This window comes from Streptomyces sp. NPDC005263, assembly GCF_042872365.1.
GTDB lineage: Bacteria > Actinomycetota > Actinomycetes > Streptomycetales > Streptomycetaceae > Streptomyces.
Genome location: NZ_JBIAKJ010000011.1, coordinates 226,581 through 278,731, shown reverse-complemented (window position 1 = coordinate 278,731; position 52,151 = coordinate 226,581). Strand labels below are relative to the sequence as shown.

The window sequence follows — 52,151 nt, the reverse complement described above, 5'->3', positions numbered from 1 at the left end:
AAGAAGCGGCGCCGCAAGGAGGCCCGTAGGGCCAAGGACATCAACCACAAGATCGCGAAACATGTGGTGGCCGAGGCAGAACGCACCGGTCGCGGAATCGCCCTGGAGGACCTGACGGGCATCCGCGAACGGGTACGGCTTCGCAAGCCCCAACGGGCCACCCACTCCAGCTGGGCCTTCGCCCAGCTGGGGCAGTTCATCGCGTACAAGGCCCGCAAGGCGGGGGTGCCGGTGGTGTACGTCGATCCGGCGTACACCTCCCGCACCTGCGCCGAATGCGGGCACATCGACAAGACGAACCGGGTCTCCCAGGCCTGGTTCGCGTGCCGGAACTGCGGATTCGTTGATCACGCAGACCGGAACAGCTCCCGCAACATCCGTGCCAGAGCATGGGAGTTGTGGCGACGCGGGGCGCAGTCAACCGCCCCAGGCCCACGTCCCGAACCGGAGCGTGCGACAGGACGCAAACGCAGCACCACAGCCAGTGGCGCCCTTTGTGCAAGCCCGGGACTTTAATCCCGGGTCGTTGACATGATCGAACCCAGCAAGCGACGCAACGCCCCCGAACAGCGGGACGCGATCGACGTCAGCGACTTCGTCTACGCGGCGACCGGAGCGCGGGTGCGCCGGCTGACGATGCCGGACGGGACCCACTGGTTTCCTGCGGTGGATGTCTGCAAGGAGTTGGGGCACACCAACTCGAGGAAGGCGCTCGCCGACCATGTGCCTGACGCGCACCGAGAGATGCTCGAGACCGTAACTGGAGGTTACGGTCTCAGCCTTCCCGCAGGTAGGAAGGCCACGCTCGCCGTACAGCAGGCCATGGTCCGGGCGATGGAACGCATCGCGGACCGTCTCGACGCCCTCGTCCTCGAACGCCGGGCGCCCGGCGGCCGCCTCACGGTGCCGCCCACCACGGAGTCCCTGCTGGCCGACTGGCGGCACCGGCTGTCCGTGACGGAGGACGTGTGGACGGTGGCCGTGGTGATCGCCCCGGTCCTCGTCGAAGAGGGTGAACTCCGCGAGCCGCTCGAAACGATCGCGGCCCGTACGGGACTTCCGGTGCGCCGCGTCAACGAGTGCCTCCGCCTGCTGCAGAAGCACGCCTGCATCCGCTCGCAGGGCGGTACGGGGGACGGGGCGCCGGTCTACGTCCTGAACCAGGCCTGACAGGTCTGAGAGAGAAGGACGGCGGGAGAAGGACAGAGGGAGAAGGTCGGAGGGGGCGGTCGCAAACCAAAGTTGCGGCCGACCCCTCCGAGCCCCCGAGACTACCCTGTGACGCGCATCACGCCCAACTGATCAACCTCTTGGGCTGTTCCAGAATCGCCGCCACGTCCGCCAGCACCTTCGACCCCAGCTCCCCGTCCACCAGACGGTGGTCGAAGGAGAGGGCCAGGGTGGTGACCTGGCGGGGCTTCACCTTGCCCTTGTGGACCCACGGCTGGAGCCTGATCGCGCCGACCGCGAGGATCGCGGACTCGCCGGGGTTGAGAATCGGCGTGCCCGTGTCTACGCCGAAGACGCCGACGTTGGTGATCGTCACCGTGCCGCCCTGCATCGCGGCGGGCGATGTCCTGCCCTCACGTGCCGTCGAGACCAGCTCGCCGAGGGCTTCCGCCAGTTGCGGGAGCGTCTTGGCCTGCGCGTCCTTGATGTTCGGCACGATCAGGCCACGCGGGGTGGCCGCCGCGATACCGAGGTTCACGTAGTGCTTGACCACGATCTCCTGGGCCGCCTCGTCCCAGGACGCGTTGACATCCGGGTTGCGTTTGATCGCGACCAGCAGGGCCCTGGCGACCAGCAGCAACGGGTTGACCCGCAGGCCCTGGAGCTCCTTGTCCTGCTTGAGCTCCTCGACCAGCCTCATCGTCCGGGTCACGTCGACCGTCACGAACTCCGTGACATGCGGCGCCGTGAAGGCCGAGCCGACCATCGCCGCGGCCGTCGCCTTGCGGACGCCCTTGACCGGAATGCGCGTCTCACGGGCGGTGTCGTACGTCGGCGCCGGAGCCGGTGTCCGCACACTGGTGGGCGTCTCGACAACCGGCTCGGGAGTGGGCGCGGGCGCCACCGCCGCGTGCACGTCCTCCCGGGTGATCACGCCGTCCGGGCCGGACGGGACGATCGTCGCCAGGTCGACGCCCAGGTCCTTGGCGAGCTTGCGCACCGGCGGCTTGGCCAGCGGACGCGGCCTCACGGCGGCGGCGGTGCCGTGGCCGTTCAGCTCCGCGTGGTGCGCCGTCGGCGCCTCCTGGACCTGGATCTCCGGGCCCTTGCGGGGGCGGCGCTTGGTGGAGGACGTCGCCACGCCGTAGCCGACGAGCACCGGCTGACGGCCGGAGCCCGCCGGGCTCTTCTCCTCGGACTTCCCGGCTTGGGACTTCTGCTCTGCGGGCTCCTGCTCGGCGGGCTCCTGCTCCGCGGAGGCCGGAGCCTTCACCGAGGTGGAAGCCGCAGCCGGGGCCGACGCCGCCGCGCCCGACGCCGCGGCCGGAGCAGCGCCGCCCGCGACGTCGACCGCGATGATCGCCGTGCCCACGTCCACCGTGCTGCCCTCGGCGAAGCGGAGTTCCCGCACGACCCCGTCGTAGGGGATCGGCAGTTCCACGGCCGCCTTCGCGGTCTCGACCTCGCAGACCACCTGACCGTCCGTCACCGTGTCGCCGGGCTGGACGTACCACTTGAGGATCTCTGCCTCGGTGAGCCCTTCGCCCACGTCCGGCATCTTGAACTCGCGTACGGACGCTTCCGTCATCGTCGTCACGACCCTCTCCTCAGTACGCCAGGGCACGATCGACGGCGTCGAGCACCCGGTCCAGGCCCGGCAGGTACTCCTCCTCCAGGCGCGCCGGCGGATACGGGGCGTGATAGCCGCCGACCCTCAGCACCGGGGCCTCCAGGTGGTAGAAGCAGCGCTCCGTGATCCGGGCGGCGATCTCCGCGCCGGAGCCGAAGAACACCGGGGCCTCATGGACCACCACCAGACGGCGGGTCTTCTCCACCGACGTCTGGATCGAGTCGAAGTCCAGCGGCGACACCGAGCGCAGGTCCAGGACTTCCAGGGACTTGCCCTCCTCGGCGGCGGCGTCGGCCACCTCCTGGCAGAGCTTCACCATCGGGCCGTAGGCGACGAGGGTCAGGTCCGTGCCCTGGCGGACGACGCTCGCCTTGTGCAGGGGGCCGGGGATCGCCTCGGCGTTGACCTCGCCCTTGTCCCAGTAGCGCCGCTTGGGCTCGAAGAAGATCACCGGGTCGTCGCTCTGGATGGCCTGCTGCATCATCCAGTACGCGTCGGACGCGTTCGACGGGGAGACCACCTTCAGGCCCGACACATGCGCGAAGAGCGCCTCGGGGGACTCCGAGTGGTGCTCCACCGCGCCGATGCCGCCGCCGTACGGGATGCGGACGACGACCGGGAGCTTGACCTTGCCGAGGGAGCGGGCGTGCATCTTCGCGAGCTGCGTGACGATCTGGTCGTACGCCGGGAAGACGAAGCCGTCGAACTGGATCTCCACGACCGGGCGGTAGCCGCGCAGGGCGAGACCGATCGCCGTGCCGACGATGCCGGACTCGGCGAGGGGGGTGTCGATGACGCGGCTCTCGCCGAAGTCCTTCTGCAGGCCGTCCGTCACCCGGAAGACGCCGCCTAGCTTGCCGACGTCCTCGCCCATGACGAGGACCTTGGGGTCGGACTCCAGGGCCGCGCGCAGCGACTCGTTGATCGCCTTCGCGATCGCCATGCTCTTCGCGGTCGCCGCTGTGGACGTCACGGTTGTGGCCATCTCAGTTTCCCCCCTCGGTGTCCGCGAACGACGCCTGGTAGGCGGCGAACTGCGCTCGCTCCTCGTCCACGAGCGCGTGCCCGTCCGCGTACACGTTCTCGAAGATGGCGAAGTGGTCCGGGTCCGGCATGGCGCGGACCGCTTCGCGCACTCGCCTGCCCAACGCCTCGCTCTCCGCCTCCAGTTCCGCGAAGAATCCCTCGTCCGTGTGGTTTGAGGCCTCCAGGTAGCGGCGAAGGCGCAGGATCGGGTCCTTCGCCTCCCAGGCCTCACGCTCCTCGTCGGCCCGGTACTTGGTCGGGTCGTCGGAGGTGGTGTGGGCGCCCATGCGGTAGGTGAAGGCCTCCACCAGGGTCGGGCCCTCGCCGCTGCGGGCGCGCTCCAGCGCCCACTTGGTGACCGCGAGACAGGCCAGTACGTCGTTGCCGTCGACGCGGACGCCCGGGAAGCCGTAGCCCTGCGCGCGCTGGTAGAGCGGTACGCGGGTCTGCCTCTCGGTGGGCTCCGAGATCGCCCACTGGTTGTTCTGGCAGAAGAACACCACAGGGGCGTTGTAGACCGAGGAGAAGGTGAAGGACTCGGCGACATCGCCCTGGCTGGAGGCGCCGTCGCCGAAGTAGGCGATGACCGCGGAGTCCGCGCCGTCCTTGGCGACGCCCATCGCGTAGCCCGTGGCGTGCAGCGTCTGGGAGCCGATGACGATGGTGTAGAGGTGGAAGTTGTTGCTGTTGGGGTCCCAGCCGCCGTTGTTCACGCCGCGGAACATGCCGAGGAGGTTGGTCGGGTCGACGCCCCGGCACCAGGCGACGCCGTGCTCGCGGTAGGTCGGGAAGACGTAGTCGTCCTCCCGGGTGGCGCGGCCGGAGCCGATCTGGGCGGCCTCCTGGCCGAGCAGGGAGGCCCACAGGCCGAGCTCGCCCTGGCGCTGCAGGGAGGTTGCCTCGGCGTCGAAGCGACGGGTGAGCACCATGTCGCGGTACAGGCCGCGGAGGTCTTCGGGGGTGATGCCGGCGACGTACTTGTCGTAGTCGGCGTTCTTGACGCGCTTGCCCTCGGGCGTCAGCAGCTGGACGAGCCCGGGCTCGCCACTTGGCGAATTCTTTGCGGTCGCCGAGGGCTTCTTGGCGGTCGTTCGTTTGCCGGCCGTGCTTTTAGTACCGGTCGTACCCGCGCTGCGTCGCGGTGTGCGCGCGGCAGTGCTCTCCACGGTCACGTGTGCTCCTCCGTCGGTCCGGCTACCCGGGTTCGCCGGGCGCCAGTGCGGCTCGCCCGTTGCCTCACGAGCGCACGGGGTGGGTGCGGCTCGTTCGGAACGGGCGTGACAGGTTGCCCCGGCGAGCGCCCTGCACCAAGGCACGTTACCCAGTGCTCCACAATTCTGTGAAACCCCTCCTGACCTGCGTTTTTGCTTGGATTTCCAAGTAAAAATCGCAAAATCGGGAACAGTTCCTGGTCACAGCCTTGCAGGGGGCCGGAACAACGGCACGTTATCCCGGTGACCCAGCTCACGGGAAGAGCCATCGAGGGCGGGTCCACAAGCCCTGCGCGAAAGCCACCGCCTGCGCGAATCCGGAAGAACCACGCGTTTCCCCTGGTCGGCCTACAGCCATACGGTGGCCCGCCGAGTCGCGCTCGAACGCCTGCCCGAGAAGAGGGACATGAGGTCGTCGAACAGACAGTCGGCGAGGTCGACGCGGCGGCCGACGCGACGGCACAGATCCGGCCATCCGGAGGAACGGCCCGCAGCGGCCCTCCGCGGCGGCCCTCCGCGGCGGCCCTCCGCGGCGGCCCTCCGCGGCGGCACCGCCGACAGGCCAGGCCGGGCGCGGGGGTCGACTCCGGGACCCGAGCCCCTTGCTTCAAGGGAAGGGCACTTCGAGCTCACCCTGTGACCGAAAGCGACTGTCTGTGACAACGCCCAGCTCAGGGGCCCCGTGAGTGCCCTAGCATCGGGCAGCGTGCCGCGCTCTTGTGTACCACCCCCCACGCCCTGCGAGCCCCCGTTGGGCGCCCTCCTCCGCCAGTACGCCGCCGGGTCCGCCCTCACCTGCGAGCCCGTCGTCCAGGGGCTGCTCAACGGCGGCTACCGCCTGTGCACGACCCGCGGCCGCTACTTCCTCAAGCACCACTTCGACCCCGAGACCGCCGCCCCGGACGCGATCGCCCGCCAGCACCGGGCCACCCAGCGCCTCGCCGACCTGGGCGTCCCGGTGGCGCCCCCGCTCACCGGCCGCGACGGGCGCACGTTCGCGATCGTCGGCGGCCACGCCTACGCCCTCCACCCGTGGATCGACGGTTGCCACCGACACGGCGGTCAGCTCACCACCGCGCAGTGCGCGCGGCTCGGGTCCCTGCTCGGGACGGTGCACGCGAGCCTGGAACACGTGATGCCGACACAGGCACGGGCCCGCACGAGGGGGTGGACGCCGGTCGAGAGCCCAGGTACGGGTGCGTACGGCACCCTTGGGGCACGCATCCCGGCCCCCCGCCCGTCCACCGCACCGCAGGCCCACGGCACCGACCGGCGCGCCTCCCGTGCGACGGCGTACCGCAGCGACCCGCGTCCGTCGGCGCCGCCCCCGCGGGCCCCGGGCGCCCCCGTACCGCCCGCACCGATCCCCCCGGCCGCCGCGTCACCCGCGTCGTCCCCGTACGTCTGCGAGCCGTCCGCCCCCGGCCCTCGCCCGCTGAGCGCCGACCCCGCCGACACCTTCACCCTCATCGACGAGCTGCTCGGCCGCGTGCACCGGCACCGGCCCGCCGACTCCTTCGACGAACTGGCCCGGTACCGGCTCCTGGAGCGGCGGGCGCTGCTGGAGCGGCACGCCGACCGGCGACCTCCGCGCGGCGCCTCGGTGGGCTGGGTGCACGGGGACTTCCACCCCTTCAACCTGCTCTACAAGGGGGACGCCCCGGCGGCGATCGTCGACTGGGACCGCCTCGGCGTGAAACCCCGCGCGGAGGAGGCCGTACGGGCCGCCGCGATCTTCTTCGTGCTGCCCGTCGGCGCTCTCGACCTGCCGAAGGTACGGGCCTACGCACGCGCGTACCGGCGTACGGCCGGCGCCACGCCCTCACAGCTCGCGGCCGCCGTGCACCGCGTGTGGTGGGAGCGACTGAACGACTTCTGGATGCTGCGCTGGCACTACGAGCGCGGCGACACCCGCGCGGACCCCCAGTTCCCGGCGGCCTCGGCGCTCGCGGTGTGGTGGACCGGTCGGTACGACGCGGTGTGCGACGCGTTCACGGACTGAGGACGGCTGCGGACAGACGACTGAGGACAGACGGCTGAGGACAACAGCACGCGCGCGTCGAGCCCGTTTCCGGGTCGTACGCGCGCGTGCCGTGTCGTGTCGGGTGCCGCGCCGAGCGGGGCAGGCGGTCAGGTCCCGCCGTCGCCACCCTCGGTACCGCCCAGGGCGCCGGAAACGGTGCCGCCGCTCGGGTCCGGCGGATCGGCCGTCGGCTCGTCCGTCGGCGCCTCGGTGGTCGGGTTCCCCGTCGGGCCCGAGGTCGTCGGATTGTCCGTCGGATCGTCGGTCGGGCCCTGTGTCTGCGGCTGTGTCGGGGTGTAGGACGGCTTGTACGACGGCGTGTAGTCCGGATTGGAGCCGGTGCCCGTTCCCCCGCCCGTGCCGTCGTCCGTGCTCGTGTCGGTCGGCTCTTCGCTCGCGTCGTCGGTCGGTGTCTCGTCGGCCGTCTTCTTGTCGGCGGTCTTCGACGTGGTCGGCGAGGTGGTGGTGCTGGGTTCGTTGCTGTCCCCGGCGCCGTTCTGGAGCGCCAGCGCCACACCGGCCGCGATGGCGATCACCGCGAGGACGGCGAGGATCCACAGCTTGCCGCGGCCACCGCCCCGGTTGCCGTTGCCCTCGAAGCCGCCGTCGTCCCCGCTGCCGTAGCCGGAGGGCAGGATCTGCTGCGGGATCTGCGCAGTGCCGGAGACGTCACCGGGGTGCGGCAGCACGGAGGTGCCGGCGAGGCCCGCCGCCGGGGTGCTGCGGCCGTCGTGCACGGCGACATGGCCGGTGTTCCAGGTACCGGTGTGGCCGCCCTGCTCGTACAGCATCTGCAGGCCGTACTGGACCAGGCCGCGCATCTCCTCGGCCGTCTGGAAACGGTCGTCGGGCTCCTTGGCGAGGGAGCGCATGACCAGCCCGTCGAGCTCCGGCGGGACGGCCTCGGAGACCTCGGACGGGGGCTTCGGAATGTCCTGGACGTGCTGGTAGACGACCGACAGCGGGGTCTCACCGGTGAACGGCGGCCGCAGCGCGAGAAGTTCGTAGAGGAGGCAGCCCGTCGCGTAGAGGTCGGAGCGGTGGTCGACGGCCTTGCCGAGCGCCTGCTCCGGGGAGAGGTACTGCGGGGTGCCCATGACCATGCCGGTCTGGGTCATCGTCGTGGACGCGCCGTGCAGCGCGCGGGCGATGCCGAAGTCCATCACCTTCACGGCGCCGTTGTGGGTGATGATGACGTTGGCCGGCTTGATGTCGCGGTGCACGATGCCGTGCTGGTGCGAATAGGCGAGTGCCTCCAGGACACCCGAGACGATGATCAGGGCCTGCTCGGGCCCGGGCGCCTCGGCGTTCAGGAGCAGGTCGCGGATCGTGCGCCCCTCGACGATCTCCATCACGATGTACGGCACGGACTGGCCGCCGACGAAGTCCTCGCCGGAGTCGTACACGGCGACGATCGCGTGGTGGTTGAGGCCCGCGACGGACTGGGCCTCGCGTGTGAAGCGGGCCTTGGAGGTCGGGTCCTCGGCAAGGTCGGCGCGCAGCAGCTTGACCGCCACGGTGCGTCCGAGGCGTACGTCCTCGGCCGCGAACACCTCGGCCATGCCGCCCCGGCCGAGTCTGCGGGTCAGCCGATATCGGCCGTCCCCGACCAGTCCGCCGTTCCCCCACATCTCCGGCGCATCTGACATCCCGCCGCCAGTCGCCTCGGGGTCGGACGGGCCCTGAGCGCGCTGCTGCTGTGCCATCAGTCCTCGCCGTCGTTTCTGCCCGCGGTGCGCGCGGTGTTGTTACGGGTCTCCGTCGGCCACGCTACAGCCTCCGCGCAAGCCGCCGATCCGGGAAGACCCCGGGAACCGGCCCGACGCGGACCGGCCATCAAACCGTTATCAAGTACCGACGTGCAAATTGTGTGTACCGGCCGTACGCCTGCTGTAACGCTTGCGCGACCTTTCTCTCTCGTACGGTCACGGAACGGGCACCGCGCTTGACGTGTCCGTGCCCTCCGGCAGACTTGGCCGTAAATGCACTTTGGATCAACGGCACGCATCGGCGCTTGAGGGCCTACGGGGGACGCAGAGAGATGAGCCAGGACGGCGCTCAGGGCCGGTACACGGGGCGGGCGATCGCCGGCGGCCGCTATCAGCTGCGCGACTTGCTCGGTGAGGGCGGTATGGCCTCGGTGCACCTCGCGTACGACTCGGTGCTCGACCGGCAGGTCGCGATCAAGACACTTCACACCGAGCTCGGTCGCGAACAGGCCTTCCGCGAGCGCTTCCGCCGCGAGGCCCAGGCCGTGGCCAAGCTCACTCACACCAACATCGTCTCCGTCTTCGACACCGGTGAGGACGACCTGGACGGCACGACGATGCCGTACATCGTCATGGAGTACGTCGAGGGCCTGCCGCTCGGTTCGGTGCTGAACACGGACGTGCGGCAGTACGGCGCGATGCCCGCCGACAAGGCGCTGAAGATCACCGCGGATGTGCTGGCGGCGCTGGAGATCAGTCACGAGATGGGGCTGGTCCACCGGGACATCAAGCCGGGCAACGTGATGATGACCAAACGCGGGGTCGTCAAGGTGATGGACTTCGGCATCGCGCGCGCCATGCAGTCCGGCGTCACCTCCATGACCCAGACCGGCATGGTGGTCGGCACCCCGCAGTACCTCTCCCCGGAGCAGGCGCTGGGACGCGGTGTGGATGCCCGCTCCGACCTCTACTCCGTCGGCATCATGCTGTTCCAGCTGGTCACCGGGCGTCTGCCGTTCGACGCGGACTCGCCGCTGGCGATCGCGTACGCGCACGTCCAGGAGGAGCCGGTCGCTCCTTCGTCGATCAACCGCGCCCTGCCCCCGGCGGTGGACGCGCTGGTCGCCCGCGCGCTGAAGAAGAACCCCAACGAACGTTTCCCGAGCGCCGAGGCCATGCGCGACGAGTGCCTGCGCGTGGCCGCGTCCTTCCAGGCCGCCGCGCCGAGCATCGTGCCCGGTTCGCCGACGCAGAGCGGCGCGGGCGTCGGTTCCGCGGTGTTCCCGCCGGTCGACCAGACACCGCCGCCCCAGGGCAACGTCCAGACGCCGTACCAGCCGACGCCGAATCCCTACGGTGCCCCGGCCCCGTCGGCGCACTCCCCGGCGTACGGCTATCCGCAGCAGCACGGTTACCAGACGCCGGGCCCGGCCGGGTACGCCCCGCAGCAGGGCCCGTCGACGCCACCGCCGTACAACCTCACGCCACAGACGGCGGTCGCCTCCCCGGGCGGCGGCGGCAAGGGCAACAAGCCGGTGATCATCGGTTCGATCGTCGTCTCGCTGGTCGCCGTCGGGGGACTGATGGCGGCGCTGCTGATGAACAGTGGCGGCAGTGACGACGCGGGCGGGGACACCAGTGCCAGCCCGTCGGCCTCGGCGACCAAGGCGGCGGGTTACCGCGGGCCGGACACGACGAAGACGATCGAGACGACCGAGTGCACCGAACCGGAGGAGTCGTACAACGACCCCAAGCAGGTGCGGATGCCGAACTTCCAGTACAAGAACTGGGACTCGGTTCTGGCATGCCTGAGGGCGGCGGGCTGGACCTACACCAGGAACAAGGTGGACGAGAACACCTTCGGTGACGGCGCCGTGATGAAGCAGTTCCCCGAGCAGGGGACCGACTTCGATCCGAAGAAGCCGCCGAAGATGCAGTTCGACGTGTCCACCGGCAACCCCTCCTGATCGCGAAGACGCGGGCGGGGGCAGAGGCAGACATGGGCAGGCAGGGACAGGCAGGGACAGGCTGAGACAGGCCGAAGCTCAAGGGCCCGGCAGCACTGGCTGCCGGGCCCACTTCTCAGGTACGGCCGATTTACGGGTACGGCCGCTTACCGGTGGCCGGATACGTACAGCCGCTTACAGGTACGGCCCACCCGAGCGGCCGCCCGCGCGCGGGTCGTCGGTGTCCTCGTGGCCGCCGACACCCGGCGGGAGGGCCCGGCGCATCTGCTCCAGCTGGGCGCGGGCCGCCATCTGCTGGGCGAACAGCGTGGTCTGGATCCCGTGGAAGAGCCCTTCCAGCCAGCCGACCAACTGCGCCTGCGCGATCCGCAGTTCCGCGTCGCTCGGGGTCGAGTCGTGCGTGAAGGGCAGGGAGATCCGCTCCAACTCCTCGACGAGCTCCGGAGCCAGGCCGTCTTCCAGTTCCTTCACGGAGCTGGCGTGGATCTCCTTGAGCCGCGCCCGGCTCGCCTCGTCCAGAGGTGCCGCGCGGACCTCTTCCAACAGCTGCTTGATCATGCTTCCGATCCGCATGACCTTCGCCGGCTGCTCCACCATCTCCGTCACCGGAACCTCGCGGGAGTCCTCGTCGCCTCCGCCGCCGAGAGCCATTCCGTCCTGACCCAAGACCAGGATCTGGGGCTTCTCCGGCGACTGTTCGTTCCTCGGCATCTCCATGCCGCCATTCTCTCGCACCACTCCATCTCATCAGCGTGGTGCCCCCGATAAGGACTGATCCACCTTCTGGGGCCGTTGTCCTCCCCCTGGCCCAACCCAGAATGCCGGTTCAGTCACTAAAAGTCATGATTGTTCCGTGACTCCATGGGTGCGAGCGACGGTACTGCTCATTGCCGTGGGGACGGGCGCCCCCATCGCTCCCCCGATTCCTTCGCCGTCCGCCTCCTCCTCCTCAGGCTCCGCCACCGCCTCGCCCTCCGGTTCCGCCTCGTCGTCCAGTTCCTCCTCCGCCGCTGCCTCCGGCCACCCGTCGGGCTCCGTTCCCGCGCACGGGCCGCCGCGTGGCACCGCCTCGGCGTCCGTCGTCCCCTCTCCCTCCGCCGCCGCGCCCTCGCTGGCGGGGAGCAGGGCGGGCGAGGGACGGGAGCGGCCGGGGCGGCGGGAGCCGGTGGAATCGGATCCGGCGGAACCCGCCGCGGTGGAACCAGGTGCGGTGGAATCGGAACCGGCAAGGGAGGACGAGGATGTCCCGGACGCCGAGGAGGGTGTGGGCGGCGACCCCGACGGCCAGGCGGACGGTGGGGCCACCGCCGTACCGCAAGCTTCTCGGGAGCCCACCCGCATGCCCTCCGTGGCGCCGACGCGGGGCGCGGGCCGGGCCGACGAGCGTCCCGCCGAGCCACGACTGCGGTTCCTGCCCCTGGGCGGCGGGCTGATCCTCGTCGGACTCGGCCTGGGCCTCGCCTTCATCGCGCTCCGGGTCCGGCGGGGGACCTCCTGACGCTACGGCGTGACGAGCAGGACCTTGCCGATGTGGCCGCTCTCCTCCACCACCCGGTGGGCGGCGGCCGCGTCACTCATCGGGAGCGCGCGGTCGACGATCGGACGTACCTGGCCGGAGCCGAGCAGCGGCCACACGTGCTCGCGTACGGCCGCCACGATCGAGGCCTTCTCATCGAGCGGGCGGGCCCTGAGCGAGGTCGCGCTGACGGCGGCCCGCTTGGACAGGAGGGTGGCGATGTTCAGCTCGGCCTTGATGCCGCCCTGCATGCCGATGATCGCGAGCCTGCCGTTGACGGCGAGGGCCCGCACATTGCGGTCGAGGTACTTGGCACCCATGTTGTCGAGGATGACGTCGGCGCCCGCGCCGTCGGTGGCCGCCCTGACCTCTTCCACGAAGTCCTGGTCCCGGTAGTTGATCAGGACGTCGGCACCCAGCTCCGCGCAGCGCTCCAGCTTCTCCCTGGTGCCCGCGGTCACCACGACCTTGGCACCGACGGCCTTGGCGAGCTGGATCGCCATCGTCCCGATGCCGCTGGAACCGCCGTGCACGAGCAGCGTCTCGCCGGGGCGGAGGTGGGCGACCATGAAGACGTTCGACCAGACCGTGCAGACCACCTCCGGCAGCGCCGCAGCCTGCCCGAGGTCGATGCCCTTCGGCAGGGGCAGCAGCTGGCCGGCGGGGACGGCGACCTTCTCCGCGTAGCCGCCGCCCGCGAGCAGCGCGCACACCTCGTCGCCGACGGACCAGCCGGAGACACCGGGGCCGAGTTCGGCGATCCGCCCGGAGCACTCCAGGCCGGGATAGGGGGACGAGCCGGGCGGTGGGTCGTAGAAGCCCTGACGCTGCAGGATGTCGGCGCGGTTGACGGCACTGGCCGTCACCTCGACCAGCACCTCGCCCTCGCCGGGCACAGGATCCGGGACCTCGGCCCACACCAGCGCCTCGGGCCCACCAGGTTCGGGAATCGTGATCGCATGCATGAAGGGGACGCTACCCCCAGGCCCCGGGCGTGACCCTCCGGGTCATCGACGCTTCGGCATCGCTGTGGCTGTTCCTGGTCTCGGGGCCCGTGCCGGCCTCGTGGGTCTCCCGGCCGGGACCATCGTCTCCTAGTTCTCCTGGCCCCTGCCGGCTCCGTCTCCGGTCGGGCCGGGCCGGGCCTGCGCCCTTCGGCCGGTCCACCGCAAAACCCGGTGCCTGACCGATGAGTTTGCGGGACGGTAAAGGTCTCCCCATGCGTCACCCATGAGCGCGGAAGGACACCCACCATGAGCCAGCACACGTCCAGCCTGGCCATCGAGACCGCAGGCCTGGTGAAGACGTTCGGCGAGACACGGGCCGTCGACGGAGTCGACCTCGCGGTGCCGGCCGGCACGGTCTACGGCGTTCTCGGCCCGAACGGCGCCGGCAAGACGACCACCGTGAAGATGCTCGCCACCCTGCTGCGACCGGACGGCGGCCAGGCCCAGGTCTTCGGCCACGACGTCGTGCGTGAGGCGGACGAGGTCCGTGGCCGGGTCAGTCTCACCGGCCAGTACGCGTCGGTGGACGAGGACCTCACGGGCACCGAGAACCTGATCCTGCTGGGCCGCCTGCTCGGCCACGCCAAGAAGGCCGCGCGGGAGCGGGCCGGGCAGCTGCTGGAGGCCTTCGGTCTCACGGACGCGGGCGCGAAGCAGGTCAAGCACTACTCGGGCGGCATGCGGCGCCGTATCGACATCGCCGCCTCCATCCTCAACACCCCGGACCTGCTGTTCCTCGACGAGCCGACGACCGGCCTCGACCCGCGCAGCCGCAACCAGGTGTGGGAGATCGTCCGCGCGGTCGTCGCCCAGGGCACCACCGTGCTGCTGACCACGCAGTACCTCGACGAGGCCGACCAACTGGCGTCCCGGATCGCCGTCATCGACCAGGGCAAGGTGATCGCCGAGGGGACCAAGGGCGAGCTGAAGGCGTCCGTGGGCTCCGGTTCCGTACATCTGCGACTGCGTGACCCGGCTCAGCGGCCCAAGGCCGAGCAGGTGCTGCGGCTGGCCCTGGACACGGACGTGCAGCTCGAGCCCGACCCGGTGGCGCTGACGGCCCGCGTCGGGGCGGTCGCGGCGAACGGACAGGGCGCGGCCGAGCAGGCCGCCCGGGCGCTCGCCGAGCTGGCTCGCGGCGGGATCGTCGTCGACAACTTCTCCCTGGGCCAGCCCAGCCTGGACGAGGTGTTCCTCGCCCTCACCGGACACGACACCCACGAGACCAGCGGCGTCCCGAACGACTCCGACGGCTCCAACGGCTCCGACGACACCGACGACTCGAAGGACGAGGTGGCCGCATGAGCACCGCGACGACCACGGAGACCAAGGACCTGGCCCCGGTCAGGGCCGAATCCCTCGCCGCGCTGCTGGTCGCCGGGGAGCGGCCGCCGCGGCCCAGCGCGCTGTCGGCCTCGCTGACCTTCGGCTGGCGGGCCATGCTCAAGATCAAGCACGTGCCGGAGCAGCTCTTCGACGTCACGGCGTTCCCGATCATGATGGTGCTGATGTACACGTATCTCTTCGGGGGCGCCCTGGCCGGGTCCCCGAAGGAGTACATCCAGTTCCTGCTGCCCGGCATCCTGGTGATGTCGGTCGTGATGATCACGATGTACACGGGTGTCTCGGTGAACACCGACATCGAGAAGGGCGTCTTCGACCGCTTCCGGTCGCTGCCCATCTGGCGGCCGTCGACGATGGTCGGCTATCTCCTCGGCGACGCCCTTCGCTACACCATCGCCTCGATCGTGATGCTCACGGTCGGCCTGATCCTCGGCTACCGCCCGGGCGGCGGGGTCGGCGGCGTCCTCGCCGGAATCGCTCTGCTGGTCGTGTTCTCGTTCGCGTTCTCGTGGATCTGGACGATGTTCGGGCTGATGTTGCGCACCGAGAAGTCGGTGATGGGCGTCAGCATGATGGTGATCTTCCCGCTGACGTTTCTGTCCAACGTCTTCGTCGACCCGAAGACCATGCCGGGCTGGCTGCAGGCCTTCGTCAACAACAGCCCTGTGACCCATGTGGCGTCGGCGGTACGCGGTCTGATGGGGGGTGACTGGCCGGCCGGCGAGGTCGCCTGGTCGCTGGGCTGGGCGGGCCTGCTGCTGGCGGTCTTCGGGCCGATCACGATGCGGCTGTACAACCGCAAGTGACCGACCCCGGGCTGACCGTCGGCCCGGTGCCGACGGTCAGCCCGGGAAAGCGAGCGGGCGGTCAGTCCTGGGGAAGCGGGCGGGCGTCGGGGGCGATCTGGCTGCCCGGCGTCGCCCGCACGATCGTGATCAGCCGGTCCGTCAGTTCCAGTGTCCCGACCGCCGGATCGTCGTACCCGAGCACGCGGTGCCCGCGTACGACGCTCACCACCAGGTCTTCGGTCTCCCGCGCCCGCTTGCCCACTTCGGCCTTGATGACCGGTCGTTCGATGATGTCGAGCCCGCTGCCCTGCTGGATCAGGTCCTCCATCACCATGCCGGCCGCGGGACTGAGCACGGACAGCCCGAGCAGCCGTCCGGCCGCGCTGGCGCTGGTGATCACCGCGTCGGCGCCGGACTGCTTCAGCAGCGGCGCGTTCTCCTCCTCGCGCACGGCGGCCACGATCTTCGCGCCCTTGTTGAGCTGCCGGGCCGTCAGCGTCACCAGGACCGCGGTGTCATCGCGCTGGGTCGCGATGATGATCTTCCGCGCCTTGTGCACCTCGGCCCGCTTCAGCACCTCGCTGCGGGTGGCGTCCCCGACGACACCCGCGTAGCCCTCCGCGGTCGCGGCGTCGATCGCCTTGCCGCTGGGGTCGACCACCACGACCTGCTCTTTCTTCAGGCCCGTCGCACAGACGGTCTGGATCGCCGACCGGCCCTTGGTTCCGAAGCCGACGACGACGGTGTGGTCGCGCAAGGTGGACCTCCAGCGGGTGAGCCGCCATTCCTCCCGGGTGCGTTCGGTGAGGACTTCGAGCGTGGTGCCGACCAGGATGATCAGGAACAGCACGCGCAGGGGGGTGACGACGAAGATGTTGGTGAGCCTGGCGGCATCACTGACCGGGGTGATGTCGCCGTAGCCGGTGGTGGACAGGGTGACGGTCGCGTAGTACCAGGCGTCGAGGAAGTCGACCGAGCCGTCGGAGTTGTCGTTGTAGCCGTCGCGGTCGACGTAGACGATCAGAGCGGTCGCCACGAGAACCAGCAGGGCCATCGACAGCCGTTTGGCCACCTGTCGGAACGGGTGCTCCACCACGGTGCGCGGGAGCTTCACCCGCTGGGTCACGAGATGTTCGTCCGCCTGCCGGGCGATCGCGTCATGGCCCGGAAGTTTCACGTGAAACACACCCCGATCCCGGCACTCGCCCACGGCAGATCGAGGAGTTCGCTCTCCTGACCAGGGTGCGAGCCGCCGGGCGGTACGACGGCCAGGGCGTCGGCCGCCGCGATGCCCCGCAGCATCGCCGGGCCGTTGTAGTGCAGCGGCACGGCCCGGTCACCGCGCAGGACGACGGGGATGAGCCGGGTGTCGTACGGGTGCCCGTGCACCTCGTCCTGGAGCGGCAGCGTGTACGACTCCGGGGCGGGCCGCGCCGCGAGGGCCCGTAGCAGCGGCTCGGCGAGGGTGAGCAGGCCGGAGACGGCCGCCAGAGGATTGCCGGGCAGGCCGACGAGGTGCTGGTTCTCCTTGGTGCGGGCCAGCAGCATGGGGTGACCGGGACGCACCTTGACGCCGTCCACCAGGAGTTCGGCGTCGATGCGGCGCAGGGTGGGATGGACGTGGTCGACGGGGCCCGCGGCGGTGCCGCCAGTGGTGACGATCAGGTCGGCGTCGCTGGTGGTGATCGCCTTGTGCAGGGCGTCGGCGTGGTCACCGAGTCGTCGTACGGCGATGACCTCGGCACCCAGCGCACGCAGCCAGGGCGGGAGCATCGGGCCGAGTGCGTCACGGATCAGCCCGTCGTGCGGAGTGCCCTCGGTGAGCAACTCGTCGCCCAGGACGATCACGTCGACACGGGGGCGGGGGACGACGGCGAGGGTGTCGTATCCGGCGGCCGCGGCGAGCCCCAGCACCGCCGGCGTCACCAGGGCGCCGGCCGGGAGGAGTTGGTCGCCGCTGCGGCACTCCTGCCCACGCGGCCGGATGTCCTGGCCGTGCGCCGCCTCGCGGGCGGGATGCAGACGGCCCTTGTCGTCGGTACGGCCGTGCTCGCTGCGCAGGACCGCGGTGGTGTCCGGGGGGACGCGGGCCCCGGTGGCGATCCGGACGGCCTCGCCGTCGGTGAGCGGCTCGGGCTCGGCATGCCCGGCAAGAACGTTGTCGTCCCGGACGTCCCAGGGGCCGGGGCCGGCCACCGCCCAGCCGTCCATCGCGGAGGTGTCGAAGGAGGGCAGGTCGGTGAGGGCGGCGAGCGGCGCGGCCAGGGTGAGGCCGAGGGCGTCGTCGAGGGGGACCGAGACGGGGGCGCGGCGGGCGCCGCGGGTGGTGCGACCGGCCCGTTCGGCGATCGCGCGGGCCTCGGGCCACGGGGTGGCCCGGTGGCGGGCTCCCGGCTTGTGCCCCGACGGGTGAGCGGCACCGTGCGGGTCGCTGTGGTGGCCGTCCTGCGTGCCGGGCGCTGGTACCTGGCCACCGGCGGAGTGCCCGTGGTGCTCGTTCACGAGGGCGAGTACCTCCTCGACGTCGAGGTCCTCGGCGTCCTCACCGGCCCGGGTGGCCCGGGCGGTCATCCGGCGTCCGGGGCCGCGTCGGACGCTGCGTCGGACGTGGCGTCGGACGTGGCGTCGGTCCCCTCGTCGGCCCACCGCAGGGCGAGGGCGGCCGCCTTGCGGGACGCCTCTGCCACCGCCTCCGGTCCGCCGCCGGCCCGTGCGGCCGCGTAGCCGACCAGGAAGGTGGTCAGCGGGGCCGCGGGCCGCGCCACGCCGTGGGCGGCGTCGCGGGCGAGGTCGAGCAGCGCTCCGGTGTCGACGTCGAGGTCGATGCCCAGTTCGTCCCTGACTGCGGTAATCCATTCATCCAACACGTTCCTATGCTCCCTGATGCGTGCCCTGGCGGTGGCGATGTCGTCCCAGGTGTCGCAGTCGAAGGAAGCGACGGGGTCGGGGACGCGGGTGAGGTCGAGCCCGGCGGTCAGCCGGCGCAGCGGAAGTCCGGTGAGGCCGCCGCTCTCGGCGGGGCCGCCCTTGACCGGCATTCCGCCCAGCGCGGTCAGCTCCCGGCGCAGTGCGGAGGTGCGGTACGCGGCCACGAGCGGCTGGTCGCGGCCGTCGGTGTCGGTGAGCAGCACGCCCTCGGCGCCGCTGGTCCCCAAGGTGGTCAGCAGTCGCCGTACCGGCTCCTCGGTCAGGAAGGGCAGGTCGGCGGAGAGGACCACGACGTGCTGGGCCGTGGTGTACCGCAGCCCGGCGTAGAGCGCGGCCACCGGTCCGCCGCCGGGCGGCCTCTCGCGTGCCCAGGTCACGGGGCGGACGGTCGGCCGTGGATCGGCGACGACGACGGTGGTACGGGCGTCGGCGCAGGCGGCGAGCACCCGGTCGAGCAGTGCGCGCCCGCCCACCCGCATCCCGGGTTTGTCCGCACCACCGAGCCGCCGGGCGGCACCTCCGGCGAGCACGACGGCGTCGAATGCGGTCACCCCCCGAGTATGCGTGCCGCGGCGATCACAGGGAACGCGGGGAGGCGGCGGAACCGGGGAGTCGCGGCGGTCCATCGTGAGCTCAGCGGAACCAAGGCCCCGTCAGAACTCGGTCTCTCGGGTCGGGGCGAGGCGCGGACGGCGGCCGGGCACGGTCAAGGTGCCGTCACAACGTGCGCAGCAGGACTGCGGGCTGTTCCACGCAGTCCGCCACGTACCGCAGGAAGCCGCCGGCCGTGCCACCGTCGCACACCCGGTGATCGAAGGTGAGTGAGAGCTGGACGACCTGCCGCACCGCCAGCTCGCCCTCGTGCACCCACGGCTTGGGGACGATCCGGCCGACGCCGAGCATGGCCGCCTCCGGGTGGTTGATGATCGGTGTGGAGCCGTCCACGCCGAACACGCCGTAGTTGTTCAGGGTGAAGGTGCCGCCGGTGAGTTCCCGGGGCGTGAGGGTGCCGGCGCGGGCCGCCTCGGTGAGCCGGGCGAACTCCGCGGTGAGGGACTCCGCGTCCCGGGTGTGCGCGTCCCGGACCACGGGGACCACCAGACCTCGCTCGGTCTGGGCGGCGAACCCGAGGTGGACCTGGTCGAGCCGGACGACTTCCCTGGCCTCCGTGTCGACCGTGGAGTTGAGCTCGGGCCAACGGGCAAGGGCCGAGGTGCAGATCCGGGCGAGCAGGGCGAGGAGGGAGATCTTCGGACCGTCGGAGGCGTTCATCGCCGTACGCGCCCGCATCAGCTCCGTCGCGTCGGCGTCCACCCAGCAGGTGGCGTCCGGTATCTCCCGTCGGCTGCGGGACAGCTTGTCGGCCACGGCGCCGCGGATGCCCTTGAGGGGGACGCGGGTGCCGGCGGGGGAGGGGGCGGTCGTGGTGGCGGATGCGGTCGCCGCAGGTGGAACGGGGGCGGCCGTCTGCGCGGGTGCCATCTGCGGCTCGGCCGTCGGGGTGGCGGGGCGGGCGGTGGCGGCCAAGGCCCGCAGCGCGTACTCCACATCCGCTCGCAGGATCAGCCCGTCGGGCCCGGAGCCGCTGAGTTCCCGCAGGTCCAGGCCGTTGACGCGGGCCAGCCTGCGGACCAGGGGGGAGATCACGGGCACCGGCCCGTCCGCCATGTCGGCCCCGTCCGCCACCTCGGGCGCACCGACCTGGCCGTTCGCCGCCCCGAAGACGCCGGTCGGCGCCGCTGCCCGGCCTGCCGGGGCGGGCGTCGGCTGTCCCTGGCGCACCCGGCGTCGCCGCGCGGGTGCCTCGGAGGTGCCGTAGCCCACCAGCACGTTCCCGGAGCCCTCGGTCTGGACGTCGGAGGCCGGCTCGCCCACCGCCACGGTGATCAGCGGCGCCCCGACGGGCAGTTCGGTGCCCTCCTCGCCGAAGCGGGCGGTGACCACACCGCCGTAGGGACAGGGCACCTCGACCATCGCCTTGGCCGTCTCGACCTCGACGACCGGCTGGTCCACGGCGACGACCTCGCCGACCTGGACCAGCCAGCGCACGATCTCCGCCTCGGTGAGCCCCTCCCCGAGGTCGGGCAGCTTGAACTCCAGCACCTGTGCCATCAGCTCTCGGCCTCCCATTGCAGGCGCCCCACGGCGTCCAGGATCCGGTCCACGCCGGGCAGGTGATGACGCTCCAGCATCGGCGGCGGGTAGGGGATGTCGAACCCGGCCACGCGCAGCACCGGGGCCTCCAGGTGGTGGAAGCACCCTTCCGTGACGCGGGCCGCGATCTCCCCGCCCGGGCCGCCGAAGCCGCCCGACTCGTGTACGACGACCGCTCGCCCGGTCCGCCGTACCGAGGCGCAGACTGTCTCGTCGTCGAACGGCACCAGGGAGCGCAGGTCGACGACTTCGAGGTCCCAGCCTTCCTCCCGGGCCGCCTCGGCGGCTTCGAGGCAGACGGGCACGGACGGTCCGTACGTGATCAGCGTGGCGCTCCGGCCCGAGCGCCGCACCATCGCGCGGCCGATCGGTTCAACGGTCGCCGGCTCCTCGGGGTTCCAGGAGTCCTTCGACCAGTACAGACGCTTGGGTTCCAGGAAGACGACCGGGTCGTCGGAGGCGATGGCGGCGCGCAGCAGTCCGTAGGCGTCGGCGACGGTCGCGGGCGTGACGACATGGAGCCCCGGAGTGGCCATGTAGTACGCCTCGGACGAGTCGCTGTGGTGCTCGACGCCGCCGATGCCGCCGCCGTAAGGGACGCGGATGGTGAGCGGGAGCGGCATCGCGCCCCGGGTGCGGTTGCGCATCCGGGAGACATGGCTGATGAGCTGCTCGAACCCGGGGTAGGCGAACGCGTCGAACTGCATCTCCACGACCGGGCGCAGCCCGTACATCGCCATGCCGACGGCGGTGCCGAGGATGCCCGCCTCGGCCAGCGGGGTGTCCGTGCAGCGGGCCTCGCCGAACTCCTGGGCGAGGCCGTCGGTGACCCGGAAGACACCGCCGAGGGTGCCGACGTCCTCGCCCAGGACGTGCACGGCCGGGTCGGCGGCCATCGCGTCGCGCATCGCTCGCGTGAGGGCCTGCGCCATGGTGGCCGGTTTGAGGGCGACGGTGGTCATCGGTGCGGGCCTTCCTGCTCGGCCTCCAGCTCGGCCCGCAACTGGTCGCGCTGCTCACGCAGTTGCGGGGTGGGCTCGGCGTAGACGTGGGCGAACAGGTCCATGGGGTCCAGCGCCGGGTCCTGGTTCATGCGGGCGCGCAGGTCCGCTGCCATGCTCTCGGCGGCTTCACGGGCGGACCGTATGTCGTCCTCGTCGAGGAGGCCGCGTTCGGTCAGCTCGTGTTCCAGGAGGGCGATCGGGTCGTGTCCGCGCCAGGTCTCGACCTCGGTGTCCTGCCGGTAGCGGGTGGCGTCGTCGGCGTTGGTGTGGGCGTCGACGCGGTACGTGATCGCCTCGACCAGCGTGGGACCGCCTCCGGCGCGCGCATGGCGTACGGCGTCGGCGAGGACCTCGTGCACGGCGGCCACGTCGTTGCCGTCGACCAGGCGGCCGGGCATCCCGTAGCCGACGGCCTTGTGGGCCAGCGACGGGGCCGCGGTCTGCTTGGCGAGCGGTACGGAGATCGCGAAGCCGTTGTTCTGCACCAGGAAGACGACCGGGGCCTGCCAGACGGCGGCGAAGTTCAGTGCCTCGTGGAAGTCGCCCTCGCTGGTGCCGCCGTCGCCGACCATGGCCAGCGCGACCACGTCGTCGCCCTTGAGGCGGGCGGCGTGCGCGAGACCGACGGCGTGCGGCAACTGGGTGGCGAGCGGGGTGCACAGGGGGGCCACGCGGTGTTCGCGCGGGTCGTAGCCGGTGTGCCAGTCGCCGCGCAGCAGCGTGAGGGCCTGGACGGGGTCCACGCCACGCGCCACCGCGGCCAGGGTGTCGCGGTAGCTGGGGAACAGCCAGTCGCGTTCCTCCAGGACCAGCGCGGCGGCGACCTCGCAGGCCTCCTGGCCGGTGCTGGAGGGATAGACGGCCAGCCGGCCCTGCTTGGTGAGGGCGGTGGCCTGCGCGTTGTAGCGGCGGCCGCGGACCAGTTCGGCGTGCAGCCGGCGCAACAACCCGGGGTCGGCGTCCTCGGCCGCCTCCGTGCCGAGGACGCGGTACGGCTCAGCGTCGGGCAGCAGCGGCGCGGGGTCCGTGCGGGGCTGCCAGGCGGGCGGCGGCGATGGCCGGTACGCGCCCCGCTGCTCCATGACCGTCATAGCGGCACCTCCTCGTGGGAGCGGCTTCAGACGCGTTACGGATGTGATGCGCCTCACCTACCGATTGTTCGGTCGTCGGCACATTTTGGCTACAGGCACCCCCAGGCTGTGGACAAACGGTTCTCCACAGCCTGAGATGGACGCAGTACGTCCACGAGAGGAAGGCAGGGGGACGTGGCATCTGAACAAATGGCCGAGAGCCCGGACGGCAGCGGCCCTCGGCCGTCCCCACGCCCCCTCGACGCGATCGACGAGGACATCCTGCAGATGCTGCAGGCGGACGGCCGCGCGTCGATACGGTCGGTCGCGGACCGGGTGCATGTCTCGCGCGCCAACGCCTACGCGCGCATCAACCGCCTCATCGAGGACGGCGTCATCCGCGGTTTCGGAGCCCGCGTCAACCACGAACGCGCGGGTCAGGGCACCTCGGCGTACGTCACCCTGAAGATCGTCCAGAACTCCTGGCGCACGGTGCGCGAGCAGCTCAGGCAGCTGCCGGGGGCCTCCCACATCGCGCTGGTCGGCGGCGACTTCGACGTGCTTCTGCTGGTGCACACCTCCGACAACCGGTCGCTGCGCGAGCTGGTGCTCACCCGGCTCCAGGCGATCCCGGAGGTGCTCAGCACCCGCACCCTGCTGGTGTTCGAGGAGGAGGACCTGGAGCCGCAGGGCTGAGCCGGACCCCTCAGACCGGCCTGCCCAGTCCCCCGAACACCAGCCGCACCACCGCTTCGGCCACCTCGCGCTCGCTCATGCCCCGCCCGTCCGGCCGGTACCACTCGACGATCGAGTTGATCATCCCGAAGACCAGCCGGGTCGCGAGCCGTACCTCCACGTCGCCGCGCACGTCCCCGTCCGCGGCCGCCGCCTTCAGCAGTTCGGCGACCCGGTGGTCGAAGTCGCGGCGCCGCTCCAGCGCCCACCGCTCGGTGCCGGTGTTGCCGCGCACCCGCAGCAGCAGGGTGACGTACGGGAGCTCGGCTATGAGCACCTCGACCATCCGCCGTACGACGTACTCCAGGCGCTCCGCGGCCCGCCCCACCCGCGCCCGCTCCTCGTCGAGGATCTCGAAGAGGCCGTCCAGCGCACGGCTCACGGCCCGCCGCAGCAGTTCCTCCTTGCCGGTGACGTGGTGGTAGATCGACGACTTGGAGATGCCGGCCGCCTTGGAGAGGTGCTCCATGGAGGTGCCGTCGTAACCGCGCTCGTTGAAGACCTGGACGGCGACGGACAGCAGCGTCTGAGGGGTGTACGTGTCCCGCTTGGCGGCCGTCATGAGGTGCTGCCCTCCCGCTTGTCGGTGGCGTACGCGTGCCGGTACAGCGCCAGGGAGGGCGCGTAACGCCCCGAAGGGTCGCGCAGGTGCAGGTCGTCCAGGAGGGCGTAGGCCCAGTTGCGGCCCAGGCGGCGGCTCCACTCGAAGGGGCCCAGGGGGTAGTTGACGCCGAGCCGCATCGCCGTGTCGATGTCCTCCTCGGTGGCCACGCCCTTGGCGACGGCGTCGTGCGCGAGGTCGACGACCCGGGCGACCGTACGGGCGACGATCATGCCGGGGACGTCGCCGATCACGCTGACCTGCTTGCCGAGCGCCTGGAAGAGTCCGGTGGCCTCGGCGAGGGTGCGCGGGGAGGTGTCCTGGGAGGCGGACAGGGCGATCCGGGTCGCTCTGCGGTAGTCGAGCGCGAGGTCGAAGTAGACGACGTCCCGGAACTCGACCGAGGTCTGTCCGTCGGCGAGGGCCAGCTGTCCGCCGCCGGGCAGCACCAGGCGGGTGCCGTGGTCCTCGTCGTCCTCGCGGACCTGGATGCCTGCCTCGCGGATCAGCGGGACCAGCTCCGCGGCGGGTCCGAGGTCTCCCTCGACCGCCACGTACGCGGGTTGCCGTGCCGGTTCCGCGGTGTGCGGCTCGGGGAGCTCGGCGGCCCCACCGTCGTCGGGATAGTCGTACCAGCCCTGTCCGGTCTTGCGGCCGAGCCGGCCCGACTCGACCAGGCGCTGCTGGGCGAGGGACGGCGTGAAGCGCACGTCCTGGAAGAAGGACTGCCACACGGAGCGGGTGACGGACTCGTTGACGTCCTGGCCGATCAGGTCGGTCAGTTCGAAGGCGCCCATCTTGAAGCCGCCGCACTCCCGCAGGACCGCGTCGATGGTGGCGGGGTCGGCGCCCTGCGCCTCGTAGACGGCGAACGCCTCGGCGTAGAAGGGCCGCGCGATGCGGTTGACGATGAAGCCCGGGGTGTCGGCGCAGGCCACCGGGGTCTTGCCCCAGGCGCGGGCCATCTCGTACGCGCGGGTGGCCGACGACACGTCCGTGGAGAACCCGGAGACGACCTCGACGAGCGGGAGCAGCGGGGCGGGGTTGAAGAAGTGCAGGCCGACGAAGCGGCCGGGGCTGCGCAGGGCGCCGCCGATGGCCGTCACCGACAGGGAGGAGGTGTTGGTGGCGAGCAGGCAGTCCTCGTCGACGACGTCCTCGAGCTCGCGGAACAGCTCCTGCTTGACGTCCAGCCGTTCCAGAACGGCCTCCATGACCAGGGAGCAGTCGGCGAGGTCGGCGATGCTCCCGGCGGGCAGCAGCCGGGAGCGCGCCGCGTCCCGGTCGGCGGCGCCGAGACGGTCCTTCTCGACGAGCCGGTCGAGCCGCGCGCCGATCGCGTCGGCGGCCTCCCGGGCCCGCCCGGGCATGGCGTCGTACAGCCGTACGGTATGGCCCGCGACCAGTGCGACCTGGGCGATGCCCTGGCCCATGGTGCCGGCGCCGACGACGGCCACGGGGCTGCTGAGGTCGAGTCCTGTCATGTGCGCGATCCTCCCGCACGGGGTTTTCCACAGATGCGGCGGACCCCCTTGTCCCGACCGATCGTTCGGTTACTCTAACTCTGACCGCCTGTTCCCGCCCATGTTTCTGCCCAGGTCATGAGCTCGACGAAGAGTTCAGGAAACGAGGAGTTGGTCCCGCATGGCCGCCGAACTCACCGCGCACGATCTGATCGCCAAGCACCGGCCCACCCTTGACCAGGCGCTGGACGCGATCCGCACCCGCGCGTACTGGTCCCCGCACCCCGAGCACCCCAAGGCCTACGGCGAGAACGGCAGCCTGGACGCCGCGGCGGGCAAGGCCGCCTTCGACGCCCTCCTCGGGACCCGCCTCGACCTCGGCCAGCCCGGCACGGACGACTGGGTGGGCGGCGAGGTCTCTCCGTACGGCATCGAGCTGGGCGTCACCTACCCGCACGCGGACATCGACGCGCTGCTGCCCGCGATGAAGGCCGGTCAGCGGGCCTGGCGGGACGCGGGCGCCGAGATCCGCGCGGTGGTCTGCCTGGAGATTCTCAAACGGATCAGCGACCGGACGCACGAGTTCGCGCACGCGGTCATGCACACCTCCGGCCAGGCCTTCATGATGGCGCTCCAGGCGGGCGGCCCGCACGCACAGGACCGCGGCCTGGAAGCGGTGGCGTACGCGTACGTGGAACAGGTCCGCACACCCGACACCGCGGAGTGGACCAAGCCGCAGGGCAAGCGTGACCCGCTGGCACTCACCAAGCGGTTCACCCCGGTGCCGAGGGGCATCGGCCTCGTCATCGGCTGCAACACCTTCCCGACGTGGAACGGCTACCCGGGCCTGTTCGCCTCCCTCGCCACCGGCAACGCGGTCCTGGTCAAGCCGCACCCGCGCGCGGTGCTGCCGCTGGCGCTCACCGTGCAGGTGGCCCGCCAGGTGCTGGCCGAGGCCGGATTCGACCCGAACCTGGTGGCACTGGCCGCCGAGCGCCCCGACGAGGGCATCGCGAAGACGCTGGCCACCCGCCCCGAGATCCGGATCATCGACTACACCGGCTCGACGACGTTCGGTGACTGGCTGGAGGCCAACGCCCGCCAGGCGCAGGTCTACACCGAGAAGGCCGGCGTCAACACCGTGCTGGTGGAGTCGACGGGCGACTACAAGGGGATGCTGGCCAACCTGGCGTTCTCACTGTCCCTGTACAGCGGCCAGATGTGCACCACCCCGCAGAACCTGCTCGTCCCACGCGACGGCATCCGCACCGACCAGGGCCCCAAGACCTTCGACGAGGTGGTCGCGGACCTGGCCCGCTCCGTCGACGGCCTGCTGGGCGACGACGCGCGCGCCAACGCCCTGCTCGGCGCCATCGTCAACCCGGATGTGAAGTCCCGTCTGGACGCGGCCTCCGGACTCGGTGAGGTCGCCCTCGCCTCACGGGAGATCAGCAACCCGGAGTTCCCGGGCGCGGTCGTCCGCACCCCCGTCATCGTCAAGCTGGACGGTGCCCGCAAGTACTGGGACGGGGCGGACGACGAGCCCGCCTACCTGCGCGAGTGCTTCGGGCCCGTGTCCTTCGCCATCGCCGTCGACTCCGCCGCCGAGGCGACGGAGCTGCTGCGCCGAACCATCCGCGAGAAGGGCGCGATGACTGTCGGCGCGTACACCACCGACGAGGAGGTCGAACGGGCCGTCCAGGAGGTCTGCCTGGAAGAGGCCGCCCAGCTGTCCCTGAACCTCACGGGCGGGGTGTACGTCAACCAGACGGCCGCCTTCTCCGACTTCCACGGCTCCGGCGGCAACCCGGCGGCCAACGCGGCCCTCACCGACGGGGCGTTCGTGTCGAACCGCTTCCGGGTGGTGGAGGTCCGGAGCGAGGCGTAGGGCGGCGCGTGGTGTGGGGCGCCTGCTAGGCCCGGTCTAGGAGACGCCGAGTGCGCCCCCGGTGGCGCTCCAGTGGTACAGCGTCATGGCCACACTGGTCGCGAGGTTGTAGCTGGAGACCTGGGGGCGCATCGGCAGCGCCAGCAAGTGGTCCGCCCGGGCGCGCAGTTCGGCCGACAGGCCGCTGCGTTCCGAGCCGAAGGCGAGTACGGCGTCGTCCGGGAGCTTGGTGCCACGCAGGTCGTCGCCCTCGGGGTCCAGCGCGAACACCGGCCCGGCGGGCAGTTCGTCGACGGTCAGCCGCTCCACCGCGGTCGCGAAGTGCAGCCCTGCTCCACCGCGTACGACCGTGGGATGCCAGGGGTCGAGCGTGCCGGTGGTGACCACTCCGGTCGCGCCGAAACCGGCGGCCAGACGGATCACGGCCCCCGCGTTGCCCAGGTTGCGCGGGTTGTCGAGGACCACGATCGGCGCGGTGCGCGGGGTGTGCGCCAGCCTTTCCAGATGGGACGCGCGAGAGGGACGTACGGCCAGGGCGGCCACCGCGGTGGGATGAGGGCGCGGCACCAGGGAGGTGTACGTCGTCTCCGGGACCTCGGTCAGGAGCGCGTCCAGCGTGTCCCGTACGTCGGGGGCCAGCTCGTCGGCCAGGGCCAGCGCGGCGGCCCGGTCGACGGCGACGGCCACCGGCACCTCGGCGCCGAAGCGGACCGCGTGCTTGAGGGCGTGGAAGCCGTCGAGCAGCACGGAGGCGTCAGCGAGCCGGCGCCACCGGCTCACGGGATCGGGGGCGGTCATGCGTGAAGCCTACGTGCGGGGGGTGAGGGGTCCTGACGTTCTCGGGATTACGAGTGCTCCTGGGCTTCCGGGTTCTTCGGGGCCTCCGGAGTCTTCCTGGCCTGCGGAGTTTTCGTGACCTCACCGGTCTCCGAGGTCTTCGATGCCTCCGACGCCACCGGTTCCACCAGGTTCACCACATCCACCGGGGTGCGTTGCTCCGGTACGCCCTTCGGGACCTCCGTACGTCCCCTGCCCGCCGGCCCCACCGTGACAGACGGCACCGCCTGCAGCCGCTCACGCAAGCGCGTCGCCCATCCGCCGAGCCGGCGCAGGAACGACGTCGGCAGGAACACGGCGTCGGCGGCGATCATCGCCAGCGAGAAGAACGGCAGCCCCAGGATCACCGCGATCGCGGCATGCTCGATGATCATCGCGGTGAGCAGGACGTTCTTGACCCGTCGGTTGAACAGCGTGAACGGGAACGCCACCTGCACGGCGACCGTTCCGTAGGTCACCAGCAGCACCATCGTGCCGCTGGCCGACAGCAGGTCGGCGAGGGCGGGCCACGGCGAGAAGTAGTCGAGGTGCAGCGGGTAGTAGACGGCGGTGCCGTCCTGCCAGCGGGTGCCCTGGATCTTGTACCAGCCGGCCGTCGCGTAGATCAGACAGGCCTCGGCCATGATCACGAGCAGGGCCCCGTTGTGGACGATGTTGCCGACCACGTCGAGCAGGATCCGCGGCTCGCCGGACCTGGCGAACCGCCCCACCGCCCACCACAGGCCCAGCGCGACCCATACGACCCACAGGAGCACCGGCACGGTCGGGTCACCGTCGAGCCGGCCGGCCAGGGTCACCGCGACCAGCGCGAGCCCGAGCCCGCTCCACAGGGCCGGACCCAACCGGTCCGTGACACGCTCCCCAAGTGCCCGTGCCGCCCGCGACAGCCGTGCCCGGCGCGCGTCCAGCGACCACACCTGGCCGCAGCGGGTGAAAACGAGGTAGATGCCCATCAGGTGCAGGACGTTGTCGCCGCCGTCCCCCATGAAGATGCTGCGGTTCTGCAGCGACAGCACGCCGACCATGAAGAGCACCGACATCGTGCGGGTGCGCCAGCCCAGCAGGAGCAGGACGCTCGTCAGGACGGCGAGGGCGTAGAGGACCTCGAACCAGAGACGGCCGTCGGACCACATCAGGGCCGTGAAGGAACCGTTCGTCGAGATCAGCTGTTGGGCGAGGTCCCAGCTCCAGGGGCCATCGGGACCGTACATCTCTTCGCGGTGAGGGAACTCCCGCAGCAGGAACAGCAGCCAGGTCGCACTGAAGCCGATGCGGATCACGGCGGTCTGGTACGGACCGAGGGCGGACTCGGTGACGCGGGCTATGCCGGACGAGACGGAGAGAGCGAACCGGTTCACTTCGCGCCCCCCGCGGCCGTGCCCGCCTCGCCTGACTTGCCCGCCGTGTCCGCCGTATCCGCCGTGTCCGGTGGTGCGGCCGACCACCAGGGCAGCACGCGGTACGTCGGCTTGTCGGAGACCTTCTCGCCGCTCCACGCGGGCGGGGGCACGTTCGTGGTGCGGGAGCGGATCTGGACGAGGTCGACGGCGCCGCCCTTCCCGGCCGCGTTCTCGCGGTCCAGGCGCAGCGACACGATGCGGCGCAGGTAGGTCTCGGACAGGGAGCCGCGCAGGCCGATCGCACGGTTGTCGGTGTCGTGCGTGGAGACGAAGAAGTCCCAGGCCCGGCGCAGTTCGTTCTGCTGGGTGTGGCTCGGCAGCAGATTGCCGTCGATGGCCCGGCCGTCCTCCGCGGACAGGTCGTACCAGCCGGTGGTCCGTATCCCGCCGTCCGCGGACCGGACCTGCGCGCGGACCTGGACGGCGATGTTCTGCTGCAACGGGTTCGGCGCGAAGAGTTTCCAGTTCTGCTCGAACTCCGGGTAGATCCAGTCGTCGATCGCCCTGCCGTGCTGCTTGGTCAGCGTGTTCGACGGGGCGACATGCAGGAACACCATGCCGATGTGGACACAGACGGCGACGGCGACGACGGCGAGGGCCACAGAGACAGCGATCTGGTACCTGAGGGAGAGGGCCCCGAGTCCGATCCGGGCGTCGGCATCGGGGGCGCCGGGCTCGTCCGGCCCGCGCGGGGGCCTCCAGCCTTCGTCGTACGCGTCCATTCCGCCCCGTCTCCCGATCCCGGTCCTGCTCCGGTTCCGTCCCCGGCGTCGCCCCGCCCGCGCCCGGGCGCCCGGCTCCCACGACGCTCGCACGGAACGGTACTCAGAGCCGCCCTCCCGGCACAGCCCCCATCGTCCCCACCTCGAAGTCACCCCGGTTGTCCACAGACCACGCCGGGGACGCCGTGAGTTGTCCACAGCGGTTGACACCTTACGGCGCCCGTCCCACCATGGAATCGCACGAACCGAACGATCGGTCGGGAGCAGGCACCGGCCAGGCACCGGCAGAGTCCAGGTCGAGGGGGACTTCATGGCGACAGCAGCCGCGCATCACACGGCCCGGACGGCCGGAGCACAGGGGTACGACGGACAGGACGGCGTCCGTGAGGATCAGGCCGTCGACACCGCCGCGTACGAGCGCGCCTTCGACGCCGCCGTGGCCGCCGACGAGCGCGTGGAGCCACGGGACTGGATGCCCGACGCCTACCGCGCGACGCTGGTCCGACAGATCGCGCAGCACGCCCACTCCGAGATCATCGGCATGCAGCCGGAGGCGAACTGGATCACGCGAGCGCCCTCGCTGCGCCGCAAGGCCATCCTGATGGCCAAGGTCCAGGACGAGGCCGGCCACGGGCTGTACCTCTACAGCGCGGCCGAAACCCTCGGCACCGGCCGCGACGAGTTGCTCGACAAGCTGCACACCGGCCGCCAGAAGTACTCCTCGATCTTCAACTACCCCACGCTGACCTGGGCGGACGTCGGCGCGATCGGTTGGCTGGTGGACGGCGCCGCGATCACCAACCAGGTCCCCCTGTGCCGCTGCTCCTACGGCCCGTACGCACGCGCGATGGTCCGCGTCTGCAAGGAGGAGTCCTTCCACCAGCGCCAGGGGTACGAACTGCTGCTGGCCCTCAGCCGCGGCACCCCGGAGCAGCACGCGATGGCGCAGGACGCGGTGGACCGCTGGTGGTGGCCGTCCCTGATGATGTTCGGCCCGCCCGACGACGAGTCCGCGCACTCCGCCCAGTCGATGGCCTGGAAGATCAAGCGCCACTCGAACGACGAGCTGCGGCAGCGATTCGTCGACATCTGTGTCCCCCAGGCCGAGTCCCTGGGCCTCACCCTCCCCGACCCGGACCTGAAGTGGAACGAGGAGCGGGGGCACCACGACTTCGGCGCCATCGACTGGACGGAGTTCTGGGATGTGCTCAAGGGCAACGGCCCGTGCAACGAACAGCGGATCACACAGCGCAGGCGCGCGCACGACGAGGGCGCCTGGGTACGGGACGCGGCGGCGGCGTACGCGGCCAAGCACAACGGCGGGACGGGAGTGAGCCGAGGATGACGAACACCGACTGGCCTCTGTGGGAGGTCTTCGTGCGCTCTCGCCGCGGCCTCTCGCACACCCACGCCGGCAGCCTGCACGCGCCGGACGCGGAACTCGCCCTGCGCAACGCCCGCGATCTGTACACCCGGCGCGGCGAGGGCGTCTCGATCTGGGTCGTCCCCTCGTCCGCGATCACCGCGTCCTCCCCCGACGAGAAGGACCCGTTCTTCGAACCGGCCGCCGACAAGCCCTACCGCCACCCGACGTTCTACGACATCCCGGAGGGGGTGAAGCACCTGTGACCGCAGCCGAGACGACGACCACCCCCGGATCCGCGGCCGCCCTCGCCCTCGGCGACGACGCCCTGGTGCTCTCGCACCGTCTCGGGGAGTGGGCGGGTCATGCACCCGTCCTCGAGGAGGAGGTGGCCCTCGCCAACATCGCGCTGGATCTGCTCGGCCAGGCGCGGGTGCTGCTGTCGCTGGTCGGCGACGAGGACGAGCTGGCGTATCTGCGCGAGGAGCGCGCCTTCCGCAACCTCCAGCTGGTGGAACAGCCGAACGGCGACTTCGCCCACACCATCGCCCGCCAGCTGTACTGCTCCACCTACCAACACCTGCTCTACGCCGAACTCGCCACCGGAGACGGCCCGCTCGCCCCCCTGGCCGCCAAGGCCGCCAAGGAGGTCGCCTACCACCGCGATCACGCCGAGCAGTGGACACTGCGGCTCGGCGACGGCACCGACGAGGGCCACGAACGGATGGGGCGGGCGTGCGAGGCGCTGTGGCGCTTCACCGGTGAGATGTTCCAGCCGGTGGAGGGGCTCGATGTCGACCGGGAGCGGCTGGAGGCGGCCTGGCTCGCCTCCGTCGAGGACGTGCTGCGCCGGGCCACTCTCACCGTCCCGGAGGGTCCGCGGTCCGGGGCGTGGCAGGCCGGCGCGGGCCGGCAGGGGCTGCACACCGAGCCCTTCGGGCGGATGCTCGCCGAGATGCAGCACCTGCACCGCAGTCACCCGGGGGCGTCATGGTGACCCTCACCGCCCTGGAGGCGGAACTCCTGGACGTGGCCGGTTCGGTGCTCGACCCCGAGCTGCCCGTGCTCACCCTCAAGGAGCTGGGTGTGCTGCGCGCGGTGCACCTGCGGGGGACCGACGCGGTCGAGGTCGAGCTGACCCCGACGTACACCGGGTGCCCCGCCGTCGAGGCGATGTCCCTCGACATAGAGCGCGCACTGCACCAGCACGGCATGCGCGAGGTCACCGTGCGCACGGTGCTCGCGCCCGCCTGGTCGACGGACGACATCACCGACGAAGGGCGCCGCAAACTGCGGGAGTTCGGCATCGCCCCACCTCGGGTACGGCAGGAGTCCGGACCGGTCACGCTCGCACTCGGGCCGACCCGCACCCACTCCGGCGAAACTGCCCCGATCCAGTGCCCGCACTGCGGTTGCGCCGACACCGAGCTCCTCAGCCGTTTCTCCTCGACGGCGTGCAAGGCGCTGCGGCGCTGCCTTGCCTGCCGTGAACCGTTCGACCACTTCAAGGAGTTGTGATGGCCCGCTTCCACACGCTCCCGGTGGCGGCGGTCGACCGGCTGACCGACGACTCCGTGGCGCTCACCCTCGCCGTGCCGCCGGAACTGCGCGAGGAGTACCGGCACGCACCGGGCCAGCATCTCGCCCTGCGGCGGATGGCCGACGGCGTCGAGATCCGGCGTACGTACTCGATCTGCTCCCCGGCCCCCGCGACGGACGCCGAGGGTCCACACACCCTGCGGGTCGGTGTGCGGCTGGTCGAGGACGGCGCGTTCTCCACCTTCGCGCTCAAGGAGATCGACATCGGCGACGAACTGGAGGTGATGACCCCGGCGGGACGCTTCACGCTCGACCCCGCGCCCGGCCTGTACGCGGCGATCGTCGGCGGCAGCGGCATCACCCCGGTCCTGTCGATCGTGGCGACCCTGCTGGCACGCGAGCCCGCGGCCCGGTTCTGTCTGATACGCGGCGACCGGACATCCGCCTCCACCATGTTCCTGGAGGAGGTCGCCGACCTGAAGGACCGCTACCCCGAGCGGCTCCACCTGGTGACGGTGCTCTCCCGGGAGGAGCAGCAGGCGGGGCTGCCGTCCGGGCGGCTCGACCGCGAGCGGCTGACCGGACTGCTCCCGGCGCTGCTGCCGGTGGAGCAGGTCGCGGGCTGGTTCCTGTGCGGGCCGTTCGGGCTGGTGCAGGGCGCCGAACGGGCACTGCGGGAGCTCGGGGTCAACCGGACCCGAATCCACGAGGAGATCTTCCACGTGGATCCGGTCACCCCGGTCGCCCCCACGGCCGCCGTCCCCGCACCCGCGCACAGCACGGTGACCGCCCGGCTCGACGGCCGGGGCGGCACCTGGCCCGTCCAGGACGGCGAGTCACTGCTGGAGACGGTTCTGCGCAACCGGCCCGACGCGCCCTACGCCTGCAAGGGCGGGGTGTGCGGGACGTGCCGGGCGTTCCTGGTCGCCGGCGAGGTGCGGATGGACCGCAACTTCGCGCTGGAGCCGGAGGAGACACAGGAGGGGTATGTGCTGGCATGCCAGTCACATCCGGTGACGGAGAAGGTGGAGCTGGACTTCGACCGGTGAGAGACCGAAGGCGGCCGACCGTTCCCTTCTTCTAGAACCTGTTCTATCTTGACGCCTCGTCAGACATCTGGGTCGTCGGGCCCGGCTGGTGGGCCGGGGTGCGTGTGGGAGGGGCAGGGACCGTGGACTTCACCTTCACCGAGGAGCAACAGGCGGCGGCCGAGGCGGCGCGGGGGGTGTTCGCCGGCGTCGCGCCGGACACGGTGCCCAGTCCGTCCCTCACCGCGGGCGCCGTCGCCGACGACTTCGACCGCGCCCTGTGGAGCAGGCTCGCCGAGGCGGATCTGCTGAGCCTGACGACGGCCCCGGAGTACGGCGGTGCAGGCCTGGACGCCATCGCGCTGTGCCTGGTGCTGCGCGAGGCCGCGCAGGTGCTGGCGCGGGTGCCACTGCTGCAGCACAGCGCGGCCACGGCAGCCGTACAGGCCCACGGCGGCGAGCAGTTGCGGTCCGCACTGCTGGCCCGGGCAGGCCGGGGAGAGGTCGTGCTGACCGTCGCCGCGAGCGGCCGCACCGGCCACGACCCCGCCGAACGCGCCGTGACCGCCCGTCAGGAGGGGCCGGACTGGATCCTCGACGGGGTGCAGACGGCGGTGCCCTGGGCGTACGGCGCGGACCTCGTCGTCGTACCGGCACACACGGCCGCCGACCGTACCGTCCTCGCGCTGGTCCCCCGCCGCCACCCGGGCGTCGTGCTCGCCGAGCAGATCTCCACCACCGGCGAGCGACTGGCCGAACTGCGCCTGGAATCGGCGCGGATCCCGGCCCGGGAGATCATCGATGTCGACGGCGCCTGGGAGTGGCTGCGCGATCTGCTGGCCACCGGGACGTGCGCACTGGCACTCGGTCTGGGCGAGCGGGTCCTGCGCATGACCAGCGACTACACCAGCAAACGAGAGCAGTTCGGGTTCCCGGTCGCCACCTTCCAGGCCGTCGCCGTCCAGGCAGCGGACCGCTACATCGACCTACGGGCCATGGAGGCCACGCTGTGGCAGGCGGCATGGCGGCACAGCTCGGGGACCCAGGGAGCGCTGCCCGTCTCCGGTGTGGTGGCCGTCGCCAAGGTGTGGGCGGCCGACGGTGTCCGGCGGGTCGTGCAGACGGCGCAGCACCTGCACGGAGGGTTCGGCGCCGACGTCGACTATCCCCTGCACCGCTACCACGCCTGGGCCAAGCACCTGGAACTGTCACTGGGCCCGGCGTCGGCGCACGAGGAATCCCTGGGCGACCTGCTGGCAGCCCACCCACTGGGCTGACCGAAGACCTCGCGACGCCTTCGGTCAGCGCCCCGAAGGCTCCGGATCTCTCACAGGACGAAGCCGGGCCGGCCCTCGTTCGTCACCACGGGCCGGCCCGCGGCCGCCCACACCTGCATACCGCCGTCGACGTTCACGGCGTCCACGCCCTGCTGGACGAGGTACATGGCGACCTGCGTCGAACGCCCGCCGGAGCGGCAGATCACATGCACCCGCCCGTCCTGCGGTGCCGCCTCGGTGAACTCGCCGTACCGGGCCACGAACTCACTGATGGGGATGTGCAACGCCCCGTCGGCATGGCCGGCCTGCCACTCGTCGTCCTCGCGGACGTCCAGCAGGAAGTCGCCGTCCTTGAGGTCCGTGACCTCGACCGTGGGCACACCAGCTCCGAAATGCATGCCCCCGACGCTACCCGACGAAGAAACCGCCGAAAGAGCCGACCGGATCACACCCGCGCCCTGGCTAGGCCAGGAGCTCCGCCAGCTCCGCCTCACGCGTCGCCACGTCGGCCAGGAGCTTCTCGGCGATCTCGTCCAGGAGACGGTCCGGGTCGTCCGGGGCCATCCGCAGCATCGAGCCGATCGCGCTCTCCTCCAGGTCCCGCGCGACCACGGCCAGCAGTTCCTTGCGCTGAGCGAGCCATTCGAGGCGGGCGTACAACTCGTCGGCCGGCGTAGGCCCCTGCTCGGGGGGCTTCGGCCCGGCGGCCCACTCCTCCGCCAGCTCCCGCAGCAGCGCCTCGTCCCCGATGGCGTAGGCGCCGTTGACCCGGGTGATGAACTCCTCACGGCGAGTCCGCTCGCTCTCGTCCTGCGCGAGATCCGGGTGCGCCTTGCGGGCCAGGTCGCGGTAGAGCTTGCGGGCCTCGTCGCTGGGGCGGACCCGCTGCGGGGGCCGCACCGGCTGGTCGGTGAGCATCGCCGAGGCCTCCGGGAACAGCCCCTGGCCGTCCATCCAACCGCCGAAGAGCTCCTCGACACCGGGCATCGGCATGACCCTGGCCCGCGCCTCGTCGGCCTTGCGCCGGTCCTCGGGGTCTCCGGTGCGGGAGGCCCGGGCCTCAGCGATCTGGGCGTCCAGCTCGTCGAGCCGGGTGTACATCGGGCCGAGCTTCTGGTGGTGCAGCCGGGAGAAGTTCTCGACCTCGATCCGGAAGGTCTCGACCGCGATCTCGTACTCGATCAGCGCCTGCTCGGCGGCCCGGACAGCCCGCTCCAGCCGTTCCTCGGGCCGGGGCGCACCGCCCTCGGCCGCCTGCCGGCCCTCGCCGGCGACACCATCTTGCTCAGCTTCCGGGGTCGTCACCCGACCAGCCTAGGCCACGACCGGAGGACACCTCGGAACGCGCCATACTCACCCGGCACCCCACTCACACCCCCTCCTCCGCCGCGATCCGCCCGGACCGCACCGCCGCCACCAGATCCGCGTGGTCCGCCTCGGTGCGGTCGGCGTAGGAGACCGCGAACGCGGCGAACCCCTCGTCCAGTTCCTCGTTCTTGCCGCAGTAGCCGGCGATCAGGCGGGGGTCGGCGCTGTGCGCGTGGGCGCGGGCCAGAAGCGCGCCGGTCATGCGGCCGTAGTCGTCGATCTGATCGGCGGCCAGGGCCGCGGGATCCACACTGCCCTTGCGGTTACGGAACTGCCGTACCTGGAAGGGCCGACCCTCGACCGTCGTCCAGCCCAACAGGATGTCGCTGACGACCTGCATGCGCTTCTGCCCGAGGACCACCCGGCGCCCCTCGTGGTCGACCGCGGGCACCTCGAAGCCCGCCGTCACCAGGTGCGGCACCAATGCCGACGGACGGGCCTCCTTGACCTGGAGGACCAGCGGCTCCCCTCGGTGGTCCAGCAGCAGCACGACGTACGACCGGGTCCCGACGCTGCCCGTGCCGACGACGCGGAAGGCGACATCGTGCACCGCGTGCCGGGCCAGCAGAGGGAGGCGGTCCTCGGAGAGCGTGCTGACGTACTCCTCCAAGGACGCGGTCACCGCCGCGGCTTCCTCGTCCGGCACACGCCGCAGCACCGGCGGGGCGTCGACGAAACGGCGCCCGCCGTCCTCGGTCGGCTCCGTCGCCTTCGCGGCGAAACGTCCGCTGGTGTTGGCCCGCGCCTTCTCGGACACCCGCTCCAGCGTGCCGAGCAGGTCGTGGGCGTCGGCGTGGGAGACGAGTTCCTCGTCCGCGATGGCGTTCCACGCGTCCAGGACCGGGAGCTTGGCGAGCAGCCGCATGGTGCGGCGGTAGGAGCCCGCCGCCCCGTGCGCGGCCCGGCGGCAGGTGTCCTCGTCGGCACCCGCCTCACGGCCGGCCAGTACCAGCGAGGTGGCGAGCCGCTTGAGATCCCACTCCCAGGGTCCGTGGACCGTCTCGTCGAAGTCGTTCAGATCGATGACCAGGCCGCCGCGGGCGTCGCCGTACAGGCCGAAATTCGCCGCGTGTGCGTCGCCGCAGATCTGGGCTCGGATCCCGGTCATGGGGGTGCGCGCCAGATCATGGGCCATGAGGCCCGCCGCTCCCCGCAGGAAGGCGAAGGGCGTGGCCGCCATCCTGCCCACCCGTATCGGCGTGAGCTCGGGAATCCGACCACGGCCGGACTCCTCGACCGCGCTCACCGCGTCGGGACGCGCGCCGTCCAGGTCGAGGGTCGCGTGCACAGCGCGCGGGACGCGGTGCCGCAGCGCCTTACCCTCCTCCTTGGGTGTCCCCTCAGCGGGCCACCCCGCGAAGCCACGCACCCGGGGGAGCCGACGGGCCCGCCCCACCGGCACCATGCCCGCCGCCGTCTCCGCACCGACCTCGGTCATGCCGACCGCCTCCCCCGCACCGGAACCCGTATACATACCCGCGCCCGCGGCGCGGCCACGGCCGCAGCCGCACGAACATCAACTCGTGCCGACCGTACAGCCGGTGGCCGAAAACCGTCACACCCTGTGGACAACTCCACCGCTGTGGAAAACCCCGGCCCCCTCGAACCCACACGACAGCCCGAAGTCAGCCCGCCGACCAGAGACCTTGCTCACAGGTCGGCCGCGCTCCGACGAAACGCACTGAACCGCACGGAACCGCACAGGCCTCTTGGCACACGCGTCACAATGCCCGAGCTCACCCGCTCTCTCTGCTCCTCTTTCCCATCCAGGACTGACAACCCCATCGGGCGAGTGCTCCTACCAGGACGGCGATGACGATCGCCCCTGAGTCGATGACGTGCGGAAGCCCGGGGAGGAAAGCGAAGAAGGCGAGTGTCACGACGAGTCCCCCGACGAACGCGGCGATCCCAACCACCCGCTGTCGCGCCTCCCATCGCTGGTCTCGCCCCTGCTGTTGATCAATCATGAACGGCTCACCTCGTGATGTGATGGCACTGGCTCACTCGGCGCACCCCGTTGACGTGGAGATGCGCACACGCCTTTCCATAACGAGGCAGCGTCTGAGGAGAGTTGTTCCGCATCGGATCGATCTTGCACTCCGGGTGAGTTCGCCCCCGGGACGTCCTGTATGTCTTGTTGTTGGTGTTCGCGTACGTGAAGTCGATCCGCCAGTTGCAGAAGCCGCTGGAGTCGTTCCCACAGCCCCAGCCTGCGCCACCGAGGAACTCGTCAGTACGAGCGCGCACGCAGCAGCAAGGGCCATGAACGGGACGGCACCGGCCCCCCCGGAACCGGCCCACCCGTCGCCGCAAGGCCAAGCCACTGGACACCTGACTCCCAAGGGCCACCTCACCCAGCCCTGAGACCTTCCTCACACGCCACCAGTAGCCAGTGGCAACGTAACCAGTCCGCGACAGAGCAACGGAAGATCCACTCCTGAAAAAACGGACCGCAGACGGCCCAGGCCGTCTGCGGTCCATGTGTTTCTGGCCACACAGCAGAACGGGCGGCATCGTGATCACGATGCCGCCCGTTCCCGATGTGCGCGAGGGGGGAGTTGAACCCCCACGCCCTTGCGGGCACTGGAACCTGAATCCAGCGCGTCTGCCTATTCCGCCACCCGCGCATTGGGTGTGTCCTCGGGCTGTTCCCCCTAGGGGCTGGCGCCTTCCGACACGCAGAACATTAGCACGGTGGACGGGGTGGATTCACATCGCTTCCGGCCGGGCAGCCGCCCACCAGCAAGGTCTCGCGAACCACCGAACCGGACGGGCCTCCGGCTAGGTATCAACGGTGTCCATTCACGTATCAACCTCGTACCGGTCCCGCCCGTCTCCCCAGGAGCAGGTCCGGGTCCACAGCCCGGTGCGGGACACTGGTCTGCGGCCGCCTCTACGATCCCTTCGCAGGACTACGTCCGAGAAGAGTTCGAAGAGGAGCTCCACAGGGAACCTCGACAGGCGTCGACACCCGTTCGACACCCGTCGACCGGTCCGACAGGGGGAACCAGCCGATTCACCGGCGCGTGGATACGATCAGTAAGCAGTACCAGCAGCACGAGCAGTACGAGCAGTCCAAGCAGCAGCCCGAGCGGTACCAGCGGTACCGATCGCGGTATCAGCGATACCAAGCAGGGAAGTACCCGCTCAGCGGGATGTACAACGGCAGCAGCTACGGAGGAGGTGCCCCATGGGAGTCCTGAAGAAGTTCGAGCAGCGTCTCGAAGGTCTGGTCAACGGCACCTTCGCCAAGGTGTTCAAGTCCGAGGTCCAGCCCGTGGAGATCGCGGGCGCGCTCCAGCGCGAGTGCGACAACAACGCGACCATCTGGAACCGCGACCGAACCGTCGTCCCCAACGACTTCATCGTGGAACTGAGCACACCGGACTTCGAGCGGCTCAGCCCCTACTCCGGACAGCTCGGCGACGAACTCGCCGGCATGGTGCGCGACTACGCCAAGCAGCAGCGCTACACGTTCATGGGCCCCATCAAGGTCCACCTCGAGAAGGCGGACGACCTCGACACCGGCCTGTACCGGGTACGCAGCCGTACGCTCGCCTCCTCCACCGACCAGCAGGCTCCCGGCAACGCCCCGGGCCGCCCGAGCTCCGGCGCCCCGGGCGGCTACGGCTACCCGCCGGCCGCGTCACCCACGGGCGCCCCGCCCATGCCGGCCTCGCCGCCCGGCGGCCGCCCCGGCGGCTACGGCTACCCGCAGCCCGCGGGCGGACAGCGGCCCCCGGCCGCGGCCGCCCCGGCGGCCGGTGGCCGCATGCGCTACTGGATCGAGATCAACGGCACCCGCCATCAGATCTCCCGCGCGACGCTGGTGCTGGGCCGCAGCACCGAGGCCGACGTGCGGATCGACGACCCCGGCGTCTCCCGCCGGCACTGCGAGATCCGGACCGGAACGCCCTCGACGATCCAGGATCTCGGCTCCACCAACGGCATCGTGGTGGACGGGCAGCACACCACCCGCGCTACGCTCCGCGACGGCTCGCGGATCGTCGTGGGCAGCAGCACCATCATTTACCGGCAAGCCGAAGGGTGAAGCGGGGGCAATGTCAGAGCTGACCCTCACGGTCATGCGGCTGGGTTTCCTAGCCGTACTGTGGCTGTTCGTGATCGTGGCCGTGCAGGTCATCCGCAGCGACCTGTTCGGTACGCGCGTCACCCAGCGCGGTTCGCGCCGGGAGAGCGGACGGCCCCAGCAGGCCGCCCGACAGGCCGCGCCCCCGCAGCAGCGCCAGCAGGCCGCCGGGGGCCGGCAGCGTCGTAACGCCCCCACCAAGCTGGTGGTGACCGAAGGCACACTCACCGGCACCACCGTCGCACTCCAGGGCCAGACCATCACCCTGGGCCGGGCCCACGACAGCACCATCGTGCTGGACGACGACTACGCCTCCAGCCGTCATGCCAGGATCTACCCGGACCGTGACGGACAGTGGATCGTCGAGGACCTGGGCTCCACCAACGGCACGTACCTCGACCGAACGCGGCTGACGACCCCCACACCGATCGGACCGGGCGCGCCGATCCGCATCGGCAAGACCGTCATCGAGCTGCGGAAGTAGTGCTACATCATGAATAGGCGCGAGCGGAGCGAGCACGCAGCGGCGGCCCCCACCCCGGGCCCCGGCGCGCTCCCGACCGGAGGGTGGGCACCGTGCGGATGTACCCGGAGCCGACGGGCGAGGTGCGCATGAGTCTGTCACTGCGCTTCGCCGCCGGATCGCACAAAGGCATGATCCGGGAGGGCAACGAGGACTCCGGATACGCCGGTCCGCGCCTGCTCGCCATCGCGGACGGCATGGGCGGCGCCGCGGCCGGCGAGGTCGCCTCCTCCGAGGCCATCTCCACCATCGTCGCGCTCGACGACGACGTACCCGGCTCCGACGTCCTCACCTCCCTCGGCACCGCCGTCCAGCGCGCCAACGACCAGCTGCGCGCGATGGTCGAGGAGGACCCGCAACTCGAGGGCATGGGCACCACGCTCACCGCCCTCCTGTGGACCGGCCAGCGGCTCGGCCTGGTACACGTCGGCGACTCGCGCGCCTACCTGCTCCGCGACGGCGTCCTCACCCAGATCACGCAGGACCACACCTGGGTGCAGCGCCTGGTGGACGAGGGCCGGATCACCGAGGAAGAAGCCACCACCCACCCGCAGCGCTCCCTGCTGATGCGCGCGCTGGGCAGCGGCGACCATGTCGAACCCGACCTCTCCATCCGCGAGGTCCGCGCCGGCGACCGCTACCTGATCTGCTCCGACGGCCTGTCCGGGGTGGTGTCCCACCAGACCCTCGAGGACACCCTCGCCAGCTACCAGGGCCCCCACGAAACCGTCCAGAACCTGATCGAGCTCGCACTGCGCGGCGGCGGCCCCGACAACATCACGGTCATCATCGCCGACGTCCTCGACCTCGACACCGGGGACACTCTCGCCGGGCAGCTGTCCGACACCCCGGTCGTCGTCGGCGCGGTCGCCGAGAACCAGAACCACCTGAGCGACAACGGCATCATGCAGACCCCGGCGGGCCGCGCCTCCGGGCTCGGCCGCCACGCGCACGGACAGGGCGGTTCAGGCGGCGAGTACGGCCCGCACGGCTCCGCCGACACCACCGGCTACGTTCCCGACGGCAGCTTCGGCGACTACGGCGACGACGACTTCGTCAAGCACCGCAAGGGCCGCAGGTGGCTGAAGAGATCCGTCTACCTCGTGCTCGCGCTCGGCGTCATCGGCGGCGGCCTCTACGGCGGCTGGCGCTGGACGCAGACCCAGTACTACGTCGGCACCAACGGCGAGCACGTCGCGCTGTACCAGGGCATCAGCCAGGACCTGGCCTGGATGTCGCTCTCGAAGGTGTCGAAGGACCACCCCGAGATCGAACTCAAGTACCTGCCGCCGTACCAGCAGAAGCTGGTGGAGAGCACGATCGCCGAGGGCGACCTGAAGAGCGCCCAGAAGAAGATCACCGAGCTGTCCGTCCAGGCCTCCGCGTGCCAGAAGCAGTCCCAGCAGCAGACGGCCGAGAGCCAGCAGAACTCCAAGACCGGCGCGGGCGAGGCCGGGGGCACCACGGGAACCACCCGCACCTCCCTCACGTCCAAGGCGACACCGACACCCAACCCGTCGGGTTCGCAGCCGTCCTCCCCGTCCCCGTCCACGACCGCACCCGCTGCTCCCAACCCCGGCCCCACTCTCTCGGAGGAAGAGCAGAAGGTCGTCTCGCAGTGCGGTACGCAGTAGGCAAGCCGTGAGAGGCCCCGTCACACGATGAGCAGTACAACCAACCCGTCGACGCACCACACGTCCACGATCGGCTCGATCGGAACGCCGAGCCGGCGCAACACCGAGCTCGCCCTGCTGGTGTTCGCCGTCCTCATCCCGGTCTTCGCGTACGCCAACGTAGGACTGGCGATCAACGACGAGGTCCCGCCCGGACTGCTGAGCTACGGTCTCGGTCTCGGCCTGCTCGCAGGCGTCGGTCACCTCGTCGTCCGGAAGTTCGCGCCGTACGCCGATCCGCTGATGCTGCCTCTGGCGACCCTGCTGAACGGGATCGGTCTGGTCGTCATCTGGCGACTGGACCAGTCGAAACGGCTGCAGGCGAGCGACGACTTCGTCGCGGCCGCACCCCGCCAGCTGCTGTACTCCGCGATGGGCGTCAGCCTGCTGGTGGTCGTCCTGATCTTCCTCAAGGACCACCGCGTCCTGCAGCGCTACACCTACATCTCCATGGCCGGCGCGCTGTTCCTGCTGGTCCTGCCGCTCGTCCCCGGACTCGGCGCGAACGTCTACGGCGCCAAGATCTGGATCAAGATCCCCGGCCTCGGCACCCTCCAGCCCGGCGAGTTCGCGAAGATCGCCCTAGCGGTGTTCTTCGCCGGCTACCTCATGGTCAAGAGAGACGCCCTGGCCCTGGCCAGCCGCCGCTTCATGGGCCTGTACCTGCCGCGTGGTCGCGACCTCGGTCCGATTCTCGTCGTCTGGGTCATCTCGATCCTCGTCCTGGTGTTCGAGACCGACCTCGGAACGTCCCTGCTGTTCTTCGGGATGTTCATCATCATGCTGTACGTCGCCACCGAGCGGACCAGCTGGATCGTCTTCGGTCTGCTGATGTCCGCGGTCGGCGCCGTCGGCGTGGCGAGCTTCGAGCCGCATATCCAGACGCGTGTGCAGGCCTGGCTCGACCCGGCGCACGAGTTCGCTCTCAGCCGCTCCGGGGTCAAGGACGGCATCGTCCACTCCGAGCAGGCCATGCAGGCCCTCTGGGCCTTCGGCTCCGGCGGCACCCTCGGCACCGGCCTCGGCCAGGGCAACTCCGACCTCATCGGCTTCGCCGCCAACTCCGACTTCATCCTCGCCACCTTCGGCGAGGAACTGGGCCTGGCCGGCGTCATGGCGATCATGCTGCTCTACGGCCTGATCGTGGAACGCGGTGTGCGCACCGCACTCGCGGCCCGCGACCCGTTCGGCAAGCTGCTGGCCGTCGGCCTGTCCGGCGCCTTCGCCCTCCAGGTCTTCGTCGTGGCGGGCGGTGTCATGGGCCTCATCCCGCTGACCGGCATGACCCTGCCCTTCGTCGCGTACGGCGGCTCCTCCGTCATCGCCAACTGGGCCCTGATCGGCATCCTGCTGCGCATCAGCGACACCGCACGCCGCCCGGCGCCCGCCCCCGCCCCCAGCCCCGACGCCGAGATGACCCAGGTGGTCCGCCCGTCATGAACAAGCCCCTGCGCCGGATCGCGATCTTCTGCGGACTCCTCGTCCTGGCACTGCTCGCCCGCGACAACTGGATCCAGTACGTCCAGGCCGACACCCTGCGTGAGGACCCCGACAACCGCCGCGTCGCCATCGCGCGCTACGCCACGCCCCGCGGCGACATCATCGTCGGCGGCAGCCCGATCACCGGGCACACCGCTACGTCGAAGGGCGACTTCAAGTACAAGCGCACGTACAAGAACGGCGCGATGTGGGCGCCGGTCACCGGCTTCGTCTCCCAGGCCTACGGCGCCAACCAGCTCGAGAACATCGAGGACGGCATCCTCACCGGCAACGACGACCGGCTGTTCTTCCGCAACACCCTCGACATGGTCACCGGCAAGGAGAGGGAAGGCGGCAACGTCGTCACCACCCTCAGCGCCGCCGCGCAGAAGGCCGCGTACAACGGGCTGAAGAAGCAGGGCGCCAAGGGCGCCGTCGCCGCCCTCGACCCCTCTACCGGCAAGATCCTGGCGCTGGCCTCGTACCCGTCGTACGACCCCTCCACGATCGCCGGCGGCGGCGAGTCGGACGCCGAGGCCTGGAAGAAGCTGGACAAGAAGAACAACCCCAACGACCCGATGCTGAACCGGGCACTGCGCGAGGTCTACCCGCCCGGCTCCACCTTCAAGGTCGTCACTGCGGCCGCCGCCCTGGAGAACGGCCTCTACGACAGCGCGGACGTCAAGACGAACTCGCCGCTGCCGTGGATCATGCCGGGCACCACGACGCCGCTGAAGAACGAGGGGAACATCCCCTGCAAGAACGCCACCCTGCGCGAGGCGCTGCGGGTGTCCTGCAACAGCGTCTTCGGCAAGGTCGGAGCCGACCTCGGCAACGACAAGATGCTGGCGGAGGCCAAGAAGTTCGGCTTCGACGCCGAACAGTTCACGCCGGTCCGCTCCAGCGCCTCGGTCTTCTCCGACGACATGAACCAGTCGCAGACCGCGCTGTCCTCCATCGGCCAGTACAACACCGCCGCGACCCCGCTGCAGATGGCCATGGTCGCCTCGGCCGTCGCCAACGACGGCACCCTGATGAAGCCGTACATGGTGGACAAGCTCCAGGCCCCCAGCCTCGACCCCGTCGAGTCGACCGAGCCGGAGAAGCTGAGCCAGCCCCTGTCGCCGAAGAACGCCCAGATCCTCCAGTCGATGATGGAGACCGTCGTCAAGGACGGCACCGGCACGAACGCGCAGATCGGCGGCGGCATCACCGTGGGCGGCAAGACCGGTACCGCCCAGCACGGCGAGAACAACAGCAAGAACCCGTACGCCTGGTTCCTCTCGTACGCCAAGCTCGCCGACGGCAGCTCACCGGTCGCCGTGGCCGTGGTGGTCGAGGACGACGCCGCCGTCCGTGACGACATCTCCGGCGGTGGCCTCGCGGCGCCCATCGCCAAGAGCGTGATGGAGGCAGTCATCAACAGCAAGAAGTGACCCCGCTCACGTCCCCTTCACATCGGTGCACGTTGCGATACCGGTCCTGTATCGGGTGACGGGCTTGGCCAGGTCACACAGAGCCAGACGGGTACGGTAGGCCCGGACGGCAGCCTCCGGCCCGCACGAGCCGTGCGAGCCGGGACCGACGGAGAGGGCTGGTAGCAAGCTATGGAAGAGCCGCGTCGCCTCGGCGGCCGGTACGAGCTGGGCCAGGTGCTCGGCCGTGGTGGCATGGCGGAGGTATACCTCGCCATGGACACGCGCCTCGGCCGCACCGTGGCGGTGAAGACGCTGCGTGCGGACCTCGCACGCGACCCGTCCTTCCAGGCCCGGTTCCGCCGGGAGGCCCAGTCGGCCGCCTCGCTCAACCATCCCGCGATCGTCGCGGTCTACGACACGGGCGAGGACTACATCGACGGGGTCTCGATCCCGTACATCGTCATGGAGTACGTCGACGGCTCCACTCTGCGTGAGCTACTCCACAGCGGCCGCAAGCTGCTGCCGGAGCGCACGCTGGAGATGACCATCGGCATCCTCCAGGCCCTGGAGTACTCCCACCGCGCCGGCATCGTCCACCGCGACATCAAGCCCGCCAACGTCATGCTGACGCGCAACGGCCAGGTCAAGGTGATGGACTTCGGCATCGCCCGCGCCATGGGCGACTCCGGCATGACGATGACCCAGACATCCGCGGTCATCGGCACCGCCCAGTACCTCTCCCCGGAGCAGGCCAAGGGCGAGCAGGTCGACGCGCGGTCCGACCTCTACTCCACGGGCTGCCTGCTCTACGAGCTCCTGACGGTCCGCCCGCCGTTCGTCGGCGACTCCCCGGTGGCGGTCGCGTACCAGCACGTCCGGGAAGAGCCCCAGGCCCCGTCGGTGTTCGATCCCGAGCTGACGCCCGAGATGGACGCCATCGTCCTGAAGGCGCTGGTCAAGGACCCGAACTATCGCTACCAGTCGGCCGACGAGATGCGCCTCGACATCGAGGCCTGCCTCGACGGCCAGCCGGTCGCGGCCACCGCCGCGATGGGCTCCGTGGGCTACGGCGGCTACCCCGACGACCAGCCGACGACCGCCCTGCGCTCCGACGCGGGCGCCGGGGCGACGACCATGCTCCCCCCGATGAACCCGGACGACGGCGGCTACGGCTACGACGACCGCCCGGGCCGACGCCGCCCGAAGAAGTCGAACACGTCGACGATTCTGCTGGTGGTGGCGGGGGTTCTGGTACTCGTCGGCGCGATTCTGATCGGGAAGTGGATCTTCGCGGGTGACGGGGTGGCCAACGACACCGTGCCTGTACCCAACCTCATCAGCCTGAAAGAAGCTGACGCGAGGTCGCAATTGAGAAACAGCGACCTGAAGGTAGGAACGGTCACGCAGAAGCCTTGCGAGAACCAGACCAAGGGCACGGTATGCGACCAAGATCCCAAGGCCAAGGCAGAGGTCAAGAAGCAGACCATTGTCAACCTGGTGATCTCGACCGGGGCGCCGAAGGTCGCGGTTCCGAACGTCACGGGCCTGACTTTCGAAAAGGCTAAGTCCGATCTGACGGACAAGGGATTTGAGGTCGAGCAGAAGACCGAGGTGTCCGATCGTGATCCAGGCGTCGTCATCAGCCAGGACCCCGAGGGCGACACGGAACAGGAGAAGGGCTCGACGATCACCCTCACCATCGCCAAGGCCGAGGAGAAGGCCACCGTCCCGGACGTCCTGGACCAGTCCTGTGACGCCGCCAAGGCACAGATGACGGCGAACAACCTCGTCGGCAACTGCACCGACGTGGAGGTCCAGGACCAGAACCAGGTCGGCAAGGTCATCGAGACCACGCCGTCGGCGGGCTCCCAGGCTGACAAGAACTCCACGGTGGAGATGAAGGTCGGCAAGGCAGCCCCGCAGAAGACACAGGTTCCCAGCGTCGTCGGCCAGACGGTCGGACAGGCCAAGCAGACCCTCCAGGCGGCCGGCTTCACCAACATCCAGTTCGCCAACGGAAGCAACCAGAGCGACACCGCGTTCGTGACCCAGCAGGATCCGCAGGGCAACTCCGAGATCAACGACGACCCGGCAAACACCACGGTCACGCTGACGACCATCGGCGGCGACGGCGGCAATGGCGGCGGCAACGGTGGCAACGGCGGCGGAGGATTCTTCGGCGGCGGCACCGGATAGCGGCCCGCCGGCGGACGGACCCCACGTCCCCCTGGCACGAGCGAAGCCCCAGCACCTGTTCGCAGGGCGCTGGGGCTTTCTCGTGGCCGTCTCCCGACGGACGGGTGTACCCGCATCGATCGTGCCTTCCCATCCGACGACTCGTTGATCGGTTGGGGTGGGCTGTCGGAGCTCTGCCCTGGCCGCACGGCCACGCCACGAACGGACGGACGGGCTGAACGTGATCAACGAATCGGCGCTCCTGGAATCGAAGAGCCTGCGCGGCAGCGTGCTGGAGCGCACAGACGTACTCGACAGGGTCAAGGCACTGTCGCTGCTGCCGGACGGGATGCATGTGACTACGGCGATGGTGGCGACGTACTTCGGCGTGACCATCGAAGTCATCCGGCAGCTCACAAAGCGCCACCGCGAAGAGCTGGACGTCAACGGCATGACGGTTCTTCGAGGCGCTGACCTGCAGAAATTCGAGAGTGACAACGTGTCACTCTCACTGGGCAGTTATCCACAAGCCCGCCGGAGCCTCACCATCTACTCCCGGCGTGCGGTACTCAACATCGCCATGCTCCTCCGCGACAGCGAAGTCGCCCGTCAGGTACGCCGGTATCTCCTCGACATGGAGCACCTGGCGCGCACACAGCCTGTGGAAAACCCCACCGCCACAGACACCGGCTCCCTCGACGACCGCATCGACCAGCGCCTCACCCACATCCTCGGCAAGACCGTCGTCCCGATGTTCAACGCCCTGATCGAGACGTCAGGCGAACACCGCCGCGAACTCATCGAGCTCCGCCAGGACATCGAGAACGTCGAACGCAAGCTGTGCTGGCACCACAGCCGCCTCCGGACCCTGGAAGGAGAAGCCCCGACAGACGCCGTGAGGGCCCAGCTCAAGGCCATGACCTGGCAGGCGTTCGAGCGCCATGTGGCCGACCTGCTGCAGCGTGACGGCTGTACGGACGTCGTCGTACGACAGGCCCGCACCGACAGGGGCATCGACATCACGGGACACACAGCCGATGGCCGGACCCTCGCCGTGCAGTGCAAGAACCGCGCCGGTCGCTCGTCCGTCCCCAGTGCCGACATGCAGAAGTTCGCCGGCGCGGCGCGCGCCGTGGGCCGTGCGGACGTCGCCCTGTTCGTCGCCACCTGCAACTTCAGCAGCGAAGCCCAGGCGATCGCCGATCTCAGCGGAGTCATCACCGTGAACCGCGACGAGTTGGAGGAGTGGAGCGCCGGAGTGCGTCTCAAGGCACTGCGATAGGCAACAGCCAGCAGGGCCCGAAGCCGCAAGATCTAGTTGCGGCTTCGGGCCTTCGCCATGGTAGGTGACTGAGTTACCGGAAGAAACTCAGTCACCTCACCCCAGTTCCTTCGGCGGCGTCCGCTCGCTGTCCACCTTCTGCACGCGCTGCAACTCCCCCCACACCACGTACCGGTACCGGGACGTGAACACCGGCGTGCACGTCGTCAGGGTGATGTAGTGGCCCGCCTTCGTCCTGCCGGACTCCTTGGGGACCTTCGACAGGACCTTGACGTTGTACTTCGATGTCTCGGGGAGGATCGCGAAGACCTTGTAGACGTACCACTCGGTCTTCGTCTCGAAGACGATCGGGTCGCCCTTCTTCACCTTGTCGATGTTGTGGAACTTCGCGCCGTGGCCGTCCCGGTGGGCGGCGAGCGAGAAGTTGCCGTCCTTGCCGGTGGTCGGCAGCGCGGACTTGACCGGGTCGGTGTAATAGCCGGCCACACCGTCGTTCAGGATCTTCGACGAGGTGCCCTTCTCGACCAGGACCTCACCGTTCTTCATGGCCGGCACGTGCAGGAAGCCGATGCCGTCCTTGGTGTCCAGCGCACCGGGACCGGTGTCCTGGTGGGCCGCCCAGTTGTCACGGACCTTGTCGCCCTGCCGGTCCGCCTTGCGGTCGGCGACGACGTTGGTCCACCACAGGGAGTAGACGACGAACAGGCCGAGCACCAGGCCGGCCGTGATGAGGAGCTCACCGAAGACACTGACCGCCGTGGCGATACGGCCGGGGCGGCGACGTGCCTCGGGAGGCGCGGACGCGGACGCGCCGGTGTGCTCTTCGTGCTCGGTGTCGTCGGTGGTCGCTGCCACGTTCATCTGCCCTTACTGGACGAGCGCATCCGGCTTGCCCTTGCTGCGCGGCCGTTCCTCGACCATCTTGCCCCAGACGATCATCCGGTACTTGCTGGTGAACTCCGGCGTGCACGTGGTGAGCGTGATGTACCGGCCGGGCCCGGTGAAACCGGAACCCTTGGGGACGGGGTCGATGACGCTGGTGTTGCTCGGCGGCGTCACCGGCAGGATCGACGCCATCTTGTAGACGTAGTACTTGTCCTGCGTCTCCACGACGATCGGGTCGCCCGCGGTGAGCCGGTTGATGTACCGGAACGGCTCGCCGTGCGTATTGCGGTGACCCGCGAGCGCGAAGTTGCCGGTCTTCGCGTCGGGCATCGCCGTCTTCAGCGCGCCCTCGCCGTAGTGACCGACCATGCCCCGGTCGAGCACCTTCTTGTTGCTGACGCCCTCGGCGATCGGCACGACCACGTCGAGCTTGGGGATGTGCAGGATGGCGAAGCCCTGCCCCGGTGCGAAGGCGCCCGGGTTGCGCTTGCCGCTCGCCCAGCCGTCCTGAAGGCTGCTCGTCTCCTTGTCCGCCTGCGCGTGCGCCCGGACGTTCGTCCACCACAGCTGGTAGCTGACGAACAGCAGCATCAGCACACCGGTGGTGATGAACACCTCGCCGATCGCCCGGCTGGCGACGACGCCGGGACTCGCCTTGCGCGCCCGCGCCTGCCGGCGCGCCTCCACCCGGGAGAGCGGTCGGCTCCCCTCCGCCGCCGGCTCCGACTCCGGATCCAGCTCAGGCGATGAGCCGCCGTGACGCCCGTGGCGGCGCTTGGCGGCCTTTCTGCGGGCCGCACGGCCACCCGAGGTGGATCCAGTGGCAGGTGATGCGGATGAGGCGCCAGACGCGGATATGGACTCGCCGCCGACCGCGCCCGCCGGCGGCTCGGGTATCCGCAGAGCCACCGTCTCGTCGTCGAGCGGCGGCACATACGGAGCGGGGTCGGCGACGGGCTCGTACGACACCTGCTCGTCCGCGCCCTCGTAGGACACCGGGTCGCCGGCGCCCTCGTAAGACAGCGGGTCGGCCGCGGGCTCGTAAGACACCGGGTCGAGGGACGGCTCGTACGACGCCGCCTCGACCGGGGTCTCATACGGCGCCGAGCCATAGGACTCGTACGGCGCGCCACCGTACAAGTCCTCACGCTCGGGGCGCAGCGCGGTCACGCCGTGGCCCTGCCCACCACCGGGGCGAGCCCCACCGACCTCGCCACCGCGCCCTGGTCGCCGCACTCCACCAGCCAGTTGGCCAGCATCTGGTGGCCGTGCTCCGTCAACACCGACTCGGGATGGAACTGCACGCCCTCGACAGGCAGTTCCCGGTGGCGCAGGCCCATGACGATGCCGTCGTGCGTGCGGGCGGTGATCTCAAGCTCCGCCGGGACGGTCGCGGGCTCGGCGGCGAGGGAGTGGTAGCGGGTCGCCGTGAACGGTGTGGGCAGGCCGGCGAAGACACCTCGCCCCTCGTGCTCGACCAGCGAGGTCTTGCCGTGCAGCAGCTCGGGCGCACGGTCCACCACACCGCCGTACGCCACCTGCATCGACTGCATGCCAAGGCAGACGCCGAAGACGGGAACGCCGGTGGTGGCGCAGTGCCGCACCATCTCGACGCAGACGCCGGCCTCCTCGGGAGTGCCGGGACCCGGCGACAGCAGGACACCGTCGAAGCCGTCCTGGGCGTGCGCCGTCGACACCTCGTCATTGCGCAGCACCTCGCACTCGGCGCCGAGCTGGTACAGGTACTGGACCAGGTTGAAGACGAAGCTGTCGTAGTTGTCGACGACGAGAATCCGCGCAGTCACTGGTTGTCCACCGTCACATCGTTGAAGGGAAGCAGCGGTTCCGCCCACGGAAA

The 52,151-nt window shown here is 70.4% G+C and carries 47 protein-coding genes and 1 tRNA gene (1 of these 48 only partly in view); 23 read left to right on the top strand and 25 right to left on the bottom strand.

Going from position 1 to position 52,151, the window contains the following annotated elements; all coding sequences use genetic code 11:
- Nucleotides 1-516: RNA-guided endonuclease InsQ/TnpB family protein (locus tag ACFYRY_RS37555; RefSeq protein ID WP_389156236.1), on the top strand; the 516-nt coding region annotated here is incomplete at its 5' end.
- A 15-nt stretch (nucleotides 517-531) separates the two neighbouring features.
- Nucleotides 532-1,170, top strand: coding sequence for a Bro-N domain-containing protein (locus ACFYRY_RS37550; RefSeq protein WP_389156233.1), 639 nt, complete (start codon nucleotides 532-534; stop codon nucleotides 1,168-1,170).
- Nucleotides 1,171-1,288: 118 nt separating this feature from the next.
- Here the strand turns inward: ACFYRY_RS37550 and ACFYRY_RS37545 are convergent, their stop codons facing one another.
- Genes ACFYRY_RS37545 through pdhA (ACFYRY_RS37535) form a run of 3 tightly spaced genes read right to left on the bottom strand, consistent with a single transcriptional unit; the run spans nucleotide 1,289 to nucleotide 4,998 of the window.
- Nucleotides 1,289-2,767, bottom strand: coding sequence for a dihydrolipoamide acetyltransferase family protein (locus ACFYRY_RS37545; RefSeq protein WP_389156231.1), 1,479 nt, complete (start codon nucleotides 2,765-2,767; stop codon nucleotides 1,289-1,291).
- 10 nt (nucleotides 2,768-2,777) lie between these two features.
- A complete protein-coding gene (locus tag ACFYRY_RS37540; RefSeq protein WP_389156228.1) occupies nucleotides 2,778-3,785 on the bottom strand; it encodes an alpha-ketoacid dehydrogenase subunit beta in 1,008 nt (335 codons plus the stop codon).
- 1 nt (nucleotide 3,786) lies between these two features.
- Entirely contained in the window at nucleotides 3,787-4,998 is a 1,212-nt protein-coding gene (pdhA, locus tag ACFYRY_RS37535) for a pyruvate dehydrogenase (acetyl-transferring) E1 component subunit alpha (RefSeq protein WP_389156224.1), read from the bottom strand.
- A gap of 745 nt (nucleotides 4,999-5,743) precedes the next feature.
- Between pdhA (ACFYRY_RS37535) and ACFYRY_RS37530 the strand changes: the two genes are divergently transcribed.
- The gene (locus ACFYRY_RS37530; protein WP_389156221.1) at nucleotides 5,744-7,039 is read left to right on the top strand and encodes a phosphotransferase; all 1,296 of its coding nucleotides are present in this window, start codon (nucleotides 5,744-5,746) and stop codon (nucleotides 7,037-7,039) included.
- A 128-nt stretch (nucleotides 7,040-7,167) separates the two neighbouring features.
- Here the strand turns inward: ACFYRY_RS37530 and ACFYRY_RS37525 are convergent, their stop codons facing one another.
- On the bottom strand, nucleotides 7,168-8,766 hold the full coding sequence (locus ACFYRY_RS37525) for a protein kinase (RefSeq protein WP_389156218.1): 1,599 nt from the start codon (nucleotides 8,764-8,766) through the stop codon (nucleotides 7,168-7,170).
- Between the two features lie 335 nt (nucleotides 8,767-9,101).
- Between ACFYRY_RS37525 and ACFYRY_RS37520 the strand changes: the two genes are divergently transcribed.
- Entirely contained in the window at nucleotides 9,102-10,736 is a 1,635-nt protein-coding gene (locus ACFYRY_RS37520; RefSeq protein ID WP_389156214.1) for a protein kinase, read from the top strand.
- 174 nt (nucleotides 10,737-10,910) lie between these two features.
- Here ACFYRY_RS37520 and ACFYRY_RS37515 read toward each other — a convergent pair whose 3' ends face one another.
- On the bottom strand, nucleotides 10,911-11,453 hold the full coding sequence (locus ACFYRY_RS37515) for a bacterial proteasome activator family protein (RefSeq protein WP_389156211.1): 543 nt from the start codon (nucleotides 11,451-11,453) through the stop codon (nucleotides 10,911-10,913).
- Between the two features lie 493 nt (nucleotides 11,454-11,946).
- Here ACFYRY_RS37515 and ACFYRY_RS37510 point away from each other — a divergent pair, with 493 nt between their 5' ends.
- A complete protein-coding gene (locus tag ACFYRY_RS37510) occupies nucleotides 11,947-12,234 on the top strand; it encodes a hypothetical protein (RefSeq protein WP_389156208.1) in 288 nt (95 codons plus the stop codon).
- Between the two features lie 2 nt (nucleotides 12,235-12,236).
- Here the strand turns inward: ACFYRY_RS37510 and ACFYRY_RS37505 are convergent, their stop codons facing one another.
- Nucleotides 12,237-13,217: an NAD(P)H-quinone oxidoreductase gene (locus tag ACFYRY_RS37505; protein ID WP_389156205.1), complete on the bottom strand. Its 981-nt coding sequence runs from the start codon at nucleotides 13,215-13,217 to the stop codon at nucleotides 12,237-12,239.
- A gap of 288 nt (nucleotides 13,218-13,505) precedes the next feature.
- Between ACFYRY_RS37505 and ACFYRY_RS37500 the strand changes: the two genes are divergently transcribed.
- Both ACFYRY_RS37500 and ACFYRY_RS37495 read left to right on the top strand, forming a co-directional pair.
- Nucleotides 13,506-14,564: an ATP-binding cassette domain-containing protein gene (locus ACFYRY_RS37500; protein ID WP_389156202.1), complete on the top strand. Its 1,059-nt coding sequence runs from the start codon at nucleotides 13,506-13,508 to the stop codon at nucleotides 14,562-14,564.
- Entirely contained in the window at nucleotides 14,561-15,409 is an 849-nt protein-coding gene (locus ACFYRY_RS37495; protein ID WP_389156200.1) for an ABC transporter permease, read from the top strand. The genes ACFYRY_RS37500 and ACFYRY_RS37495 overlap by 4 nt, the downstream gene beginning before the upstream one ends.
- A 61-nt stretch (nucleotides 15,410-15,470) precedes the next feature.
- Here ACFYRY_RS37495 and ACFYRY_RS37490 read toward each other — a convergent pair whose 3' ends face one another.
- The 6 genes from ACFYRY_RS37490 to pdhA (ACFYRY_RS37465) all read right to left on the bottom strand — a co-directional run bounded on the left by ACFYRY_RS37490 (nucleotide 15,471) and on the right by pdhA (ACFYRY_RS37465) (nucleotide 22,568).
- Nucleotides 15,471-16,568, bottom strand: a complete 1,098-nt coding sequence (locus ACFYRY_RS37490) for a potassium channel family protein (protein ID WP_389156197.1) — start codon at nucleotides 16,566-16,568, stop codon at nucleotides 15,471-15,473.
- Nucleotides 16,565-17,962 carry a molybdopterin molybdotransferase MoeA gene (locus tag ACFYRY_RS37485; protein ID WP_389156194.1) on the bottom strand — a complete coding sequence of 466 codons (1,398 nt, stop codon included), beginning with the start codon at nucleotides 17,960-17,962 and terminating at the stop codon, nucleotides 16,565-16,567. Before ACFYRY_RS37485 ends, ACFYRY_RS37490 begins: the two co-directional genes overlap by 4 nt.
- Nucleotides 17,959-18,945, bottom strand: coding sequence for an NTP transferase domain-containing protein (locus ACFYRY_RS37480; protein WP_389156191.1), 987 nt, complete (start codon nucleotides 18,943-18,945; stop codon nucleotides 17,959-17,961). The genes ACFYRY_RS37485 and ACFYRY_RS37480 overlap by 4 nt, the downstream gene beginning before the upstream one ends.
- 91 nt (nucleotides 18,946-19,036) lie before the next feature.
- Nucleotides 19,037-20,431: a dihydrolipoamide acetyltransferase family protein gene (locus tag ACFYRY_RS37475; RefSeq protein WP_389156188.1), complete on the bottom strand. Its 1,395-nt coding sequence runs from the start codon at nucleotides 20,429-20,431 to the stop codon at nucleotides 19,037-19,039.
- Entirely contained in the window at nucleotides 20,431-21,435 is a 1,005-nt protein-coding gene (locus tag ACFYRY_RS37470) for an alpha-ketoacid dehydrogenase subunit beta (protein WP_389156186.1), read from the bottom strand. The genes ACFYRY_RS37475 and ACFYRY_RS37470 overlap by 1 nt, the downstream gene beginning before the upstream one ends.
- Entirely contained in the window at nucleotides 21,432-22,568 is a 1,137-nt protein-coding gene (gene pdhA, locus ACFYRY_RS37465) for a pyruvate dehydrogenase (acetyl-transferring) E1 component subunit alpha (RefSeq protein WP_389156183.1), read from the bottom strand. The genes ACFYRY_RS37470 and pdhA (ACFYRY_RS37465) overlap by 4 nt, the downstream gene beginning before the upstream one ends.
- Before the next feature lie 189 nt (nucleotides 22,569-22,757).
- Between pdhA (ACFYRY_RS37465) and ACFYRY_RS37460 the strand changes: the two genes are divergently transcribed.
- Complete coding sequence (locus ACFYRY_RS37460; RefSeq protein WP_389156273.1) at nucleotides 22,758-23,243, top strand: Lrp/AsnC family transcriptional regulator; 486 nt, start codon at nucleotides 22,758-22,760, stop codon at nucleotides 23,241-23,243.
- 10 nt (nucleotides 23,244-23,253) lie between these two features.
- Here ACFYRY_RS37460 and ACFYRY_RS37455 read toward each other — a convergent pair whose 3' ends face one another.
- Together ACFYRY_RS37455 and ACFYRY_RS37450 are read right to left on the bottom strand one after the other, a co-directional pair.
- A complete protein-coding gene (locus ACFYRY_RS37455; RefSeq protein WP_389156180.1) occupies nucleotides 23,254-23,844 on the bottom strand; it encodes a TetR/AcrR family transcriptional regulator in 591 nt (196 codons plus the stop codon).
- Complete coding sequence (locus tag ACFYRY_RS37450; protein ID WP_389156177.1) at nucleotides 23,841-25,367, bottom strand: 3-hydroxyacyl-CoA dehydrogenase; 1,527 nt, start codon at nucleotides 25,365-25,367, stop codon at nucleotides 23,841-23,843. Before ACFYRY_RS37450 ends, ACFYRY_RS37455 begins: the two co-directional genes overlap by 4 nt.
- Nucleotides 25,368-25,527: 160 nt before the next feature.
- Here ACFYRY_RS37450 and paaN point away from each other — a divergent pair, with 160 nt between their 5' ends.
- Nucleotides 25,528-27,234 (top strand): phenylacetic acid degradation protein PaaN, encoded by a 1,707-nt coding sequence (gene paaN, locus ACFYRY_RS37445; RefSeq protein WP_389156174.1) that lies wholly within the window; start codon nucleotides 25,528-25,530, stop codon nucleotides 27,232-27,234.
- A 36-nt stretch (nucleotides 27,235-27,270) separates the two neighbouring features.
- Here the strand turns inward: paaN and ACFYRY_RS37440 are convergent, their stop codons facing one another.
- The 3 genes from ACFYRY_RS37440 to ACFYRY_RS37430 are packed head-to-tail and all read right to left on the bottom strand — an operon-like array spanning nucleotide 27,271 to nucleotide 30,211.
- On the bottom strand, nucleotides 27,271-28,032 hold the full coding sequence (locus tag ACFYRY_RS37440) for a TrmH family RNA methyltransferase (RefSeq protein WP_389156172.1): 762 nt from the start codon (nucleotides 28,030-28,032) through the stop codon (nucleotides 27,271-27,273).
- A gap of 47 nt (nucleotides 28,033-28,079) precedes the next feature.
- On the bottom strand, nucleotides 28,080-29,429 hold the full coding sequence (locus ACFYRY_RS37435; protein ID WP_389156169.1) for an HTTM domain-containing protein: 1,350 nt from the start codon (nucleotides 29,427-29,429) through the stop codon (nucleotides 28,080-28,082).
- Nucleotides 29,426-30,211 (bottom strand): DUF5819 family protein, encoded by a 786-nt coding sequence (locus tag ACFYRY_RS37430; RefSeq protein ID WP_389156270.1) that lies wholly within the window; start codon nucleotides 30,209-30,211, stop codon nucleotides 29,426-29,428. The genes ACFYRY_RS37435 and ACFYRY_RS37430 overlap by 4 nt, the downstream gene beginning before the upstream one ends.
- 292 nt (nucleotides 30,212-30,503) lie before the next feature.
- Between ACFYRY_RS37430 and paaA the strand changes: the two genes are divergently transcribed.
- The 6 genes from paaA to ACFYRY_RS37400 all read left to right on the top strand — a co-directional run bounded on the left by paaA (nucleotide 30,504) and on the right by ACFYRY_RS37400 (nucleotide 35,400).
- A complete protein-coding gene (gene paaA / locus ACFYRY_RS37425) occupies nucleotides 30,504-31,538 on the top strand; it encodes a 1,2-phenylacetyl-CoA epoxidase subunit PaaA (RefSeq protein WP_389156166.1) in 1,035 nt (344 codons plus the stop codon).
- Nucleotides 31,535-31,822: a 1,2-phenylacetyl-CoA epoxidase subunit PaaB gene (gene paaB, locus ACFYRY_RS37420; protein WP_059130355.1), complete on the top strand. Its 288-nt coding sequence runs from the start codon at nucleotides 31,535-31,537 to the stop codon at nucleotides 31,820-31,822. Before paaA ends, paaB begins: the two co-directional genes overlap by 4 nt.
- On the top strand, nucleotides 31,819-32,553 hold the full coding sequence (gene paaC, locus ACFYRY_RS37415) for a 1,2-phenylacetyl-CoA epoxidase subunit PaaC (protein ID WP_389156164.1): 735 nt from the start codon (nucleotides 31,819-31,821) through the stop codon (nucleotides 32,551-32,553). Before paaB ends, paaC begins: the two co-directional genes overlap by 4 nt.
- Nucleotides 32,547-33,074: a 1,2-phenylacetyl-CoA epoxidase subunit PaaD gene (paaD, locus tag ACFYRY_RS37410; RefSeq protein ID WP_389156161.1), complete on the top strand. Its 528-nt coding sequence runs from the start codon at nucleotides 32,547-32,549 to the stop codon at nucleotides 33,072-33,074. The genes paaC and paaD overlap by 7 nt, the downstream gene beginning before the upstream one ends.
- Complete coding sequence (locus ACFYRY_RS37405; protein WP_389156159.1) at nucleotides 33,074-34,144, top strand: 2Fe-2S iron-sulfur cluster-binding protein; 1,071 nt, start codon at nucleotides 33,074-33,076, stop codon at nucleotides 34,142-34,144. Before paaD ends, ACFYRY_RS37405 begins: the two co-directional genes overlap by 1 nt.
- Before the next feature lie 122 nt (nucleotides 34,145-34,266).
- Nucleotides 34,267-35,400: an acyl-CoA dehydrogenase family protein gene (locus ACFYRY_RS37400; RefSeq protein WP_389156157.1), complete on the top strand. Its 1,134-nt coding sequence runs from the start codon at nucleotides 34,267-34,269 to the stop codon at nucleotides 35,398-35,400.
- A gap of 50 nt (nucleotides 35,401-35,450) precedes the next feature.
- Here ACFYRY_RS37400 and ACFYRY_RS37395 read toward each other — a convergent pair whose 3' ends face one another.
- The 4 genes from ACFYRY_RS37395 to ACFYRY_RS37380 form a co-directional block, all read right to left on the bottom strand.
- The gene (locus ACFYRY_RS37395) at nucleotides 35,451-35,780 is read right to left on the bottom strand and encodes a rhodanese-like domain-containing protein (protein WP_389156267.1); all 330 of its coding nucleotides are present in this window, start codon (nucleotides 35,778-35,780) and stop codon (nucleotides 35,451-35,453) included.
- Between the two features lie 82 nt (nucleotides 35,781-35,862).
- A complete protein-coding gene (locus ACFYRY_RS37390; RefSeq protein ID WP_389156154.1) occupies nucleotides 35,863-36,705 on the bottom strand; it encodes a J domain-containing protein in 843 nt (280 codons plus the stop codon).
- Nucleotides 36,706-36,769: 64 nt separating this feature from the next.
- Nucleotides 36,770-38,206: a DUF2252 domain-containing protein gene (locus tag ACFYRY_RS37385; RefSeq protein WP_389156151.1), complete on the bottom strand. Its 1,437-nt coding sequence runs from the start codon at nucleotides 38,204-38,206 to the stop codon at nucleotides 36,770-36,772.
- Nucleotides 38,207-39,311: 1,105 nt separating this feature from the next.
- Nucleotides 39,312-39,395: transfer RNA gene (locus ACFYRY_RS37380), tRNA-Leu, on the bottom strand.
- Nucleotides 39,396-39,794: 399 nt separating this feature from the next.
- On the opposite strand from ACFYRY_RS37380, the gene ACFYRY_RS37375 reads away from it, so the two are divergent.
- The 8 genes from ACFYRY_RS37375 (at nucleotide 39,795) to ACFYRY_RS37340 (ending at nucleotide 49,408) form a co-directional block, all read left to right on the top strand.
- The gene (locus ACFYRY_RS37375; RefSeq protein WP_389156148.1) at nucleotides 39,795-39,971 is read left to right on the top strand and encodes a hypothetical protein; all 177 of its coding nucleotides are present in this window, start codon (nucleotides 39,795-39,797) and stop codon (nucleotides 39,969-39,971) included.
- Nucleotides 39,959-40,819: an FhaA domain-containing protein gene (locus tag ACFYRY_RS37370; RefSeq protein ID WP_389156145.1), complete on the top strand. Its 861-nt coding sequence runs from the start codon at nucleotides 39,959-39,961 to the stop codon at nucleotides 40,817-40,819. The genes ACFYRY_RS37375 and ACFYRY_RS37370 overlap by 13 nt, the downstream gene beginning before the upstream one ends.
- Before the next feature lie 10 nt (nucleotides 40,820-40,829).
- The gene (locus ACFYRY_RS37365) at nucleotides 40,830-41,342 is read left to right on the top strand and encodes an FHA domain-containing protein (protein ID WP_356764845.1); all 513 of its coding nucleotides are present in this window, start codon (nucleotides 40,830-40,832) and stop codon (nucleotides 41,340-41,342) included.
- A 98-nt stretch (nucleotides 41,343-41,440) separates the two neighbouring features.
- Nucleotides 41,441-43,015, top strand: a complete 1,575-nt coding sequence (locus tag ACFYRY_RS37360) for a Stp1/IreP family PP2C-type Ser/Thr phosphatase (protein ID WP_389156265.1) — start codon at nucleotides 41,441-41,443, stop codon at nucleotides 43,013-43,015.
- A gap of 27 nt (nucleotides 43,016-43,042) precedes the next feature.
- Entirely contained in the window at nucleotides 43,043-44,494 is a 1,452-nt protein-coding gene (locus ACFYRY_RS37355) for an FtsW/RodA/SpoVE family cell cycle protein (protein WP_389156142.1), read from the top strand.
- Nucleotides 44,491-45,969, top strand: a complete 1,479-nt coding sequence (locus tag ACFYRY_RS37350; protein ID WP_389156139.1) for a peptidoglycan D,D-transpeptidase FtsI family protein — start codon at nucleotides 44,491-44,493, stop codon at nucleotides 45,967-45,969. The genes ACFYRY_RS37355 and ACFYRY_RS37350 overlap by 4 nt, the downstream gene beginning before the upstream one ends.
- Before the next feature lie 171 nt (nucleotides 45,970-46,140).
- Nucleotides 46,141-48,147, top strand: a complete 2,007-nt coding sequence (gene pknB, locus ACFYRY_RS37345) for a Stk1 family PASTA domain-containing Ser/Thr kinase (RefSeq protein ID WP_389156136.1) — start codon at nucleotides 46,141-46,143, stop codon at nucleotides 48,145-48,147.
- Between the two features lie 220 nt (nucleotides 48,148-48,367).
- Nucleotides 48,368-49,408 carry a restriction endonuclease gene (locus tag ACFYRY_RS37340; protein WP_389156133.1) on the top strand — a complete coding sequence of 347 codons (1,041 nt, stop codon included), beginning with the start codon at nucleotides 48,368-48,370 and terminating at the stop codon, nucleotides 49,406-49,408.
- Between the two features lie 96 nt (nucleotides 49,409-49,504).
- Here the strand turns inward: ACFYRY_RS37340 and ACFYRY_RS37335 are convergent, their stop codons facing one another.
- The 4 genes in view from ACFYRY_RS37335 to ACFYRY_RS37320 are tightly spaced (at most 12 nt apart) and all read right to left on the bottom strand, a layout consistent with a single transcriptional unit that may run on beyond the window.
- Complete coding sequence (locus ACFYRY_RS37335) at nucleotides 49,505-50,263, bottom strand: class E sortase (RefSeq protein ID WP_389156262.1); 759 nt, start codon at nucleotides 50,261-50,263, stop codon at nucleotides 49,505-49,507.
- Nucleotides 50,264-50,275: 12 nt separating this feature from the next.
- Nucleotides 50,276-51,463, bottom strand: a complete 1,188-nt coding sequence (locus ACFYRY_RS37330) for a class E sortase (RefSeq protein WP_389156130.1) — start codon at nucleotides 51,461-51,463, stop codon at nucleotides 50,276-50,278.
- Nucleotides 51,460-52,098: an aminodeoxychorismate/anthranilate synthase component II gene (locus ACFYRY_RS37325; protein ID WP_389156128.1), complete on the bottom strand. Its 639-nt coding sequence runs from the start codon at nucleotides 52,096-52,098 to the stop codon at nucleotides 51,460-51,462. Before ACFYRY_RS37325 ends, ACFYRY_RS37330 begins: the two co-directional genes overlap by 4 nt.
- On the bottom strand, nucleotides 52,095-52,151 hold the final stretch of the coding sequence (locus ACFYRY_RS37320; protein ID WP_389156125.1) for a hypothetical protein. The gene runs 105 nt beyond the window's last position; 57 of the gene's 162 nt are visible here — the last part of the coding sequence; its start codon lies off the right edge, out of view — the gene reads right to left on this strand; its stop codon occupies nucleotides 52,095-52,097. Before ACFYRY_RS37320 ends, ACFYRY_RS37325 begins: the two co-directional genes overlap by 4 nt.

What these genes read in the sequence shown, in the direction of transcription:
- ACFYRY_RS37500 (WP_389156202.1), top strand. Translation starts at nt 13,506, where the DNA reads ATGAGCCAGCACACGTCCAGCCTGGCCATCGAGACCGCAGGCCTGGTG.
- ACFYRY_RS37515 (WP_389156211.1), bottom strand. Translation starts at nt 11,453, where the DNA reads ATGGAGATGCCGAGGAACGAACAGTCGCCGGAGAAGCCCCAGATCCTG.
- ACFYRY_RS37460 (WP_389156273.1), top strand. Translation starts at nt 22,758, where the DNA reads ATGGCCGAGAGCCCGGACGGCAGCGGCCCTCGGCCGTCCCCACGCCCC.
- paaN (WP_389156174.1), top strand. Translation starts at nt 25,528, where the DNA reads ATGGCCGCCGAACTCACCGCGCACGATCTGATCGCCAAGCACCGGCCC.
- paaB (WP_059130355.1), top strand. Translation starts at nt 31,535, where the DNA reads ATGACGAACACCGACTGGCCTCTGTGGGAGGTCTTCGTGCGCTCTCGC.
- ACFYRY_RS37455 (WP_389156180.1), bottom strand. Translation starts at nt 23,844, where the DNA reads ATGACGGCCGCCAAGCGGGACACGTACACCCCTCAGACGCTGCTGTCC.
- ACFYRY_RS37505 (WP_389156205.1), bottom strand. Translation starts at nt 13,217, where the DNA reads ATGCATGCGATCACGATTCCCGAACCTGGTGGGCCCGAGGCGCTGGTG.
- ACFYRY_RS37470 (WP_389156186.1), bottom strand. Translation starts at nt 21,435, where the DNA reads ATGACCACCGTCGCCCTCAAACCGGCCACCATGGCGCAGGCCCTCACG.
- pknB (WP_389156136.1), top strand. Translation starts at nt 46,141, where the DNA reads ATGGAAGAGCCGCGTCGCCTCGGCGGCCGGTACGAGCTGGGCCAGGTG.
- ACFYRY_RS37480 (WP_389156191.1), bottom strand. Translation starts at nt 18,945, where the DNA reads ATGGACCGCCGCGACTCCCCGGTTCCGCCGCCTCCCCGCGTTCCCTGT.
- pdhA (WP_389156183.1), bottom strand. Translation starts at nt 22,568, where the DNA reads ATGACGGTCATGGAGCAGCGGGGCGCGTACCGGCCATCGCCGCCGCCC.
- ACFYRY_RS37360 (WP_389156265.1), top strand. Translation starts at nt 41,441, where the DNA reads ATGTACCCGGAGCCGACGGGCGAGGTGCGCATGAGTCTGTCACTGCGC.
- paaA (WP_389156166.1), top strand. Translation starts at nt 30,504, where the DNA reads ATGGCGACAGCAGCCGCGCATCACACGGCCCGGACGGCCGGAGCACAG.
- ACFYRY_RS37450 (WP_389156177.1), bottom strand. Translation starts at nt 25,367, where the DNA reads ATGACAGGACTCGACCTCAGCAGCCCCGTGGCCGTCGTCGGCGCCGGC.
- ACFYRY_RS37355 (WP_389156142.1), top strand. Translation starts at nt 43,043, where the DNA reads ATGAGCAGTACAACCAACCCGTCGACGCACCACACGTCCACGATCGGC.
- ACFYRY_RS37475 (WP_389156188.1), bottom strand. Translation starts at nt 20,431, where the DNA reads ATGGCACAGGTGCTGGAGTTCAAGCTGCCCGACCTCGGGGAGGGGCTC.
- ACFYRY_RS37495 (WP_389156200.1), top strand. Translation starts at nt 14,561, where the DNA reads ATGAGCACCGCGACGACCACGGAGACCAAGGACCTGGCCCCGGTCAGG.
- ACFYRY_RS37540 (WP_389156228.1), bottom strand. Translation starts at nt 3,785, where the DNA reads ATGGCCACAACCGTGACGTCCACAGCGGCGACCGCGAAGAGCATGGCG.
- ACFYRY_RS37520 (WP_389156214.1), top strand. Translation starts at nt 9,102, where the DNA reads ATGAGCCAGGACGGCGCTCAGGGCCGGTACACGGGGCGGGCGATCGCC.
- ACFYRY_RS37350 (WP_389156139.1), top strand. Translation starts at nt 44,491, where the DNA reads ATGAACAAGCCCCTGCGCCGGATCGCGATCTTCTGCGGACTCCTCGTC.
- ACFYRY_RS37385 (WP_389156151.1), bottom strand. Translation starts at nt 38,206, where the DNA reads ATGACCGAGGTCGGTGCGGAGACGGCGGCGGGCATGGTGCCGGTGGGG.
- ACFYRY_RS37405 (WP_389156159.1), top strand. Translation starts at nt 33,074, where the DNA reads ATGGCCCGCTTCCACACGCTCCCGGTGGCGGCGGTCGACCGGCTGACC.
- ACFYRY_RS37370 (WP_389156145.1), top strand. Translation starts at nt 39,959, where the DNA reads ATGGGAGTCCTGAAGAAGTTCGAGCAGCGTCTCGAAGGTCTGGTCAAC.
- ACFYRY_RS37550 (WP_389156233.1), top strand. Translation starts at nt 532, where the DNA reads ATGATCGAACCCAGCAAGCGACGCAACGCCCCCGAACAGCGGGACGCG.
- ACFYRY_RS37440 (WP_389156172.1), bottom strand. Translation starts at nt 28,032, where the DNA reads ATGACCGCCCCCGATCCCGTGAGCCGGTGGCGCCGGCTCGCTGACGCC.
- paaD (WP_389156161.1), top strand. Translation starts at nt 32,547, where the DNA reads ATGGTGACCCTCACCGCCCTGGAGGCGGAACTCCTGGACGTGGCCGGT.
- ACFYRY_RS37365 (WP_356764845.1), top strand. Translation starts at nt 40,830, where the DNA reads ATGTCAGAGCTGACCCTCACGGTCATGCGGCTGGGTTTCCTAGCCGTA.
- ACFYRY_RS37485 (WP_389156194.1), bottom strand. Translation starts at nt 17,962, where the DNA reads ATGACCGCCCGGGCCACCCGGGCCGGTGAGGACGCCGAGGACCTCGAC.
- ACFYRY_RS37525 (WP_389156218.1), bottom strand. Translation starts at nt 8,766, where the DNA reads ATGGCACAGCAGCAGCGCGCTCAGGGCCCGTCCGACCCCGAGGCGACT.